The organism is Pseudomonas sp. JL3 (genome assembly GCF_031570575.1).
Lineage (GTDB): Bacteria > Pseudomonadota > Gammaproteobacteria > Pseudomonadales > Pseudomonadaceae > Aquipseudomonas > Aquipseudomonas cucumis.
Map to the genome: position 1 here is coordinate 54,996 of NZ_JAKWJK010000008.1, position 56,751 is coordinate 111,746.

53 protein-coding genes, 1 other RNA gene and 1 pseudogene (2 of these 55 running past the window's edge) are annotated in these 56,751 nt (G+C 59.9%); 33 read left to right on the plus strand and 22 right to left on the minus strand.

What is annotated here, in order from left to right:
• On the plus strand, positions 1-1,014 hold the final stretch of the coding sequence (gene ppk1, locus MMG91_RS15700; RefSeq protein WP_305447362.1) for a polyphosphate kinase 1. Its footprint begins 1,209 nt before the window's first position; the window shows 1,014 of its 2,223 coding nt (coding positions 1,210-2,223); its start codon lies off the left edge, out of view; it ends in the stop codon at positions 1,012-1,014.
• 98 nt (positions 1,015-1,112) lie between these two features.
• Here ppk1 and ppx read toward each other — a convergent pair whose 3' ends face one another.
• The 5 genes from ppx to MMG91_RS15725 form a co-directional block, all read right to left on the minus strand.
• Positions 1,113-2,615, minus strand: coding sequence for an exopolyphosphatase (gene ppx, locus MMG91_RS15705; RefSeq protein WP_305447361.1), 1,503 nt, complete (start codon positions 2,613-2,615; stop codon positions 1,113-1,115).
• Positions 2,616-2,851: 236 nt separating this feature from the next.
• Positions 2,852-3,589 (minus strand): amino acid ABC transporter ATP-binding protein, encoded by a 738-nt coding sequence (locus tag MMG91_RS15710; protein WP_223490520.1) that lies wholly within the window; start codon positions 3,587-3,589, stop codon positions 2,852-2,854.
• Positions 3,576-4,226, minus strand: coding sequence for an amino acid ABC transporter permease (locus tag MMG91_RS15715; RefSeq protein WP_007899375.1), 651 nt, complete (start codon positions 4,224-4,226; stop codon positions 3,576-3,578). The genes MMG91_RS15710 and MMG91_RS15715 overlap by 14 nt, the downstream gene beginning before the upstream one ends.
• Entirely contained in the window at positions 4,223-4,894 is a 672-nt protein-coding gene (locus tag MMG91_RS15720) for an amino acid ABC transporter permease (RefSeq protein ID WP_008076077.1), read from the minus strand. The genes MMG91_RS15715 and MMG91_RS15720 overlap by 4 nt, the downstream gene beginning before the upstream one ends.
• A 22-nt stretch (positions 4,895-4,916) precedes the next feature.
• Positions 4,917-5,702, minus strand: coding sequence for a transporter substrate-binding domain-containing protein (locus MMG91_RS15725; RefSeq protein ID WP_310660097.1), 786 nt, complete (start codon positions 5,700-5,702; stop codon positions 4,917-4,919).
• Between the two features lie 257 nt (positions 5,703-5,959).
• Between MMG91_RS15725 and MMG91_RS15730 the strand changes: the two genes are divergently transcribed.
• The 6 genes from MMG91_RS15730 (at position 5,960) to MMG91_RS15755 (ending at position 12,078) form a co-directional block, all read left to right on the plus strand.
• Positions 5,960-6,667, plus strand: coding sequence for an FCD domain-containing protein (locus tag MMG91_RS15730; RefSeq protein ID WP_310660098.1), 708 nt, complete (start codon positions 5,960-5,962; stop codon positions 6,665-6,667).
• 120 nt (positions 6,668-6,787) lie between these two features.
• Entirely contained in the window at positions 6,788-7,117 is a 330-nt protein-coding gene (gene trxA, locus MMG91_RS15735; protein WP_003206727.1) for a thioredoxin TrxA, read from the plus strand.
• 247 nt (positions 7,118-7,364) lie between these two features.
• A complete protein-coding gene (gene rho / locus MMG91_RS15740) occupies positions 7,365-8,624 on the plus strand; it encodes a transcription termination factor Rho (protein WP_007899384.1) in 1,260 nt (419 codons plus the stop codon).
• A 142-nt stretch (positions 8,625-8,766) separates the two neighbouring features.
• Complete coding sequence (gene ubiD / locus MMG91_RS15745) at positions 8,767-10,233, plus strand: 4-hydroxy-3-polyprenylbenzoate decarboxylase (RefSeq protein WP_305503757.1); 1,467 nt, start codon at positions 8,767-8,769, stop codon at positions 10,231-10,233.
• Complete coding sequence (locus tag MMG91_RS15750) at positions 10,233-11,201, plus strand: CDP-6-deoxy-delta-3,4-glucoseen reductase (RefSeq protein WP_310660099.1); 969 nt, start codon at positions 10,233-10,235, stop codon at positions 11,199-11,201. The genes ubiD and MMG91_RS15750 overlap by 1 nt, the downstream gene beginning before the upstream one ends.
• A 208-nt stretch (positions 11,202-11,409) precedes the next feature.
• A complete protein-coding gene (locus MMG91_RS15755; protein ID WP_310660100.1) occupies positions 11,410-12,078 on the plus strand; it encodes a gamma-glutamylcyclotransferase in 669 nt (222 codons plus the stop codon).
• Here MMG91_RS15755 and glpT read toward each other — a convergent pair.
• The gene (gene glpT / locus MMG91_RS15760) at positions 12,054-13,403 is read right to left on the minus strand and encodes a glycerol-3-phosphate transporter (RefSeq protein ID WP_310660101.1); all 1,350 of its coding nucleotides are present in this window, start codon (positions 13,401-13,403) and stop codon (positions 12,054-12,056) included. The genes MMG91_RS15755 and glpT overlap by 25 nt on opposite strands.
• 220 nt (positions 13,404-13,623) lie before the next feature.
• Positions 13,624-14,601 (minus strand): NADPH:quinone oxidoreductase family protein, encoded by a 978-nt coding sequence (locus MMG91_RS15765; RefSeq protein ID WP_310660102.1) that lies wholly within the window; start codon positions 14,599-14,601, stop codon positions 13,624-13,626.
• Between the two features lie 150 nt (positions 14,602-14,751).
• On the opposite strand from MMG91_RS15765, the gene MMG91_RS15770 reads away from it, so the two are divergent.
• Positions 14,752-15,159: a flagellar basal body-associated protein FliL gene (locus MMG91_RS15770; protein WP_305447355.1), complete on the plus strand. Its 408-nt coding sequence runs from the start codon at positions 14,752-14,754 to the stop codon at positions 15,157-15,159.
• 61 nt (positions 15,160-15,220) lie between these two features.
• Here the strand turns inward: MMG91_RS15770 and MMG91_RS15775 are convergent, their stop codons facing one another.
• The 4 genes from MMG91_RS15775 to MMG91_RS15790 form a co-directional block, all read right to left on the minus strand.
• Positions 15,221-16,339 carry an ABC transporter permease gene (locus tag MMG91_RS15775; protein ID WP_305447354.1) on the minus strand — a complete coding sequence of 373 codons (1,119 nt, stop codon included), beginning with the start codon at positions 16,337-16,339 and terminating at the stop codon, positions 15,221-15,223.
• Positions 16,339-19,062, minus strand: coding sequence for a ribosome-associated ATPase/putative transporter RbbA (gene rbbA, locus MMG91_RS15780; protein WP_310660103.1), 2,724 nt, complete (start codon positions 19,060-19,062; stop codon positions 16,339-16,341). Before rbbA ends, MMG91_RS15775 begins: the two co-directional genes overlap by 1 nt.
• Positions 19,059-20,024, minus strand: coding sequence for an HlyD family secretion protein (locus MMG91_RS15785; protein WP_305447352.1), 966 nt, complete (start codon positions 20,022-20,024; stop codon positions 19,059-19,061). Before MMG91_RS15785 ends, rbbA begins: the two co-directional genes overlap by 4 nt.
• A 129-nt stretch (positions 20,025-20,153) precedes the next feature.
• Complete coding sequence (locus tag MMG91_RS15790; protein ID WP_305503753.1) at positions 20,154-20,603, minus strand: EVE domain-containing protein; 450 nt, start codon at positions 20,601-20,603, stop codon at positions 20,154-20,156.
• A gap of 200 nt (positions 20,604-20,803) precedes the next feature.
• Here MMG91_RS15790 and MMG91_RS15795 point away from each other — a divergent pair, with 200 nt between their 5' ends.
• Entirely contained in the window at positions 20,804-20,953 is a 150-nt protein-coding gene (locus MMG91_RS15795; protein WP_305447350.1) for a hypothetical protein, read from the plus strand.
• 34 nt (positions 20,954-20,987) lie between these two features.
• Here the strand turns inward: MMG91_RS15795 and MMG91_RS15800 are convergent, their stop codons facing one another.
• The 4 genes from MMG91_RS15800 to MMG91_RS15815 all read right to left on the minus strand — a co-directional run bounded on the left by MMG91_RS15800 (position 20,988) and on the right by MMG91_RS15815 (position 22,411).
• The gene (locus MMG91_RS15800; RefSeq protein WP_305447349.1) at positions 20,988-21,593 is read right to left on the minus strand and encodes a 5-formyltetrahydrofolate cyclo-ligase; all 606 of its coding nucleotides are present in this window, start codon (positions 21,591-21,593) and stop codon (positions 20,988-20,990) included.
• A gap of 85 nt (positions 21,594-21,678) precedes the next feature.
• A non-coding RNA gene (gene ssrS, locus MMG91_RS15805) (6S RNA) lies at positions 21,679-21,857 on the minus strand.
• Positions 21,858-21,887: 30 nt separating this feature from the next.
• The gene (locus tag MMG91_RS15810) at positions 21,888-22,205 is read right to left on the minus strand and encodes a cell division protein ZapA (RefSeq protein ID WP_007942435.1); all 318 of its coding nucleotides are present in this window, start codon (positions 22,203-22,205) and stop codon (positions 21,888-21,890) included.
• The gene (locus MMG91_RS15815) at positions 22,202-22,411 is read right to left on the minus strand and encodes a TIGR02449 family protein (RefSeq protein ID WP_007899405.1); all 210 of its coding nucleotides are present in this window, start codon (positions 22,409-22,411) and stop codon (positions 22,202-22,204) included. The genes MMG91_RS15810 and MMG91_RS15815 overlap by 4 nt, the downstream gene beginning before the upstream one ends.
• A gap of 140 nt (positions 22,412-22,551) precedes the next feature.
• Between MMG91_RS15815 and MMG91_RS15820 the strand changes: the two genes are divergently transcribed.
• The 10 genes and pseudogenes from MMG91_RS15820 (at position 22,552) to gcvP (ending at position 34,647) form a co-directional block, all read left to right on the plus strand.
• The gene (locus MMG91_RS15820; protein WP_008012538.1) at positions 22,552-23,106 is read left to right on the plus strand and encodes a YecA family protein; all 555 of its coding nucleotides are present in this window, start codon (positions 22,552-22,554) and stop codon (positions 23,104-23,106) included.
• Between the two features lie 27 nt (positions 23,107-23,133).
• The gene (gene pepP, locus MMG91_RS15825) at positions 23,134-24,468 is read left to right on the plus strand and encodes a Xaa-Pro aminopeptidase (RefSeq protein WP_305447348.1); all 1,335 of its coding nucleotides are present in this window, start codon (positions 23,134-23,136) and stop codon (positions 24,466-24,468) included.
• Complete coding sequence (gene ubiH, locus MMG91_RS15830) at positions 24,465-25,652, plus strand: 2-octaprenyl-6-methoxyphenyl hydroxylase (protein WP_310660104.1); 1,188 nt, start codon at positions 24,465-24,467, stop codon at positions 25,650-25,652. The genes pepP and ubiH overlap by 4 nt, the downstream gene beginning before the upstream one ends.
• Before the next feature lie 22 nt (positions 25,653-25,674).
• Positions 25,675-25,770 (plus strand): annotated as a pseudogene (locus tag MMG91_RS15835) (tetrameric acyl-CoA thioesterase); the annotation flags it as partial.
• A gap of 9 nt (positions 25,771-25,779) precedes the next feature.
• Complete coding sequence (locus MMG91_RS15840; RefSeq protein ID WP_310660172.1) at positions 25,780-26,997, plus strand: 2-octaprenyl-3-methyl-6-methoxy-1,4-benzoquinol hydroxylase; 1,218 nt, start codon at positions 25,780-25,782, stop codon at positions 26,995-26,997.
• 134 nt (positions 26,998-27,131) lie between these two features.
• On the plus strand, positions 27,132-28,136 hold the full coding sequence (locus tag MMG91_RS15845; protein ID WP_305447346.1) for an extracellular solute-binding protein: 1,005 nt from the start codon (positions 27,132-27,134) through the stop codon (positions 28,134-28,136).
• A 177-nt stretch (positions 28,137-28,313) separates the two neighbouring features.
• A complete protein-coding gene (locus MMG91_RS15850) occupies positions 28,314-29,930 on the plus strand; it encodes an iron ABC transporter permease (protein ID WP_310660105.1) in 1,617 nt (538 codons plus the stop codon).
• Positions 29,931-30,085: 155 nt separating this feature from the next.
• Positions 30,086-31,168 carry a glycine cleavage system aminomethyltransferase GcvT gene (gene gcvT, locus MMG91_RS15855; RefSeq protein WP_310660106.1) on the plus strand — a complete coding sequence of 361 codons (1,083 nt, stop codon included), beginning with the start codon at positions 30,086-30,088 and terminating at the stop codon, positions 31,166-31,168.
• A gap of 50 nt (positions 31,169-31,218) precedes the next feature.
• Positions 31,219-31,602 (plus strand): glycine cleavage system protein GcvH, encoded by a 384-nt coding sequence (gene gcvH, locus MMG91_RS15860; protein ID WP_018927591.1) that lies wholly within the window; start codon positions 31,219-31,221, stop codon positions 31,600-31,602.
• 171 nt (positions 31,603-31,773) lie between these two features.
• The gene (gene gcvP, locus MMG91_RS15865) at positions 31,774-34,647 is read left to right on the plus strand and encodes an aminomethyl-transferring glycine dehydrogenase (RefSeq protein WP_310660107.1); all 2,874 of its coding nucleotides are present in this window, start codon (positions 31,774-31,776) and stop codon (positions 34,645-34,647) included.
• A gap of 114 nt (positions 34,648-34,761) precedes the next feature.
• Here the strand turns inward: gcvP and MMG91_RS15870 are convergent, their stop codons facing one another.
• The 3 genes from MMG91_RS15870 to MMG91_RS15880 all read right to left on the minus strand — a co-directional run bounded on the left by MMG91_RS15870 (position 34,762) and on the right by MMG91_RS15880 (position 37,380).
• On the minus strand, positions 34,762-35,082 hold the full coding sequence (locus MMG91_RS15870) for a DUF2388 domain-containing protein (protein WP_310660108.1): 321 nt from the start codon (positions 35,080-35,082) through the stop codon (positions 34,762-34,764).
• Positions 35,083-35,166: 84 nt separating this feature from the next.
• Entirely contained in the window at positions 35,167-36,951 is a 1,785-nt protein-coding gene (locus MMG91_RS15875) for a GspE/PulE family protein (protein ID WP_305447339.1), read from the minus strand.
• A 90-nt stretch (positions 36,952-37,041) separates the two neighbouring features.
• A complete protein-coding gene (locus tag MMG91_RS15880; protein WP_310660109.1) occupies positions 37,042-37,380 on the minus strand; it encodes a hypothetical protein in 339 nt (112 codons plus the stop codon).
• Positions 37,381-37,506: 126 nt separating this feature from the next.
• Here MMG91_RS15880 and MMG91_RS15885 point away from each other — a divergent pair, with 126 nt between their 5' ends.
• A complete protein-coding gene (locus MMG91_RS15885) occupies positions 37,507-37,980 on the plus strand; it encodes an Lrp/AsnC family transcriptional regulator (RefSeq protein WP_008012567.1) in 474 nt (157 codons plus the stop codon).
• 100 nt (positions 37,981-38,080) lie between these two features.
• On the opposite strand, the gene MMG91_RS15890 is transcribed toward MMG91_RS15885, so the two are convergent.
• Positions 38,081-39,448: an inorganic triphosphatase gene (locus MMG91_RS15890; protein ID WP_305424619.1), complete on the minus strand. Its 1,368-nt coding sequence runs from the start codon at positions 39,446-39,448 to the stop codon at positions 38,081-38,083.
• A 156-nt stretch (positions 39,449-39,604) separates the two neighbouring features.
• Here MMG91_RS15890 and argE point away from each other — a divergent pair, with 156 nt between their 5' ends.
• The gene (gene argE / locus MMG91_RS15895; protein WP_305503743.1) at positions 39,605-40,771 is read left to right on the plus strand and encodes an acetylornithine deacetylase; all 1,167 of its coding nucleotides are present in this window, start codon (positions 39,605-39,607) and stop codon (positions 40,769-40,771) included.
• A 147-nt stretch (positions 40,772-40,918) separates the two neighbouring features.
• A complete protein-coding gene (gene argA / locus MMG91_RS15900; protein WP_008026003.1) occupies positions 40,919-42,217 on the plus strand; it encodes an amino-acid N-acetyltransferase in 1,299 nt (432 codons plus the stop codon).
• 142 nt (positions 42,218-42,359) lie between these two features.
• On the opposite strand, the gene tauA is transcribed toward argA, so the two are convergent.
• A complete protein-coding gene (gene tauA / locus MMG91_RS15905) occupies positions 42,360-43,154 on the minus strand; it encodes a taurine ABC transporter substrate-binding protein (protein ID WP_405046544.1) in 795 nt (264 codons plus the stop codon).
• 366 nt (positions 43,155-43,520) lie between these two features.
• Here tauA and MMG91_RS15910 point away from each other — a divergent pair, with 366 nt between their 5' ends.
• From MMG91_RS15910 to MMG91_RS15945, 8 genes are all read left to right on the plus strand, one after another.
• Positions 43,521-44,885: an OprD family porin gene (locus MMG91_RS15910; protein ID WP_305503742.1), complete on the plus strand. Its 1,365-nt coding sequence runs from the start codon at positions 43,521-43,523 to the stop codon at positions 44,883-44,885.
• Between the two features lie 293 nt (positions 44,886-45,178).
• Positions 45,179-45,817, plus strand: a complete 639-nt coding sequence (locus MMG91_RS15915) for a peroxiredoxin (RefSeq protein ID WP_305424622.1) — start codon at positions 45,179-45,181, stop codon at positions 45,815-45,817.
• A 307-nt stretch (positions 45,818-46,124) separates the two neighbouring features.
• The gene (gene ssuE / locus MMG91_RS15920; protein ID WP_007899466.1) at positions 46,125-46,718 is read left to right on the plus strand and encodes an NADPH-dependent FMN reductase; all 594 of its coding nucleotides are present in this window, start codon (positions 46,125-46,127) and stop codon (positions 46,716-46,718) included.
• A gap of 90 nt (positions 46,719-46,808) precedes the next feature.
• Entirely contained in the window at positions 46,809-47,774 is a 966-nt protein-coding gene (locus MMG91_RS15925; RefSeq protein ID WP_310660111.1) for a sulfonate ABC transporter substrate-binding protein, read from the plus strand.
• A gap of 25 nt (positions 47,775-47,799) precedes the next feature.
• The gene (gene ssuD / locus MMG91_RS15930; RefSeq protein ID WP_310660112.1) at positions 47,800-48,948 is read left to right on the plus strand and encodes an FMNH2-dependent alkanesulfonate monooxygenase; all 1,149 of its coding nucleotides are present in this window, start codon (positions 47,800-47,802) and stop codon (positions 48,946-48,948) included.
• A gap of 9 nt (positions 48,949-48,957) precedes the next feature.
• A complete protein-coding gene (gene ssuC, locus MMG91_RS15935) occupies positions 48,958-49,740 on the plus strand; it encodes an aliphatic sulfonate ABC transporter permease SsuC (protein ID WP_310660113.1) in 783 nt (260 codons plus the stop codon).
• A complete protein-coding gene (ssuB, locus tag MMG91_RS15940) occupies positions 49,737-50,543 on the plus strand; it encodes an aliphatic sulfonates ABC transporter ATP-binding protein (protein WP_310660114.1) in 807 nt (268 codons plus the stop codon). The genes ssuC and ssuB overlap by 4 nt, the downstream gene beginning before the upstream one ends.
• A gap of 34 nt (positions 50,544-50,577) precedes the next feature.
• Entirely contained in the window at positions 50,578-50,793 is a 216-nt protein-coding gene (locus MMG91_RS15945) for a molybdopterin-binding protein (protein ID WP_003229256.1), read from the plus strand.
• Between the two features lie 145 nt (positions 50,794-50,938).
• On the opposite strand, the gene MMG91_RS15950 is transcribed toward MMG91_RS15945, so the two are convergent.
• Positions 50,939-51,574, minus strand: a complete 636-nt coding sequence (locus tag MMG91_RS15950) for a TetR/AcrR family transcriptional regulator (RefSeq protein WP_305447330.1) — start codon at positions 51,572-51,574, stop codon at positions 50,939-50,941.
• 154 nt (positions 51,575-51,728) lie between these two features.
• Entirely contained in the window at positions 51,729-53,105 is a 1,377-nt protein-coding gene (locus tag MMG91_RS15955; RefSeq protein ID WP_007897683.1) for a glutamine synthetase family protein, read from the minus strand.
• 278 nt (positions 53,106-53,383) lie between these two features.
• Between MMG91_RS15955 and MMG91_RS15960 the strand changes: the two genes are divergently transcribed.
• The 3 genes in view from MMG91_RS15960 to MMG91_RS15970 are tightly spaced (at most 58 nt apart) and all read left to right on the plus strand, a layout consistent with a single transcriptional unit that may run on beyond the window.
• Positions 53,384-54,160, plus strand: a complete 777-nt coding sequence (locus MMG91_RS15960) for a gamma-glutamyl-gamma-aminobutyrate hydrolase family protein (RefSeq protein WP_310660115.1) — start codon at positions 53,384-53,386, stop codon at positions 54,158-54,160.
• A 37-nt stretch (positions 54,161-54,197) separates the two neighbouring features.
• Entirely contained in the window at positions 54,198-55,556 is a 1,359-nt protein-coding gene (locus tag MMG91_RS15965; protein WP_305447328.1) for a glutamine synthetase family protein, read from the plus strand.
• 58 nt (positions 55,557-55,614) lie between these two features.
• Positions 55,615-56,751: the 5' portion of an aspartate aminotransferase family protein gene (locus MMG91_RS15970; RefSeq protein WP_305503730.1), read on the plus strand. It continues 228 nt past the right edge of the window; the window shows 1,137 of its 1,365 coding nt (coding positions 1-1,137); the start codon lies at positions 55,615-55,617; the stop codon falls past the right edge of the window.

Here is a 56,751-nt window from a genome sequence, read left to right on the forward strand (position 1 = left end):
GTCGACTTGCTGCGCCAGGCGGCCAAGGATCCGCATGTACTGGCGGTTCGTCAGACGTTGTATCGCAGCGGCGCCAACTCCGAGATTGTCGATGCGCTGGTGGACGCTGCGCGTAACGGCAAGGAAGTGACGGCGGTGATCGAATTGCGTGCGCGGTTCGACGAAGAATCCAACTTGCAACTGGCCAGCCGTCTGCAAGCGGCCGGTGCGGTAGTGATTTACGGCGTGGTCGGCTTCAAGACCCACGCCAAGATGATGCTGATCTTGCGTCGCGAGGCTGGCGAGATTGTCCGCTACGCCCACTTGGGTACCGGCAACTACCACGCGGCCAACGCCCGTCTGTACACCGACTACAGCCTGCTGACCTCCGACGATGCCTTGTGCGAAGACGTCGGCAAACTGTTCAGCCAGTTGATCGGCATGGGTAAAACCCTGCGCATGAAGAAACTGCTGCATGCGCCGTTCACGTTGAAAAAGGGCATGCTCGACATGATTGCCCGGGAGACGCAGTTCGCTCTGGACGGCAAACCGGCGCACATCATCGCCAAGTTCAACTCGCTAACTGATCCGAAGGTTATCCGTGCGTTGTACAAGGCCAGTCAGTCCGGGGTACGTATCGATCTGGTGGTGCGCGGCATGTGCTGCCTGCGCCCGGGCATCGCTGGCGTATCCCACAACATTCACGTGCGCTCGATCATCGGTCGCTTCCTGGAGCACACCCGGGTCTTCTACTTCCTCAACGGCGGTGAAGAGCAGATGTTCCTGTCCAGCGCCGACTGGATGGAGCGCAACCTCGACAAGCGCGTCGAGACTTGCTTCCCGGTCGAAGGCAAGAAGCTGATCATGCGGGTCAAGAAAGAGCTGGAGCTCTATCTCACCGACAACACCCACAGCTGGAGCCTGCAGGCGGACGGTCGCTACGTGCGCAATACGCCAACCGGCAACCAAAACCCGCGCAGTGCCCAGGCAACTTTGCTTGAGCGTTTGGGTAGCCCGATTCTGGCCGTTCGTTAACGTAGGTTCGGTTGATACAAAATAGGGCGATCCATGTGGATCGCCCTATTTCAGGACTAGACATTGTGGCGAGGGCGCTTGCTCCCTCGCCATAGGGTTTAGCGGACGTTGAGCACGAAGCTGACGCGGGTCAGCCATTCCGCTTCAAGGGCGAAGTCGGCTTGAGTCAACTGGTTGTCGTCCAGCCAGTGTTCCGGGAACAACACATCCAGGCTGTCGCCATTGGCGTGCAGCACGACTTGTGGCATTTCCTGGGTGCCGCGGATGTGATGGAACAGAATCGCAAAGCGCAGCAGCACGCACAGGCGAATCAGCTTGATGCCGTCGTCGCCGAAGTCGGCGAACTTGTCCTTGGGAATGTTGCGTCGGTGGCCTCGTACCAGCAGCGCGAGCATTTGCTGGTCTTCGCGGGAGAATCCGGCCAGGTCCGAGTGCTCGATCAGGTAGGCGCCGTGCTTGTGGTACTGATAGTGGGCGATGTCCAGGCCCACCTCATGGACCTTGGCTGCCCAGCTCAGCAATTCGCGCCAGACGCCGTCATTAAGGTCCCAGTCTTCAGCCACTTGATCGAAGGCGTGCAGTGCCTTGCGCTCAACTCGTACGGCTTGTTCCAGGTCGACGTGGTAACGCTCCATCAGCGAGCTGAGCGTGCGTTCACGGACGTCTTCGTGATGATGACGGCCCAGCAGGTCATAGAGCACGCCTTCGCGCAGCGCGCCTTCACAGTGATCCATGCGTTGCAATTCGAGGGCATCGAAGATCGCTTCGAGAATCGCCAGGCCGGCGGGGAAGATTGCCCGGCGATCGGGCTTGATGCCTTCGAAGTCGATTTTCTCGATATCGCCGAGTTTGAACAGTTTGCGCTTGAGCCAGGCCAGGCCTTCGGCATTCACTTCGCCAGTGCCATGCCCGCCGGCCTTCAGCGCCAGGCCAATGGCGCGAATGGTGCCCGAGGAGCCGATGGCTTCATCCCAGGTCAGGCGGTGCAGGGCGTGTTCGATGCTCATGATCTCCAGCCGCGCCGCGGTGTACGCCTGGGCGTAGCGGGCCGGGGTGATCTTGCCATCCTTGAAATAGCGCTGGGTGAAGCTGACGCAGCCCATTTGCAGGCTTTCGCGCAGCAACGGCTCGAAACGCTGGCCGATGATGAATTCAGTACTGCCGCCGCCGATGTCAGCCACCAGGCGCTTGCCCGGGGTGTCGGCGAGGGTGTGGGAGACGCCGAGGTAAATCAGGCGCGCTTCTTCACGGCCGGAGATGACTTCTACCGGATGACCGAGGATTTCTTCGGCGCGATGGATGAATTCGGCGCGGTTACGGGCTTCGCGCAGGGCGTTGGTGCCGACGATCCGCACGGTGCCGGGCGGCATACCGCTGATCAGTTGGGCGAAACGCTTCAGGCAATCGAGCCCGCGCTGCATGGATTCTTCGCTGAGTTGGCGCTCTTCGTCGATGCCGGCGGCCAGCTGAACCTTCTCCCCGAGACGCTCGAGAATCCGGATTTCGCCGTTCTGGGCCTTGGCCACGACCATGTGAAAGCTGTTGGAGCCCAGGTCGATTGCGGCGATCAGGGACAGATTCTTGGCTTGGGATAGCGGCATGGTCAGGGGGTCTCGGTCGATAACCCCGACATCCTGCCACGATCAAACGCTGCCGCCAACGCGCAGTGTTCAAAGCCTTGATCCAGCGCAGTCATGCAGGTGACCGCTGCGCGGTCAATCGCGGGCAAGCCCGCTCCCACAGGTTTTTGCGTCGAACACATGATCGCGTTCCAACAGAGAACCCTGTGGGAGCGAGCTTGCCCGCGAAGGCGGCCTCAAAGGCACTAAATTATCCTTCAGCCTGCCGCTTCCACCGTTCCGATGAAATTCGCCAGCTCCGCCGTCTGCGGGTTGGCAAACAGAATCTTCGGATCCCCCACCTCATGCACCTTGCCGTGGTGCATGAAGACCAGTTTGTCCCCCACCTCCCGGGCAAAGCGCATTTCATGGGTGACCATGATCAGCGTCATGCCTTCCTTGGCCAGTTGCCGGACCACGCTCAGCACTTCGTTGACCAGTTCCGGGTCCAGGGCCGAGGTGATCTCGTCGCACAGCAGCACTTTCGGCGACATGGCCAACGCGCGAGCAATCGCCACCCGCTGTTGCTGGCCGCCAGACAGTCGATCCGGGAACGCATCAAATTTCTCCCCCAGCCCGACCCGTTCCAGCATCTGCCGCGCCAGTTCGGCGGCTTTGGCTTTCGGCACTTTCTGCACCACTTGCGGCGCGAGCATGACGTTTTCGCCCACGGTCAGGTGCGGGAACAGGTTGAACTGCTGGAACACCATCCCGACTTTCTGCCGCAGGCTGCGCAGGTCGGCACGGGCGGCGTCGAGGTATTCGCCGTCGACTTCGATCACGCCATCATTGATCGATTCCAGACCATTGAGGGTGCGCAACAAGGTGGATTTGCCCGAGCCGCTGCGGCCGATGATCGCCACCACCTGGCCTTCGTCGACACTCAGGTCGATGCCTTTGAGCACATGGTGGTCGCCGTAATATTTATGCAGGGCGGAAATTCTAAGCAGAGGCATGCAGTCTCCTTTCCAGGTAGCGCGCACTGAGGGACAAGGGGTAGCAGAGCAGGAAGTAACCGAGGGCCACGAGGCCGTAGACCATGAACGGTTCGAAGGTCGCGTTGGCGAGCATGCCGCCGGTTTTGGTCAGTTCGGTAAAGCCGATGATCGAGGTGACGGCGGTGCCTTTGACCACTTGCACCGAGAAGCCCACGGTTGGCGCTACGGCGATGCGCAGGGCTTGCGGCAGGATCACGTAACGCAGTTGCTCCAGCGGATTGAGCGCCAGGCTCGACGAGGCTTCCCACTGGCCGTTGGGGATCGAATCGACGCAACCGCGCCAGATCTCCGCCAGGTAGGCGCTGGTGAACAGCGTCAGGGCAATCGCCGCCGCCATCCACGGTGAAATCTCCACACCGGCCAACGCCACACCGAAGAACACCAGAAACAGCTGCATCAACAGCGGCGTGCCCTGGAACAGTTCGATGTAGGTACGGGCGAAGTGGCTGGGCAGGGATTTTTTTGAAATCCGCATCACCATGATCAGCAAACCGATCAGCCCGCCGCCGATAAACGCCACCAACGACAATGCCAAGGTCCATTGCAGGCCCGTGAGCAGGTTGCGCAGGATGTCCCAGAAGGTGAAATCGCTCATTGGCTGCTGCTCCTTGCTATGTAGCGCCGGCCGATCCAGTTCAGCAATTGGCGGATCAGCAGCGCCATGCACAGGTAGATCAGTGTGGTCAGGGCATAGGTTTCAAAGGCGCGGAAGTTGCGCGATTGAATGAAGTTGGCGGCGAAACTCAGCTCTTCGGTGGCGATCTGCGAGCAGACCGCCGAGCCGAGCATCACGATGATGATCTGGCTGCTCAGGGCCGGCCAGACCTTGCCCAGCGCCGGCAGCAGAACCACGTGGCGGAAGGCTTCGAAGCGCGTCATCGCCAAGGCGGCTGCGGCTTCCAGCTGCCCGCGGGGGATCGCTTGAATGCCGGCGCGGATGATTTCGGTCGAATAGGCACCAAGGTTGATCACCATCGCCAGCACCGCCGCCTGCCATTCGGAAATCTGCAGGCCCAGCGACGGCAAGCCGAAGAAGATGAAAAACAACTGCACCAGGAATGGCGTGTTGCGAATCAACTCGACGTAGACCCCGAAAATGCCGGCGAACGGGCGGATGTTCCACGCCCGCACCAACGCGCCGACGATACCCAGGCCGACCCCGAGCACTGCGCCGATGGCTGTCAGCTCAAGGGTGAACAGCGCACCACGCAGCAGCAGGTCGGTGTTTTCCACCACCGGCAAGAAATCGAACTGATAAGCCATAAATCGTCTCCCGCGCGATCGATCAGAGATCGGCCGGCAGCGGCTCTTTCAGCCAGGTTTGCGAATTCTTTTCCAGTGCACCGTCAGCCTTGGCCGTGGTGAGGATGTCGTTGACCTTGCCCAGCAGCGCTGGCTCATTCTTGTTCACGCCGACGTAAACCGGCGAATCCTTGAGTTTCACTTTCAGGGCGGGCACGCGTTTCGGGTTTTTTTCGCTGATCGCCACCATCACCACGTTACCGCTGGCGATCAGGTCGACTTGGCCGGCGAGGTAGGCGGCGATGGTCGAGTTGTTGTCTTCGAAGCGTTTGATGGTCGCGCCTTCGGGGGCAACTTTGGTCAGCTCGATGTCTTCGATAGCACCGCGGGTGACGCTGATGGTTTTGCCCTTGAGATCGTCCAGGCCCTTGATGGCGGCGTCTGGCGGACCGAACACGGCGAGGTAGAACGGCGCGTAGGCACGGGAAAAGTCGATGACTTTCTCGCGCTCGGGGTTCTTGCCGAGGCTGGAAATCACCAGGTCGACCTTGCCGGTGGTCAGGAACGGGATGCGGTTGGTGCTGTTGACCGGGGTCAGTTCGAGTTTGACCTTGAGTTGGTCGGCCAGCAGTTTGGCGGTATCGATGTCCAGGCCCCGAGGTTTCATGTCCGGGCCGACCGAACCGAAGGGCGGGAAGTCCTGGGGCACGGCGACTTTGAGGGTGCCGCGTTTGACCACATCCTCCAGACCGTCGGCGTGGGCGGGCGTCTGGCTCAGCATCAGGCTGGCAAACAGGGCTGCGAGGAGGGAGCTGTAACGCATGGTCATGGCAAATCTCCGGATCGGCGGGAAGTGATTTCTGCGGATCGACAGAGCACGGGCCATGCCAAGATTCGGTTTCGGGGGGCGCAGGCCACGGTTTTGCTGGCGTCGCTCGGTCTTACTGGTCTGAACAGTCAGGAGTCATTTCGCACCCTGATGGCGCACCCGTGAAAATTCCCGAACCCCCATGGGGCACGACTTGCCGGACGTCGCGAATAGCTTTACAACTAGCCGCTCATTGGCCTGGCTCGTCTGAAAAAAACATGAATTCTATCTCTCGCGCCGTACCCGAAGTGGCGCTGCAAGCCATCCGCAAACTGATCTCCGAGCAAGGTTTCGGGGCGGGGGATGCCTTGCCCTCGCAACGGGACCTGGCGGTGCAGTTGGGGGTCAGTCGGGCGTCGTTGCGTGAGGCGTTATCGTCCCTGAGTGCGCTGGGCGTGATCAGTATCCAGCCGGGCAAGGGCGTGTTCGTGCAGTCACCGGTTGATCTGCCCCAGGGCGATGCGATGCCGGGCTGGCCGTTCGCGGCCCAGGCATCGCCGCTGGACATCTTCCAGTTGCGCTACGCGCTGGAAGGTTTTGCCGCTGGGCTGGCGGCCGTGACCCTGAGCACCGATGAGCTCGATGCCCTGGAAGACAATGTCGCCGCCATGCGCAACGAACTGCGTGCCGCCGACTTCGATGCAGCGGCACGACTGGATTTCGAGTTTCACCGGCGCATCCTCCTGGCCAGCGGCAATCAGGCGATGCTGAGCATTCTGACGGCCAGCGCCGACATCTTCCTGGAGAGCCAGAAGCTACCGTTCATCCGGGCCGAACGGGCCATGGAAACCTGGCAGGAACACCGTAAAATCCTCCGTGCGCTGGCTCGTCGGGCCTCTGGCGCCGCGCAGAAGGCCATGCAGGAGCATGTGCGCAACGCTGCACTGCGTACCGGAATCGCTTTCGTCGCTCCCGCCACCCCATGACTTGAGCTATACCCAAACTCATGGGCCACCATAGCGAGACTCAATCATCTGCACCTTCCTGAACGAGGGAAGGGCAGCTATGATGGGCCACGTTTTTTTGCTTACAACCTGGAGACTTCCATGAGCAGCGATCTTATCAAACACGTTAGCGACGCTAGCTTCGAGGCCGACGTACTCAAGGCCGAAGGCGCTGTACTGGTCGACTACTGGGCTGAGTGGTGCGGCCCTTGCAAAATGATCGCTCCTGTTCTGGACGAAATCGCTGAGACCTACAAAGGCAAGCTGACCGTTGCCAAGCTGAACATCGACGAAAACCAGGAAACCCCGGCCAAGCACGGCGTACGTGGCATCCCGACGCTGATGCTGTTCAAGAACGGCAACGTCGAAGCCACCAAGGTCGGCGCGCTGTCGAAGTCGCAACTGGCTGCTTTCCTCGACGCCAACATCTAAGCGTTGTTATAAAGCGTCATGAAAAGGCCCCGCATAATGCGGGGCCTTTTCGTTATTGAGGGCTAGACGCTCCGAAACTCAGGTGGTACATTCGGCCCCGCACTGGTTTCTCCACTGCCCCCTGCTAGCCGTCGCCGACGCACTCCTTTTCGAATAAGTACGCGATCCTGTCGCCTTCTCTGCGGCGCGGCCTCATTAAGCCAAAAGCTTAATTTCCCCCCTCCATAAATGATTACGTCATTCCTATATGAATCTGACTGAACTCAAGCAAAAGCCGATTACCGAACTGCTCGAATTGGCCGAACAGATGGGCATAGAAAATATGGCCCGTTCGCGCAAGCAGGACGTGATTTTCTCCCTGCTCAAAAAGCACGCTAAAAGCGGCGAGGAAATCTCCGGTGATGGCGTGCTGGAGATTCTCCAGGACGGCTTCGGCTTCCTGCGCTCCGCTGACGCTTCCTATCTCGCCGGCCCAGACGATATCTACGTCTCGCCGAGCCAGATCCGCCGCTTCAACTTGCGCACCGGTGACACCATCGTTGGCAAGATCCGCCCTCCAAAGGAAGGCGAGCGTTATTTCGCGCTGCTCAAGGTCGACACGATCAACTACGATCGTCCCGAGAACGCGAAAAACAAGATTCTCTTCGAGAACCTGACCCCGCTGTTCCCGACCGTGCGCATGAAGATGGAAGCCGGCAACGGTTCCACCGAAGACTTGACCGGTCGTGTCATCGACCTGTGCGCCCCGATCGGCAAAGGCCAGCGCGGCCTGATCGTTGCACCGCCGAAAGCCGGTAAAACGATCATGCTGCAGAACATCGCGGCAAACATTGCTCGTAACAATCCTGAAGTTCATCTGATCGTATTGCTGATCGACGAACGCCCGGAAGAAGTGACCGAAATGCAGCGCACCGTGCGCGGCGAAGTGGTTGCCTCGACGTTCGACGAGCCGCCAACCCGCCACGTGCAGGTTGCCGAAATGGTGATCGAGAAGGCCAAGCGCCTGGTCGAACACAAGAAGGACGTGGTGATCCTGCTCGATTCCATCACCCGTCTGGCGCGTGCCTACAACACCGTGATCCCGAGCTCCGGCAAGGTACTGACCGGTGGTGTCGATGCCCACGCCCTGGAGAAACCGAAACGTTTCTTCGGCGCGGCACGGAACATCGAAGAAGGCGGCTCGCTGACCATCATCGCTACCGCGCTGGTTGAAACCGGTTCGAAGATGGACGAAGTGATCTACGAAGAATTCAAAGGCACCGGCAACATGGAACTGCCTCTGGATCGCAAGATCGCCGAAAAGCGTGTGTTCCCGGCCATCAACATCAACCGTTCCGGTACTCGCCGCGAAGAGTTGCTGACGGCCGACGACGAACTGCAGCGTATGTGGATCCTGCGCAAGCTGCTGCACCCGATGGACGAAGTCTCTGCCATCGAGTTCCTGGTCGACAAGCTGAAACAGACCAAGACCAACGACGAGTTCTTCCTGTCGATGAAACGCAAGTAAATCGCAGAAAGTCAGCAAAGGCCGGGGAAACCCGGCTTTTTGCTATCTGATTTTTGATGAACTGGCAGTTCGTGGTTCTGAATAGAGGGGTTCGGCGCTAAACTGCCTGCCCCGAACGCCACGGCCAACACGAGGCTCACGCATGCAGTATCGCGACTTGCGCGACTTTATCAGCGGCCTGGAAAAGCGCGGCGAACTCAAGCGCATCCAGGTTCCAGTGTCCCCAGTGCTCGAAATGACCGAGGTCTGCGATCGCACTTTGCGCGCCAAGGGCCCGGCGCTGCTTTTCGAAAACCCTACCGGTTATGACATTCCAGTACTCGGCAACCTGTTCGGCACCCCCGAGCGCGTGGCGCTGGGTATGGGCGCAGAAGCGGTCAGCGAGTTGCGCGAAATCGGCAAGCTGTTGGCGTTCCTCAAGGAGCCCGAGCCACCGAAGGGCCTGAAGGACGCCTGGTCCAAGCTGCCGATTTTCCGCAAGATCATTGCCATGGCGCCGAAAGTCGTCAAAGACGCGGTGTGCCAGGAAGTGGTCATCGAGGGCGACGATGTCGATCTGGCGATGTTGCCGGTACAGACCTGCTGGCCGGGCGACGTCGGTCCACTGATCACGTGGGGCCTGACCGTCACCAAAGGTCCGAACAAGGATCGCCAGAACCTCGGCATCTACCGTCAGCAAGTGATCGGCCGCAACAAGGTGATCATGCGCTGGTTGAGCCACCGTGGCGGCGCGCTGGACTATCGTGAATGGTGCGAGAAACACCCCGGCCAGCCGTTCCCGGTCTCAGTGGCCCTGGGCGCTGACCCGGCCACCATTCTTGGTGCCGTGACGCCGGTGCCGGACAGCCTCTCCGAATACGCTTTCGCCGGTCTGTTGCGCGGCAATCGCACCGAACTGGTGAAGTGCCGCGGCAATGACCTGCAAGTGCCGGCCACCGCCGAGATCATCCTCGAAGGCGTGATCTATCCGGGCGAAATGGCCGACGAAGGCCCGTATGGCGACCACACCGGCTACTACAACGAAGTCGACAGCTTCCCGGTGTTCACCGTCGAGCGCATCACCCACCGGATCAAACCGATCTACCACAGCACCTACACCGGCCGTCCGCCGGATGAGCCGGCGATTCTCGGTGTGGCGTTGAACGAAGTGTTCGTGCCGATCCTGCAAAAGCAGTTTCCGGAGATCACCGACTTTTACCTGCCGCCCGAAGGCTGTTCGTACCGCATGGCCATCGTGACCATGAAGAAGTCGTATCCCGGCCATGCCAAGCGGGTAATGCTCGGTGTCTGGTCGTTTTTGCGACAGTTCATGTACACCAAGTTCGTTATCGTCACCGACGACGATATCAACGCACGGGACTGGAACGACGTGATCTGGGCCATCACCACGCGCATGGACCCCAAGCGCGATACGGTGATGATCGACAACACGCCGATCGACTACCTGGACTTCGCCTCGCCGGTCTCCGGCCTGGGTTCGAAGATGGGACTCGATGCCACGCATAAATGGCCGGGCGAAACCACTCGCGAGTGGGGCCGGGTCATCGTCAAGGATGAAGCCGTTACCCAACGGATCGATGCTATCTGGAATCAGTTAGGAATAGATTGATGCGTGTAACCTTGCAGCCCTCCGGAGCAGTGCTGGATATTCTGCCCGGCGAGCGAATTCTCGATGGCGCGCGGCGCCTGGGCTATGAATGCCCGCAAAGCTGTCGCAACGGTAATTGCCATGTGTGTGGCGCGTTGCTGGTGGAAGGGCGGGTCGAACAGGCCGGCGATGTGCGCGACCACGGCGAGTTCTACACTTGCATTGCAGAGCCGCTGGAAGACTGCATTGTGCTGTGGGATGGCGTGCTCGCGCTGGGAGAATTGCCGGTGCGCAGCGTGTCGTGTCAGGTCATTGAATGCAGGGACGTCGGCGGCGATACCTGGCGCGTGCGTCTGCGTGCGCCGGCGGGTAAGCCGCCGCGCTATCACGCCGGCCAGTATCTGATGATCGAGCGTGAGAGCGGCGAGAAATCCGCCTTCTCCCTGGCCTCTGCACCGCACTCCGGCCGCGATCTGGAAATTCACGTGCTAGCGCGCGAAAGCAGTGCGCTGAGCCTGATCGAACAGCTTCAGCGCAACTCGATGGTGCGCATTGAGATGCCGTTCGGCGATACCCATCTGGCGGAACTGCCGGACGGTCCACTGGTACTGATTGCTGCCGGTACCGGCATGGGCCAGATCCACAGCCTGATCGAACATTGCCGGGCCTCGGGCTTCAAGTATCCGGTGCATCTGTATTGGGGCGTGCGCCGTCCCGAAGACTTTTATGACATCGAGCATTGGGATGAATGGGAAAAACTGCCCAATCTGTTCCTGCATAAAGTCGTCAGCGATCAATGCGGCTGGGGAGGGCGCTGCGGCATGTTGCATGAGGCGGTGTGTGAAGATTTTCCTGATCTGAAAGCCCTGCACGTCTACGCCAGCGGCTCTCCGGCGATGGTCTATGGCACGCTGGATGCGTTGGTCGAAGCAGGGATGGATGCCCATCAAATGCGCGCGGATGTTTTCGCTTACGCGCCCCGATCTTGATCCGCGATCTAAATCGTTATAACTCCATATATAGCCGATCGGTATTTATAAAATAATATAAATGCCGGTAGGTTATATCTCGTCCCGGCATAAGTTTTAGAACTCCGCCATGGCACTTAAATTGCCTTAAACCATATGTGCCTTATTGTTAAAACGGTGCGTTCTATTAAGTAATTCTTTAACCGCGGGGAGCTGAACGCTATTCGCCATGAGCGCCATTGAATCTGCTTTTTTGAATCTGGCTTACCCTCCGCGGCTTGATCTGGGGCCGCAGCTTACGCACGAACAATTGCTCAGCTCGATGCAGTCGACCATGGCGCGCCACAAGGGTGGGCCGGTCTGGCTGTTCGCTTATGGTTCGCTGATCTGGCGCCCTGAATGTGCGGCGGTTGAGCGAGTGCGCGGTCGCGTGCATGGCTACCATCGCGGTTTGTACCTGTGGTCCCACGAACATCGCGGTACACCTGAAGTGCCTGGGCTGGTGTTTGGCCTGGATCGCGGCGGTTCATGCAGCGGGTTTGCCTATCGCTTGCCCGAAGAACAACTCGAAGCTTCGCTTTATGCACTCTGGCAGCGTGAAATGCCATTTCCGTCCTATCGCCCACACTGGCTCAACTGCCGTCTCGAAGACGGAAGCCAGGTTCAGGCATTGGGATTTGTATTGGAGCGGCACCTGCCCAGCTATGCCGGCAACTTGCCGGATCATGTGCTGAGCCAGGTGTTCGAAAGCGCTTGCGGACGTTATGGCACCACTCGCGAGTATGTCGAGCAGACCGCGCACGCCCTGCGTAGCCACGCCATGCCAGACCGGAATCTGGAGGCGCGGCTCAAGCGCTGCAAATCAAAGGTCGATCAGGCGATCGCTTCGCGGCTCTGACTGGCGACTTGCTTGTGCCACAGCGTTGGCGCAAGGAAGGCCATCGCCAGCAGGCATGCGCCGATAAGCAAGACGAAACCGCCGTCCCAGCCGAAGTGGTCCACGGTGTAGCCCATCGCTGCACTGGCCGCGACTGAACCACCCAGATAACCGAACAACCCCGTGAAGCCTGCTGCAGTTCCGGCGGCTTTCTTCGGCGCCAGTTCCAGCGCTTGCAGACCGATCAGCATTACCGGGCCGTAGATCAGGAAGCCGATCGAGACGAGCGCGATCATGTCGACGGTCGGGTTGCCGGCCGGGTTAAGCCAGTAAACCAATGTCGCCACGGTCACCAACGCCATGAACACCATGCCGGTCAGGCCACGGTTGCCACGGAAGATCTTGTCCGACATCCAGCCGCACAGCAGCGTGCCCGGGATCCCCGCCCACTCGTAGAAGAAATACGCCCACGAGGTTTTATCCACGGTGAAGCCTTTGGCTTCCTTGAGGTAGGTCGGTGCCCAGTCCAGCACGCCATAACGCAGCAGGTAGACGAAGACGTTGGCCATGGCGATGTACCAGAGCATTTTGTTGCGCAGCACGTACTTGACGAAGATTTCCTTGGCGCTGAATTCCTCTTCGTGGCTAGCGTCGTAACCTTCCGGGTAGTCGTTCTTGTACTTCTCGATCGGCGGCAGGCCCACCGACTGTGGCGTGTCGCGCATGGTCATGAAGGCAAACACCGCCACGGCCAGAGCCACCGCTGCCGGTACGTAAAACGCGGCGTGCCAGTCGTTGAACAGACCCATGCCGAGCAAGAACAGTGGGCCGATCAGGCCGCCGCCGACGTTATGTGCCACGTTCCACACAGACACCACGCCACCGCGCTCCTTCTGCGACCACCAGTGCACCATGGTTCGGCCACTCGGCGGCCAGCCCATGCCCTGGGCCCAGCCATTGATGAACAGCAGGATGAACATCATGGTCACGCTGGACGTTGCCCAAGGCGCGAAGCCGAAAACGAACATCACGCCGGCCGACACCAACAGGCCAAACGGCAGGAAGTAGCGCGGGTTGGAGCGGTCGGACACCAGGCCCATGAGGAACTTCGACAGGCCGTAGGAAATCGCAATCGCCGACATTGCCAGGCCCAGTTGACCACGGGTGTAACCCTCGTCGATCAGGTACGGCATGGCCAGGGAGAAGTTCTTGCGCAGCAGGTAGTAACCCGCATAGCCAATGAAAATCCCGGCGAAGATCTGCCAGCGAAGGCGTCGGTAGGTGCTGTCTATTTTTTTTTCAGGCAATGGAGCCTGATGTGCGGCAGGACGAAAGAAAGCAAACATTCAAGAGCTCCAGATTTCTTGTTTTGACTGCGGATGCGAATGTTACAGTTTCGTTACCGAAAATAGCACCGGTTCGCATCGGCCAAACAGCGGAAATGTTGGAGATCGCATGTTCTTTTATGAACATGTCGCTCAGGTATAAAAGCAGGGCGGTATGGGGATAGTAGAACCGGATCGCAAGGCTGCGACCCGGTTCAGGTCAAGCAGGTCAGGTAAACAATCAGCGAACCTGAACCACCACTTTCCCGACCGCCTTGCGCTGGCCAAGATCATTGATGGCCTGCGCCGCATTGCTCAGCGGATACACTTGCGACACCAACGGTTTCAACTTGCCCTCGGCAAACCAGCCAAACAGTTGCTGGAAGTTCGCCGCGTTGTCCTGTGGCTGGCGTTGGGCGAAAGAGCCCCAGAACACGCCGATCACCGCAGCACCTTTGAGCAGCGCCAGGTTCACCGGCAGTTCGGGGATACGTCCACTGGCGAAACCAACCACCAATAGACGGCCGTTCCAGGCGATGGCGCGGATGGCCTGGTCGAACAGGTCGCCACCCACCGGATCGTAGATCACGTCGGCGCCCTGGCCGTCGGTCAGGCGTTTGATTTCGTCCTTGAGGCTGGTTTCGCTGTAGTTGATCAACTCATCGGCGCCAGCGGCCTTGGCCACCGCGAGTTTTTCCGCGCTGCTGGCGGCGGCGATCACCCGGGCGCCCATGGCTTTGCCGATTTCCACGGCAGCGAGGCCGACGCCGCCGGAAGCGCCGAGTACCAGCAAGGTTTCACCCGGTTGCAGGTTGCCCCGTTGCTTGAGGGCGTGCATCGAAGTGCCATAAGTCATGCTGAAGGCGGCGGCGGTGTTGAAGTCCATCGATGACGGGATCGGCAGCACGTTATAACCCGGCACCGCGACCTGCTCGGCAAAGCTGCCCCAGCCCGTCAGGGCCATGACCCGGTCACCGACCTTGAGGTGGCTGACCTTTTCACCCACCGCGCTGACTACGCCAGCCGCTTCGCCCCCCGGCGAAAACGGGAAGGGCGGTTTGAACTGGTATTTGCCCTCGATGATCAACGTGTCCGGGAAATTCACCCCAGCCGCGTGCACGTCCAGCAGGATTTCATTCTTCTTCGCGACAGGACTGGCGACGTCTTCCAGCACCAGCGATTCGGTAGGGCCGAAGGCTTTGCACAGCACGGCTTTCATCAGGGCTATTCCTTTGGGAGTGATGGCCGATAAGTGTAGGTGTGTGAGTCATTGGGTCAACGAGCATGCCCGACCCTGATAGTCAGCCATAAGCTTGTGCTTGAGCGGCGGGTCGTTATGCTTGGCCGCAAACCGGATAAGGAGCGAATTGTGAAAGCGTGGATCATGTTGTTGCTGGCCCTGTCTCTGCCTGTGGCAGCGATGGCCGAAGAAGCCAAAGAAGGTGAAGCCCCGAAGGTCAACTACATCACCCTGAGCCCGCCATTCGTGGGCAACTATGGGCTGGACGGTACGCCGAAGCTCAAGGTCTACAAGGCCGATGTGGCGTTGCGGGTGACCGGCGAAGAGGCGACCAAAGCGGTGAAGGCCAATGAGCCATTGATCCGTAATCAGCTGGTGGCGTTGTTTGCGCAACAGACTACCGAAGCCATGAACAACGTCGAAGCCAAGGAAAAACTGCGTCAGGAAGCCTTGAAGCAGACTCAGCAAGTGATGAGCGACGAAACCGGCAAGCCGGTGGTTGAGGATCTGTTGTTCAACAACCTGATCATTCAATAAGCCTTTTGCTGTCCGGGCGGGCCTCATTGCGGGCTTGCCCGCGAAGGGCGCGACGTGGTCCTCAGGAAGCCAGGCTCTTGCGAAACCGCATCAGCGCAATGGTAAAGAACAGCAGGCCGATGGCGCTTAATGCCAGCAAGTCTGGCCAGACGACACCGATGCCGGCGTCGCGAAACAGTATCGCGGCGCTGAGGCTGACGAAGTGTGTCGACGGCGAGCCCTGCATCACCCATTGCAGCCATTGCGGCATGCTGTCCAGGGGCGTACTGCCCCCGGAAAGCAGCAACATCGGGATAATCACCGGAATCGCCAACAAGCCGAACTGCGGTGTCGAGCGGGCGAGGGTCGCGAGGAAAATTCCCAGCGCCGTGCTGGCGAACAGATAAACCGCCGTTACCAACAAGAAAAAGCTCATGGAGCCGGCCAGCGGCACGCCAAGGGCGCCTTTGACGATCACTTCCAGCGATACCCAGGTGCACAGCACCACCACCAGCATGTTGCTCCAGACTTTCGCCAGCATGATTTCCAGTGCCGTCAGCGGCAGTACCAGCAAATGGTCGAGGGTGCCGTGCTCGCGTTCACGCAGTAGCGCTGTGCCCGTCAGGATGATGGCCAGGATCGTGATGTTGTTGACGATCTGAATCACCGCCAGGAACCAGCCACCCTCCAGGTTGGTATTGAACAGGGCTCGTGTCGTCAGCAGCACCGGTGTCTGGCTCGCCGCATCGCCCTGGCCACTGTAGGTCAGCAGCTCGCGCTGGAAAATCCGCCCGATATAGCCTGCGCCCATGAACGCCTGGCTCATGGCGGTGGCGTCAACGTTGACCTGCACCGCTGGCTGGTGGCCGCCCAGCAGATCGGCCTGAAAATTGGCTGGAATATTGATCACGAAGGTGTACCGCCCGCTGTCCAGTACCTCGTCCAGTTGGCCATAAGGCAGCGGCACCGGCGGTTGAAATTCCGGCGGCCGCAGAACCTGGGCCAGTTGGCGTGACATGGGACTGTGATCTTCATCGACCATGGCCACACTGGCGTTGTGCACACCAATCACTGAGCCTGCGGCCGGCATGTAGATCGCCACTGTAAAGGCGTAGAGCAGGAACAGTAGCAACACACTGTCATGTCGCAGGCTGGTGAGTTCCTTGAGGCCAAGACGCAGGATGTGCGCAAGCTTATGCATCAGACCTCCTGCTTTTTCAGCATGGCCAGGCTGAGCCCGGTGAACCCGAGAAAGAACCCGAACAGTGCCAGGCATTGTGGCCACAACTGCCGGATATCCAGCGCCTTGGTAAAGGTGCCGACAGCAATATCGAGAAAATAGCCTGCCGGAAACAGCATACCCATGACCGCGGCCGCACCATCGAGGGCCGATCGCGGCACGATCAAACCGGAGAACTGGATCGTCGGCAGACTTGTGATGATCATGGTGCCGAGAATCGCGGCGATCTGGGTTCGAGTGAACGCCGAAATCAACATCCCCATGCTGGTGGTCGCCAGCACGTAGAGCAGCCCGCCGAAAGCCAGGGTCAATGCGCCGCCCTTGAAGGGTACGCCGAACAGCCAGCGGTTCATGGCTGTCAGCACGGCGAGATTGATCAGGCTGACGGCCAGATACGGCACCTGTTTACCTAACAGGAACTCCAGGCGGGTCAGCGGTGTGGCGTAGAAGTTGGTGATCGAGCCCAGTTCCTTCTCCCGCACGATGCCCAGCGCAGTCAGCATGGCCGGGATGAACGCCAGGATCAGCGCCATCACTCCAGGGCCGATGGCGTTGACGCTGACGACATCCTGGTTGTAGCGGAAGCGGGTTTCCAGTTTGGCTGGCGCTTGCTGGGGTGATGCGGGGCTGGACTGATCCGCCAGTTGTTCCAGGTTGGCCTGGTGTACCGCTTCCACATAATTTCGGCTGGTTTCGGCGCGAAACGGCATACCGCCGTCGAACCAGGCCGCCACCGTGGGTTGGCGACCGGCGAACAGATCCCGGCCGAATCCTGGGGGAATCTCCAGCGCCAGTTTGATTTCCGAGCGCTGCAATCGTCGATGCAACTGCGCCGGATCGCCTATCGGGGGCTGCTCTTCGAAGTAACGGGAACCGCGAAATGCCTCCAGATAAGCCCGGCTTTGCGGGGTCTGGTCCTGGTCGTAGACCGCGAAAGCGAGTTTCTCCACGTCCAGGGAAATGCCGTAGCCGAAAATCACCATCATGAGCATCGCCCCGAGTAGAGCGAAGGCCAGGCGCACTCTATCGCGCAGCAGTTCCTTGGCTTCACGGTTCGCCAATGCCCGCAGTCGCCCAAAGCTGAAGCGACGGTCTTTCATTGATGGGGTGGGTGCGAGCATCGTTTCGATGGGCGTTGGTGGCGCCGCTGTTGCGACCGGGCTCTGGGCCTGCTCCAGACAGGTGACGAACGCGGCCTCAAGTGTCTGGCCGTTGAACTGCTGTTGCAGTGCTGCCGGGGTGTCGCAGGCCAGTACCTTGCCTGCGTGCATCAACGAGATGCGGTCGCAGCGCTGGGCTTCGTTCATGAAATGGGTGGACAGGAAGATTGTCACGTCCTGTTCACGGGACAGTTCGATCAGCAGTCGCCAGAAATCGTCCCGCGCCGCCGGGTCGACGCCGGAGGTGGGTTCGTCGAGGATCAGCACTTCCGGGCGATGCAGCACCGCCACCGCCAGGGATAACCGTTGACGCAGACCCAGCGGCAATGCACCGGAGGGCTGATGGGCGACGTTGGCCAGGCTGAAGCGCTGGATCAGTTCGTCGATGCGCTGAGCACTGTCGGCCTGGGGTAGATCGAACAAGCGTGCGTGCAAGTCCAGGTTCTGCCGCACGCTGAGTTCGCCATACAGCGAGAAACTCTGAGACATGAAGCCGACGCGCTTGCGGGTGGCCAGGTCCTTGGCGTTCACCGGGTTGCCCAGCAGCGTGGCACTGCCTTCGCTGGCCGGGATCAGCCCGGTGAGCACTTTCATGGTGGTGGTTTTGCCACAGCCGTTGGAGCCCAGAAACCCGAAGATCTCGCCACGGCCGATGGCGAAGCTGACCTTGTCCACCGCCGTGAAGTCGCCGAAACGCAGGGTCAGGTCATGGGCCTGGATGGCGATATCGGCCGTAGCGTTGGTTCGGGGAGGGATCACCAGTGGTTGGTTATCGTGGCCGGTGTCGCCCTGAAAGTGGGTGAAGGCTTCATCGAGCTTGCCGCTGGGGGTTGCCGCCCTCAGGTCGCTGCTCAAGCCGGCGGCGATCAGCTTGCCGCCGTCAAGCATCAGGCAATGCTCGAACTGCTCGGCCTCTTCCATGTACGCGGTGGCGACCAGTAGCGTCAGTTGCGGGCGTTGGCGCCGAACGTCATCAATCAACTCCCAGAAATGCCGTCGGGACAAGGGATCGACGCCAGTGGTCGGCTCATCGAGGATCAACAAATCCGGTTCATGGATCAATGCGCAACAGAGGCCCAGCTTCTGTTTCATTCCACCCGACAGCTTGCCGGCCGGGCGCTCGGCAAATCGCAGTAGATCGGTGGCAAGCAGCAGGCTGTGCATGCGCTGATTGCTTTCAGCCCTGGACAGCCCGAACAGTGTGGCAAAGAAGTGAATGTTCTCGCGGATCGACAGATCAGGGTACAGGTTGCCGCCCAGACCTTGAGGCATGAACGCGATGCGCGAGTAGAGGCTGTTGCGGTGGCGCCGTTCCTGGATCGAGCCACCGAGCACTTCCAATTGACCTTCCTGCAGTGTCTTCACGCCTGCGATCAATCCCAGCAAACTGGATTTACCGGCGCCATCCGGGCCAATCAACCCGCACCGGGTGCCGGTGGGCAGGCTGAGCGTGATGTCGGTCAGCGCATGCCGTTCGCCATAGCGGTGCTGAAGGTGGGTGGCTTGCAGTGCCAGGCCGGTCATTGAAGATTGGCCGGCCAGTCAATGGGAGCGGTGCGCACGTAGCCATTGCCGGGCATCCCCGGTTTGGCCTGGGGCACGGCGCTGGGGTGGGTCAAGTGTAGCTTGACCCGAAACACCAGCTTCTGACGTTCGTCGCGGGTCTCGACTTCTTTGGGCGTGAACTGCGACTTGGCCGCCACGAAACTGATTTTTGCCGGCAGCGGCTGGTCGGGCAGGGCGTCCAGCAGGATCCGCGCTTCATCGCCGACCGCCAGGCGTCCGGCGACGGATGCTGCAAGATAGAGATTCATGTATTGGTCGTTCGGGTCAATCAGCAGCAATACTCGCCCACCTGCGCCGAGCACTTCTCCGGGTTCGGCCATGCGAAGCTGAATTATTCCGTCGATGGGGGCCCGCAAGCTGCTGTCATCGATTTCGCTGTTTAACTGAGCCACTTGCGCCTGTGCCGCGCCAATGGCTGCGCCGACGGCGGACACCTGAGCGCGGGCCGCAGTAACAGCCGCATTGGCGGTGTCGAAGCGTGACTGTTGTTGATCGATGATCTGGCCGCTGGCGAAACCGCGATTGAACAACGCCTGGGAGCGCTTGAGCTCTTGCTGGGCAAGCAGTTGCTCGCTCTGGCGCAGTTTCACATTGGCCTGGGCCGCGGCAAGATTTTCCCGTGCGCGTATCACTTCGGCTTCAGCCTGGTTGCGCTGGGCTTCGAGGGTACGGGTGTCCATGCGGGCCAACAGTTGACCCTGAGTTACCTTGTCGCCTTCTTCCACCAACACTTCAGCCAATCGACCGGGTGTTTTGCTGGCGATTTGCACTTCCGTGGCTTCAAGTCGACCATTGCCGACGTACAACCCTTCGGGCAGTCGGTTAACGGTCGACCGCCAATAACCAAACCCTCCGGCGGCCAGCAACACAGTCCCCAGTAAAAAAACGAAGAAAAGCGAAGAACGGCTGTGCGTTGACATATCGGCATCCTGCGTCTATAGCGTCCCAGTCTGACAGGAACGCGCTTGAGCACCTTGATGTTAGTCAACTGAGGGCCAAGCCTGACCGGTTGGCAAGGTAAGCCAGAGTGTCCGGCCGTTATGCATTATTTAGCGCAGATCAAGCACCGCTGCCCATTGCTCGGCTGTCACCGGCATCACCGACAGTCGCGAGCCTTTCTGCACCAATGGCATTTCGGCCAGTGCCGTTTGCTGTTTCAGATAATCCAGCTTCAGCACCTTGGAAAACGTTTCGATGTGAGCGACATCGATCGCGCTCCAGGCGTTTTTCTCGGCAGTGGCCTTCGGATCATAGTAATGACTCTCAGGTTCCAGTGCCGTCGGGTCCGGATAGGCTGCCTCGACAATCTTTCCGATCCCGGCAATTCCCGGCTCCGGGCAGCTGGAGTGATAGAAGAAAAACTCGTCACCCACCGCCATAGCCCGCAGGAAGTTACGCGCCTGGTAGTTGCGAACCCCGTCCCAGCGCGCTCGGCCAAGCTTCTCCAGGTCTTTGATCGAGAGTTCGTCGGGCTCGGATTTCATCAGCCAATAGGCCATGGTTTGGCTCCTTGCGAGGTGAGTGGGAGAGCGGTCGGGCAATTTTATGACAAACCGACAGTCGGTTGGCGCCAGCGTTTGCGTGTCGGTTCACGTTGTCGCAAAATGCCGGCCTTCTAAGCTTGACGCTGCTGCACGGCCTACACCTACAACGGAAACCGCTGCTGTCATCGTGTTGATGTGCCTTTGGGGGGCAATCGATGAAACGCAAACCGGATTTACTATGGATTTTGGTTATTTTGTTCGGCCTTGGTGTCGTGACCACCGGCTATGCCCAAAGCCTGTGGAACAACAAATCCGATGCTCCCGTCGAGATCGCGCAGCAACAGCCGTCGGCCTTCAAGCGCTGAACCTGTCTTTCGACGCCGCTGAAATCAGTGGCGTCTAGCCCGCGAAATACCACGCCTTGTCCGTGACCGTTCCCTGCAGCGGTACATCCCAGCTCGCCTGAGCCAATCGTTGCACCTTCTGACATTCATGGGCCAGGCCCAGCAGCGTCGGTTTGCGCCAGTTTTTGCGGCGCGCCAGGTACGCCAGGCTTCGGTCGTAGAAACCTCCGCCCATTCCCAGGCGCCCGCCGACATCGTCAAACCCCACCAGCGGTAACAACACCAGATCTAGCGCCCAGACTTTGCGTTGTCGGGCGATGTTGTGCCGTGGTTCGGGGATGCGAAAACGGTTGGGTTTGAGCTTTTCGCCGGGACGAACCCGCTGGAACACCATTTTGGTTTGTGGCCAGGCACTGAGCACCGGTAGATACGTCGCCTTGCCCCGACGTTGCGCGGCACGCATCAGCAGGCGTGGATCGATTTCACCGTCGGTGGGCAGGTACAGGGAGATGTGCTTTGCACGGCGGAACAGCGGGTGCTGGGCCAATTGCTTATACAGCCCGCGAGCGGCCTCGCGCTGCTGACTGGGGGTCAGTGCGCGGCGGGCCTTGCGCAGCATGCGTCGAAGTTGCGGGCGGGGCAGCAGCGCAGGTTCGGTCATGGATTCAGGCTTCGGAAGTGCGAGTACTAAAGCGTACCCGTAAAAAAGCCGATGCCGGTATAAAAACCGGCATCGGACTGGAATCAGGCTCCCCGGATGAACCGCTGTCGACTTAGCCCTTGAACCCGAAAGTTCAAGGTGGAAGATGCAGTAGGCTTTAAGGCTTTCCGTCTAGCGGACATGCACACCAGCCCAACGTGCAACCTCCAGGGTAGTGCGAATCGGCTCAGGGACGTCGTCAACTGGCAAGCACCCCAGGGAGTGATGCGAGTATACCCCAAGCGGTCACGCGAATCAGCCCTTGGTGACATCCGGATCGGTGGCCAGTACCAGATCGACGCGGTCCAGCAGGTCGCGAACCTGCTCCCGGGTCGAGCCGCTGGCCTGCACATCCGGGCGTTCTTCCTTGTGCAGAAGATCGTGCGTGATGTTCAGCGCGGCCATCACGGCGATGCGGTCGGCGCCGATGACTTTGCCGCTGCTGCGGATTTCGCGCATCTTGCCGTCCAGGTAACGGGCAGCGCTCACCAGGTTGCTGCGCTCTTCCTGGGGGCAGATGATCGAATATTCTTTGTCGAGGATCTGCACGGTAACGCTATTGCTTGAACTCATGAGTCTTGCTCCAGGGCCTTGAGGCGCGAAATCATCGATTCGACCTTACGCCGGGCGATTTCATTTTTTTCAATGAGGTGCGCGCGTTCCTCGCGCCAGCTCTTTTCCTGAGCTAATAGGAGTCCGTTCTGACTCTTTAGTTGCTCGACTCGAGTAATTAGCAGTTCGAGTCTGGCCATCAGCGCTTGCAGGTCGGTGTCTTCCATTGTGTCCACTGGTTGTGTCTGATGGGTGGCAAGCTCGTAGGCCTGGCTGGCGGACAGCCTTTAATAGTCTTGGCGAGTCTGTCGATGTAGGATACAAGGCCTTCATTCTAGACATAGCGCCGTCTGGCGCCTAGCTGCCCATGCCCATTCAGAATTCTCCGTACCAAGCCTTTGCCACCCTGCTGAGCACCAGCGGCCACCCCGTCTCGCCTGCCGAACTGCACGGCTTGTTGCTCGGCCGCAGTTGCGCCGGTGCCGGCTTCGAAGCCGACAGCTGGTTGGCTGACGCCGCCGAGCTGCTCGAAGGCGAGCCACAAGACAACGTTCGCAACGCCTTGATCGGACTGCAAGAGATGGTCAAGGGCGAGCTTACCAGCGACGACATGACCGTTGTTCTGCTGCTGCCGACCGACGACGCGCCGCTCACCGAGCGAGCGGCTGCACTGGGCCAGTGGTGCCAGGGTTTCCTTACCGGCTTCGGTCTGACACGCCGCGAATATGCCTTGAGCACTGAAGCCACCGAAGTGCTGCAGGATCTAGCCGCCATCGCCCAGGTGCAAGACGCGCTGGAAGAGTCCGACGACGGCGAAAGCGACTACATGGAAGTCATGGAGTACCTGCGCGTCGCTCCGTTGTTGCTGTTCACCGAAACCAAGAAAACCGACGAAGCGGCTGCCAAACCGTCGTTGCATTAATCGCGTGCCAGGGAAAGCCATCTGCCCATGATTCATATCCCGAAATCGGAATACAGCCGTCGCCGCAAGGCGCTGATGGCGCAGATGGAACCCAACAGCATCGCCATCCTGCCCGCCGCCGCGGTGGCCATCCGCAACCGTGATGTCGAGCACGTCTACCGTCAGGACAGCGATTTCCAGTACCTCAGCGGTTTCCCCGAGCCTCAAGCCGTCATCGTCCTGATGCCCGGCCGTGAGCACGGCGAATACGTGCTGTTTTGCCGGGAACGTAATGCCGAACGGGAATTGTGGGACGGCCTGCGCGCCGGCCAGGAAGGCGCGATCCGCGACTTCGGCGCCGATGACGCATTCCCCATCACCGACATCGACGACATCCTGCCGGGCCTGATCGAAGGCCGCGACCGGGTGTACTCGGCCATGGGCAGCAACCCGGAATTCGATCGGCACCTGATGGACTGGATCAACGTGATCCGCTCTAAAGCACACCTCGGCGCCCAGCCGCCGAACGAATTCGTTGCCCTGGATCATCTGCTTCACGACATGCGCCTGTATAAATCGGCGGCAGAAGTGAAGGTGATGCGCGAAGCTGCGCGGATTTCCGCCCAGGCCCATATTCGTGCGATGCAGGCCAGCCGTGCCGGTTTGCATGAGTTCAGCCTCGAAGCCGAACTCGACTACGAATTCCGCAAGGGCGGGGCGAAGATGCCGGCTTACGGTTCGATCGTCGCCGCCGGGCGCAACAGCTGCATCCTGCACTACCAGCAGAATGACGCGGTGCTCAAGGACGGCGATCTGGTGTTGATCGACGCTGGTTGCGAGATCGACTGCTACGCCAGCGACATCACCCGCACCTGGCCGGTCAACGGCAAGTACTCACCGGAGCAGAAGGCGATTTACGAGTTGGTGCTGGCTTCCCAGGAAGCGGCGTTTGCCGAGATCGCGCCGAACAAACACTGGAACCAGGCGCACGAAGCCACGGTCCGGGTCATTACCGCCGGCCTGGTGAGGTTGGGCCTGTTGCAGGGCGAGGTCGACGAGTTGATCGCCAGCGAAGCCTATAAAGCGTTTTACATGCACCGCGCCGGCCACTGGCTGGGTATGGATGTGCATGACGTTGGCGAGTACAAGGTCGGCGGCGAATGGCGCGTGCTGGAAGTCGGCATGGCGCTGACCGTGGAGCCGGGCATTTACATTGCTCCGGACAACCAGAACGTGGCGAAGAAATGGCGCGGTATTGGCGTACGCATCGAGGACGACGTGGTGGTCACCAAAACCGGTTGTGAAATCCTGACTAACGGCGTACCGAAAACGGTCGCCGAGATCGAAGCCTTGATGGCCGCCGCACGGACACAAGCGGCATGAGTCGAGTCAATCTGGCAATCATCGGCGGTGGCCTGGTCGGCGCCAGCCTGGCGTTGGCTCTGCAGGCCGGGGCCAAGGCCCGTGGCTGGAAGATCGTGCTGATCGAACCCTTTGCTCCCGGCCACACGTACCAGCCGAGCTATGACGCCCGTTCTTCGGCGCTGTCCTTTGGCGCCCGGCAGATTTATCAACGGTTGGGCGTGTGGCAGGAAATCTCCCGCCGCGCCGAGCCGATCAAGCAGATTCATGTCTCTGACCGTGGGCGTTTCTCCACCGCGCGGCTGTCGGCGATGGAAGAGGGCGTACCGGCGTTGGGTTATGTGGTGGAAAACGCCTGGCTCGGCCAATGCCTCTGGCAAGGTCTGGACAACGACGTAGTCAGTTGGCGCTGCCCGGCGGAAGTCACCCGCATGGAACCGCTGACCGACGGCTATCGTCTGACGCTCAACGATGAAACCATCCTGGAATGCGACCTTGCGGTGCTCGCCGATGGCGGCCGTTCCGGCTTGCGTGAGCAACTGGGTATTGGCATCAAGAAACGCCCGTATAACCAGAGCGCGCTGATCGCCAACATCACCCCCAGTGAAGCGCACAACGGCATGGCCTTCGAGCGTTTCACCGACGATGGCCCGATGGCCTTGCTGCCGTTGCCGGACAATCGCTGCGCTTTGGTCTGGACCCGTTTGGGCATGGACGCGCAACGGCTGGCGGCCCTTGATGACCGCAGCTTTCTCGCTGAATTGCAGGGCATCTTCGGTTATCGCCTCGGCACGCTGAAACAGGTCGGGGCACGGCATCTGTATCCGCTGTCGCTGATTGAAGCCGAGGAGCAAGTTCGCCCGCATCTGGCGGTTCTCGGCAATGCTGCTCATAGCCTGCATCCGATCGCCGGGCAGGGTTTCAACCTGTCGTTGCGTGACGCCCAGGCGCTGGCCGACAGTCTGTTGGGCAGCGAGACATCGCCCGGCGATTTCGCCACCTTGCAGGCCTACCGCGAGCGTCAGCGTCTGGACCAGAGCCTGACCGTGGGCTTCTCCGATCAGGTGACCCGGTTATTCGGCAGCACTCAGCCGCTGGTTTCCCTGGGCCGCAACATTGGGTTGCTCGGCCTCGATCTGCTGCCGCCGGCCAAGCGCTGGTTCGCCCGGCAGGCCATGGGCTTGGGTACGCGACCCGATGAGTAAGCAAAAACCGGGCAGGGTGCACCTGCAAGTCGATATTCATGGCGGCGCGAGCACTTGGGTGGCGCGGGTCGAGAAAAACCTTTATGTGCGGCTCAAGCCGCAAGCGAGACAGGCTTAAAGCATGGAAATGCGCGCAGATCTGCTGATTGTCGGGGCCGGAATGGTCGGCAGTGCCCTGGCGCTGGCGTTACAAAACAGTGGGCTCGAAGTCCTGCTGCTGGACGGTAGCCCCCTGAGCGTCAAACCCTTCGATGGGCAGGCTCCGTTCGAACCGCGGGTGAGCGCCTTGTCGGCCGCCAGCCAGCGCATACTTGAACGTCTGGGTGTCTGGGAGGGCATCGCCAGCCGACGCTGCAGTCCTTACACCGACATGCATGTCTGGGACGGCAGTGGCACCGGGCAGATCCATTTCTCGGCGACCAGCGTCCATGCCGAAGTGCTCGGGCATATCGTCGAGAACCGCGTGGTTCAGGATGCCTTGCTCGATCGACTGCACGACTGCGATCTCGGGATGCTGGCCAATGCGCGTCTGGAGCAAATGCGCCGCTCCGGTGACGAGTGGCTGCTGACCCTGGCCGATGGCCGCACCTTGCGGGCACCTTTGGTGATCGCCGCGGATGGCGCCAACTCGGCCGTTCGGCGCCTGACCGGTGTTGCGACTCGCGAGTGGGATTACATGCACCACGCGATCGTTACCAGTGTGCGCAGCTCAAAACCCCATCGAATGACCGCGTGGCAGCGATTCACCGACAACGGCCCGCTGGCGTTTCTGCCGCTGGACCGGGACGGTCAACAGGATTGGTGCTCGATCGTCTGGTCGACCACGCCGAGCGAAGCCGAACGCCTGATGGCGCTGGACGACGAAGGCTTCTGCAAGGAGCTGGAGCGGGCCTTCGAAGGCTGCCTCGGCACAGTGCTCAGCGCGGACCCGCGTTTGTGCGTGCCGCTGCGTCAGCGTCATGCCAAGCGTTATGTGGCTGAAGGCCTGGCGCTGATCGGCGATGCGGCCCACACCATCCATCCGTTGGCCGGGCAGGGCGTGAACCTCGGTTTCCTCGATGCCGCGGTGCTCGCCGAAGTGCTGCTGCAAGCGGCCGCGCGTGGTGAGCGGTTGGCGGACGTGAAAGTGCTCAGTCGCTATGAGCGTCGGCGCATGCCCCACAACCTGGCATTGATGGCGGCGATGGAAGGGTTCGAGCGATTGTTCCAGGCCGATCCGTTGCCGGTGCGCTGGTTGCGTAATACCGGGTTGAAGATGGTCGATCAAATGCCCGAGGCCAAGGCGTTGTTCGTGCGTGAAGCGCTTGGGTTGATTGGGGATCTGCCCGGACTTGCCAAGGCTTGATTTGCATCTGTAGGAGCAGCCTTCGGCAGCTCCTGCTGCAACATCCGGTAACGCCTCCACTCACTGTTCGATTGAGAAGCGAAATGTGAGTCCTTATCATTTGTCCTCACTTCCCCATTCGAGAGATCGCTTCCATGTTGGCACCCAAGCGTCTACTGACTGCACTGGCCCTGACCCTGATTGGCAGCACCGTCGCCCAGGCCGCCGACGAGGTGGTGGTTTACTCCTCGCGTATCGATGAGCTGATCAAGCCAGTCTTCGATGCCTACACCCAGAAAACCGGCGTGCAGGTGAAGTTCATCACCGACAAGGAAGCGCCGCTGATGCAGCGGATCAAGGCCGAGGGCGAAAATGCCACTGCCGACCTGCTGCTGACCGTCGATGCCGGCAACCTCTGGCAGGCCGAGCAGATGGGCATTCTCCAGCCGTTCACTTCCAAGGTGATCGACGCCAACATCCCGCTGCAATACCGCGCTTCCTCCCATGCCTGGACCGGCCTGAGCCTGCGGGCGCGGACCATCGCCTACTCCACCGACCGGGTGAAACCCGGTGAGCTGACCACCTACGAGGCGCTTGCCGACAAGCAGTGGGAAGGCCGCCTGTGCCTGCGCACGGCGAAGAAGGTCTACAACCAGTCCCTGACCGCCACGATGATCGAAGTCCATGGCGCCGAGAAAACCGAGAAAATCCTCAAGGGCTGGGTCAACAACCTGTCCACTGACGTGTTCTCCGATGACATTGCGGTGCTGGAGGCGATCAACGCCGGCCAGTGCGATGTCGGCATCGTCAACACTTACTACTATGGCCGTCTGCACAAACAGAAGCCGGACCTGCCGGTGAAGCTGTTCTGGCCGAATCAGGGCGACCGTGGCGTGCACGTCAACCTGTCGGGCATCGGCCTGACCAAACACGCGCCGCACCCGGAAGCCGCCAAGGCGCTGGTGGAGTGGATGACCACGCCTGAAGCGCAGAAGATTTTCGCTGACGTGAACCAGGAGTTCCCGGCCAACCCTGCCGTTCAGCCTTCCGCTGAAGTCGCGAGCTGGGGCAAGTTTGTGGCCGACACCTTGCCAGTGGAAATCGCCGGCAAGCGTCAGGCCGAAGCGATCCGGATGATGGATCGGGCTGGATGGAATTGAGTCTGTCGATATACTGCGCCACAGAATGAAGTCGGCGGCGTCCCTGCCGGCCTGATCGTTCCCACGTTCTGCGTGGGAATGCATCCACCGACGCTTCGCGTCGAGGCGTGACGCAGAGCGTCACAAGATGTGTGCCCACGCAGAGCGTGGGCACAATCATTTAAACGAGAGCTTTCCTTGGCCCACCCCGCCCAACGCCGCTGGTATCCCCTGGTCTTCGCCATTGCTGCGCTGGTCCTGCTGCCCCTGAGTGTCCTGCTTCTTTCCTGGCAAACCATCGATCAGCAGATCTGGTCCCACCTGTGGGACACCCAAATGCCGCGGCTACTGGGCAATACCCTGACTTTGGTACTCGGCGTCGGTTTCGGCGTAACGCTGCTGGGCGTCAGCCTGGCCTGGCTCACCAGCCTCTGCGAATTCCCCGGGCGGCGTTGGCTGGACTGGGCGCTGATGCTGCCCTTTGCAATTCCTGCTTATGTGCTGGCATTTGTCTTCGTCGGCCTGCTGGATTTCGCCGGCCCCGTGCAAACCTTGCTGCGCGAATGGTTCGGCAGCGGTTTGAGGCTGCCGCGAGTGCGCTCCACCGGCGGTGTGATTCTGGTGCTGGTGCTGGTTTTCTATCCCTACGTTTACCTGTTGGCGCGTAGCGCATTCCTGGCTCAGGGCAAAGGCTTGATGGAGGCAGCGCGAGTCCTTGGGCAATCCCCATGGCAGGCGTTCTGGCGAGTGGCGTTGCCCATGGCACGTCCGGCTATCGGCGCGGGAGTGGCATTGGCGTTGATGGAAACCCTGGCGGATTTCGGCGCGGTGTCGGTGTTCAACTTCGATACGTTCACCACCGCTATCTACAAAACCTGGTACGGCTTCTTCAGCCTGTCCACCGCCGCGCAACTGGCCAGCCTGTTGCTGTTGGTGGTGATGGTCGTGCTGTATGGCGAGCGCCGTGCCCGCGGGGCCAGCCGGGCGAGCAACGAACGGCCACGGGTCAAGGCTTTGTATCACCTGCGCGGGGTCAAGGCGCTGGCGGCCATGAGCTGGTGTGGTCTGGTGTTCGCCTGCGCGTTCGTCATTCCCGTGCTGCAACTGGTGGTGTGGTTCTGGCAACGCGGACGCTTCGATCTGGATGAGCGTTACACTGGATTGATCATCCATACCCTGTATCTGGGCGGCATGGCAGCGTTGATCACCGTCAGTGTCGCTCTGGTGCTGGCCTTTGCCCGTCGATTGGCGCCGACCCGGGCGATCCGTTCCGGCATCAGTTTGGCCAACCTCGGCTACGCCTTGCCGGGCTCGGTGCTGGCGGTGTCGATCATGCTGGCGTTCAGTTACCTGGATCGCGAACTGGTGATCCCGCTGTCGGGCTGGCTTGGCGGTGCGGGCAAACCGTTACTGCTGGGCAGTCTGTCGGCGTTGTTGCTGGCCTATCTGGTGCGTTTTATCGCGGTAGCCTATGGACCGCTTGAAAGCAGCCTGGCGCGAATACGGCCTTCTTTGCCCGAAGCGGCACGTAGCCTTGGCGTCAGTGGGCCACAACTGTTTTTCAAAGTGTATCTGCCGCTATTGCTGCCGGGCACATTGAGCGCTGCGCTGTTGGTGTTCGTCGATGTGCTCAAGGAAATGCCCGCGACCCTGCTGATGCGCCCGTTTGGCTGGGACACGCTGGCAGTGCGGATCTTTGAAATGACCAGCGAGGGCGAGTGGGCGAGGGCCTCGTTGCCGGCACTGACCCTGGTGTTGGTCGGGTTGTTACCGGTCATCGGATTGATCAGAAGGTCGGCGCATCGAAACGGCTAGGTGTCAGTCCTACACCTTGCGGCTACAATGCGCGGCATTCGGTGCGGTCCGTCCTTCAGACCGGGTCGCTGAAACGACTGAGAGCCTTTTATTTCAAGGCATTTCAACCCTACAGCGCCTGACCGCACCTTCGCCACGCCCGGAAGGAGAAACCCATGGGACAGCGTACGCCTCTGTATGACCTTCATCTCGCCCTCGGCGCGAAGATGGTCGATTTTGGCGGTTGGGATATGCCTCTGCATTACGGCTCGCAGGTCGAGGAACACCATCAGGTGCGCCGCGATTGCGGGGTTTTCGATGTATCCCACATGACCGTGATCGATGTTGACGGCCCCCAGGCCAAGGCCTGGCTTCAGTATTTACTGGCCAATGACGTCGAGCGTCTGCACAGCCCCGGCCGTGCCTTGTACAGCGCCATGCTCAACGAGCACGGCGGCATCGTCGACGACATGATCGTCTACCGTATCGAGGACGGTTATCGCCTGGTGGTCAACGCCTCCACCCGCAATCAGGACCTGGCCTGGATGCAAGCTCATCTCGGCGACTTCGATATGCAGCTCAACGAGCGCTCCGAGTTGGCGATGCTGGCCATTCAAGGGCCTCACGCCCGGCACAAGATTGCCGAACTGGTGACTCAGTCCCGTGGCACGCTGATTCAGCAGCTCAAATATTTCGAAGGTCAGACCGACGGTGACTGGTTCATCGCACGCACCGGTTACACCGGTGAGGATGGTCTGGAAATCGTGCTGCCGGCCGATCAGGCACCGGGCTTTTTCAACGATCTGGTGGGCGCGGGTATTTCCCCGATTGGCCTCGGCGCGCGCGATACCTTGCGTGTCGAAGCCGGCATGAACCTCTACGGTCAGGACATCCATCAAGAAGTTTCGCCATTGGCCTCCAACATGGCCTGGAGCATTGCCTGGGAACCGACCACGCGTCAGTTCATCGGCCGCACGGCCCTGGAAGCCGAACAGGTCGCTGGCGTGCAGCACAAGCTGGTCGGTCTGGTCCTTGAGGAGCGTGGGGTTTTGCGGGCGCATCAGGTGGTTCGCATCGCCGATGTTGGCGAAGGGGAGATCACCAGTGGTAGTTTCTCTCCTACGCTTAGCAAGTCGATTGCACTGGCGCGCGTGCCGGCGGCCACCGCCGATCGCGCTGAAGTGGAAATCCGTGGCAAGTGGTACCCGGTTCGAGTGGTCAAACCGACCTTCGTACGCCACGGCAAAACCTTGATCTAACTTTTTTTGGCGGGCAATGACCGCTGACATTTTTCTTGAGGACACAGAACATGAGCGAAATCCCTGTCGACCTGCGTTTTGCCGAAAGTCACGAATGGGCCCGTCTAGACCATGATGGCGGCGTGAAAGTGGGTATTTCAGACCATGCTCAGGAAGCCTTGGGTGACGTAGTGTTCGTTGAGCTGCCGGAAATCGGCAAGGTGTTCGCTGCCGGCGAGGCTGCAGGTGTAGTCGAGTCGGTCAAGGCCGCGTCCGATATCTACTCGCCAGTCTCCGGCACAGTCATTGCCGTTAACGAAGAGTTGGCCAACAGCCCGGAACTGGTCAACAGCGCACCTTATGACAGCTGGTTCTTCAAGCTTGAGCCAAGCGATACCTCTGAGCTGGACAAGCTGCTCGACCCCATGGCCTACAAGGCCGCCATCGGCGAGTAATGCCCGCCCCGCAGGCTGCGATTTTTTGATCTTGTTTTAAATCAGAATCAAAAGATCGCAACCTGCATCGTTTACGTACGACTCCTTCTTCAAGGCCACCGCGACATCGACTGCTATGCTGGTTTGACCGCATTGCATCGACGCCGAGCGCCAGTCAAGAGAGAGCCCGTCATGTCCCAATTGCCGTCCTTGAGCCAGTTACGCGACCCCAATACCTTTCTGCGCCGCCACCTCGGGCCCGATGCCGCCGAGCAGCAGGCGATGCTCGACAGCCTTGGTCTTGGCAGCCGGGTCGAACTGATCGAGCAGACGGTGCCGCCGGGAATCCGCCTCAACCGGCCGCTGGACTTGCCGCCGGCCCTCGACGAAGAAGCCGCGCTGGCCAAGCTGCGGGGCTACGCCGAGCAGAACCAGGTCTGGACCAGCCTGATCGGCATGGGATACCACGGCACCCTCACGCCGGCCGTCATCCTGCGCAACGTGCTGGAAAATCCCGGTTGGTACACCGCCTATACGCCCTATCAACCCGAGATCGCCCAAGGCCGGCTCGAAGCATTGTTGAATTTCCAGCAACTGACCATCGACCTGACCGGCCTGGAACTGGCCAACGCCTCACTGCTGGATGAGGCCACGGCGGCAGCTGAAGCCATGGCACTGGCCAAGCGCGTGGCCAAATCCAGAAGTAACTTGTTTTTCGTCGATGAGAATTGCCACTCGCAGACCATTTCCGTGGTGCGGACCCGGGCCGAAGGGTTCGGTTTCGAGCTGATCGTCGACGCTGTGGATAACTTGAAACAGCACCAGGTATTCGGCGCGCTGCTGCAATATCCCGACACCCATGGCGAAGTGCGCGATTTACGTCCCTTGATCGATCATCTGCATGCCCAGCAAGCCTTGGCCTGTGTGGCGACCGATCTGCTAAGTCTGCTGTTGCTGACCCCGCCGGGGGAACTGGGCGCCGACGTGGTGTTCGGTTCGTCCCAGCGATTCGGCGTGCCCATGGGTTACGGCGGCCCGCACGCGGCGTTTTTTGCCAGTCGCGACGAATACAAACGGGCGATTCCCGGGCGAATCATTGGCGTATCGAAAGATGCTCGCGGCAACGTTGCCCTGCGCATGGCCCTGCAAACCCGCGAGCAACATATCCGCCGGGAGAAAGCCAACTCCAACATCTGCACCGCTCAGGTGCTGCTGGCCAATATCGCCAGTTTCTACGCGGTCTACCATGGCCCGGAAGGGCTCAAACGGATTGCCCAGCGCGTCCATCGGCTGACCTGCATCCTCGCTGCCGGCCTGGAGCGTCACGGGATCAACCGTATCAATCAGCACTTCTTCGACACCCTGACCCTGGAGGTCGGTGGCACTCAGACCGCGATCATCGAAAGTGCCCAGGCGGCGCAGATCAACTTGCGCATTCTCGGCCGTGGGCAGTTGGGCCTGAGCCTCGACGAAACCTGTGACGAAATCACCGTGGCGAAGCTGTTCGATGTATTTCTCGGGGCCGATCATGGGCTCAACGTCGACGAACTGGACGCTGAAGTCTTGATGTCCGGCATTCCTGCCGGGTTGCAGCGCAGTACGCCTTATCTGCGTCACCCGGTATTCAACGCTCATCACAGCGAAACCGAAATGCTGCGTTACCTCAAGCAGCTGGAAAACAAAGACCTGGCGCTCAATCAATCGATGATCCCGCTGGGCTCCTGCACCATGAAGCTCAATGCCACCAGCGAGATGATTCCCATCACCTGGCCGCAATTCGCCAACCTGCACCCGTTTGTGCCGAGAGAGCAGGTGGTGGGTTATTCCTTGATGATCGAGGAGCTGGAGCGCTGGCTCTGCGCGATCACCGGTTTCGATGCGATCTGCATGCAACCCAACTCGGGTGCTCAGGGCGAGTACGCCGGGTTGCTGGCGATCCGCAAATATCACGAGAGCCGCCATCAGGGCGCGCGGGATATCTGCCTGATCCCGTCCTCGGCCCACGGCACCAATCCGGCCTCGGCGCAAATGGCCGGGATGCGGGTGGTGATCGTCGAGTGCGACGAGGGGGGTAATGTCGATCTGAATGATCTGAAGGAAAAGGCCACGGAGGCGGGGGACAAACTCGCCTGCCTGATGGCGACTTATCCTTCGACTCACGGGGTCTACGAGGAAGGCATCAGCGAGATCTGTGAAGTTATCCACAGCCATGGCGGTCAGGTGTACATGGATGGCGCCAACCTTAATGCGCAGGTTGGATTGGCACGGCCGGCAGACATCGGTGCCGACGTGTCGCACATGAACTTGCACAAAACCTTCTGCATTCCCCACGGCGGTGGCGGACCGGGGATGGGCCCGATTGGCGTTCGGGCGCATCTGGCGCCATTCGTCGCCAATCACCCGGTGGTGCCAATCGATGGCCCGCTGCCGGAGAACGGCGCGGTGAGCGCGGCACCTTGGGGCAGCGCTAGCATTCTGCCCATCAGCTGGATGTACATCGCGATGATGGGGCCGCAACTGGCGGATGCGAGCGAGGTGGCGATTCTCGCCGCGAATTACCTGGCGCAGCATTTGGCCGGCGCATTTCCAGTGCTCTACACCGGGCGCAACGAGCGAGTGGCCCACGAATGCATTCTCGACTTGCGACCGCTCAAGGCGCAGACCGGGATCAGTGAAGAGGACGTTGCCAAACGCCTGATGGACTATGGCTTCCATGCGCCGACCATGTCATTCCCGGTGCCGGGGACGTTGATGGTCGAACCGACCGAGAGTGAGTCGAAGGCGGAACTGGACCGTTTTATCGGCGCGATGTTGAGTATCCGCGCGGAAATCACCGAGGTGCAGAACGGCAACTGGCCGGCAGAGGACAACCCGCTGAAACGTTCGCCGCATACCTTGGCCGACATCACCGGGGTTTGGGAGCGGCCGTACAGCATCGAGCAGGCAGTGACGCCGGATGCTCACACCAAGGCCCATAAGTACTGGCCGGTGGTGAACCGTGTGGACAATGTCTACGGTGACCGCAATCTGTTTTGCGCATGTGTGCCGGTGGACGAATACCGCTGACAGGGGAGCGCTGATCGTTCCCGCGCTCTGCGTGGGAGCGATCATCGACAATTGATCGCATTTCAGGCAAAAAAATGCCGCTCATGTGAGCGGCATTTTGTTAAGCAGCGAACCTTATTTCGAGGCGATGGCATTCTTCGCCAGGATGGCGTTCGCCAACTCCATGTCCGTGGCTTGCAGGCCAGGGTTTTCGGAGCGGACTTTCTGCATGGCGGCTTCCAGGTAGGGGCCGCGAATGGCGCCGTCACTGGCGACAAAGCTGCCGGCGTCGTCCTGGGCGGCGACGACCAGCTTGTGATCCCTGGAGGTCAGGTAGGACGTACCGGTGGTGGCACCGGAAGTAAGGACGTTACGCCAAAAGCTGTCATCAGCCATCGCCGAACCGACTGGAAGGGACAACACGGCGAAGGTAGCGACAGCAAGTTTAAGACGCATAAAAGGTGACTCCACTGGGTTTTAACTGCGGGCTTTGATTGCCAATAACCCAATCGAGTTCCGTGACGTTAGTCGGCATCAGGTCTACTTCTGCTCACTCTGCGGCGTCACCCGCAACACCTCTTCGATCGTGGTCAAACCCGCCGCCACTTTCTGCGCCCCCGACAAGCGCAAACTGCGCATGCCTTCCTTGAAGGCCTGACGGCGGACCGCCAGCAAATCGGTATCAGGGTTGATCAGCGCTTTGATGCCGTCAGTCAGTTGCATGATTTCGTACACCCCGGCGCGGCCGCGATAGCCGGTTTCGCGGCATTCCAGGCAACCGATGGCACGTTGTGCGTTGCCTGGCAGTGGCGCTTGCCAGGGTCGGGTCAGGGTTTGCCAGTCGTCCTCGCCCAAGGTCAGCGGCGCCTTGCAATGCGGGCATAGCGTTCGGACCAGACGCTGGGCCATGACCCCAAGCACCGTGGCCTTGATCAGGTAATGCGGCACACCGAGTTCCAGCAGCCGGCTGATGGCGCTCGGGGCGTCGTTGGTGTGTAACGTCGACAGCACCAAGTGGCCGGTGAGTGCCGCTTGAATCGCCATTTCGGCGGTTTCGAGGTCGCGGATCTCGCCGATCATGATGATGTCCGGGTCTTGTCGCATCAGTGCGCGCACGCCGGCGGCAAAGGTCAGGTCGATGTTGTGCTGGACCTGCATCTGATTGAACGCCGGTTCGACCATTTCGATCGGGTCTTCGATGGTGCAGAGGTTGACCTCCGGCGTCGCCAGTTTCTTCAGGGTGGTGTACAGCGTGGTGGTCTTGCCTGAACCGGTCGGCCCGGTCACCAGAATGATGCCATTGGGCTGGCGGGTCATGTCTTGCCAGCGACGCAAGTCATCGGCGGAAAAACCCAGCTGATCGAAATCCTTGAGCAGCACTTCCGGGTCGAAGATCCTCATGACCATTTTTTCGCCGAACGCCGTCGGTAATGTCGACAGCCGCAGCTCGACTTCGCCGCCGTCCGGGGTTTTGGTTTTGACCCGACCGTCCTGAGGTTTGCGCTTTTCCGCGACGTTCATCCGCCCCAGGCTTTTCAGGCGGCTGACGATGGCCATGGTCACCTGCGGCGGGAATTGATAGACGTTGTGCAGCACGCCGTCGATGCGAAAACGTACCGTGCCTTGCTCGCGTCGGGGTTCGATGTGGATATCACTGGCCCGCTGCTGGAACGCGTACTGGAACAGCCAATCGACAATGTTGACGATGTGCGCATCGTTGGCGTCTGGCTCCTGATCGCTGGCGCCGAGGTTGAGCAACTGTTCGAAGTTGCCCAAGGTGCTGGTCTGTTGATCGGCGTTGGTGGCGCCGCTGACCGATTTGGCCAGGCGGAAAAACTCCACACTGAAGCGCTGGATGTCCACCGGGTTGGCCACCACGCGCTTGATCGGCAGCTTCAGCACATGGGTCAGGTCGGCTTCCCAGCTACTGACGAAGGGCTGGGCGCTGGCCACGGTGACAGCTTCGCGGTCGATGCATACCGCCAGAATCTTGTGGCGTTGGGCGAAGGCATAGGACATCAGCGGCGTGATGGCCGCGACGTTGATTTTCAATGGGTCGATGCGCAAGTAAGGCTGACCGGCCTGTTGGGACAGCCACAGGGTCAGACTTTCCAGATCAAGGTGTTTACCGGGACGGCTGAGGTCGTCCAGGTGTTGGCTGGCGATGAATTCCAGCGGGTGCTGCTGACCATTTATGGCGTGACGGCGGCGGGCGTTGAGTGCGTGTTCGGCCGAATCCTGGCTGATAAAGCCTTGGGCGACCAATTCACGCAGCAAATCATTGAGGTCCAGCCAGCGGTCCTGAGTGGCGAGTTGAACGGACATGCGGGCTCCTTATGAACAACCGTTCGCAAAGGATAGCCGCGCACCCACAGACCGTTGGGCCACTACCCGACCAAGACGTGTCGGGTTTTTTCAGCCAGCTGCCTGAGCCGGCTCTCCCCACGCAGAATCAGCCGCTTGCAGGTTCACCGAGCAGACGCTGATCAGGTTACGTAATTTTTCCGCGATCACTTGAGCACGGTGCCAGCTCAGGCCATCCATGATGATGTCGATCGACAGCAGATCGTCCATGCGCTGCACGTTGACCTGCTGCGGCGTCAGAAACTGCAAGGCGAACAAGTTGAGCGCCCGACACAGCAGATCCGGCTCGGCCTCGGCCAATAATTGATAGTGAACGCGGCAGTGGGCGTTGCTGACGTTCCAGACATCGGCGCGGGTGGGCGGGGTGTTCACGGCTTCTAAATGCGGCATGGTCGGTCTCCGAAATCATTGGAGGAATTTTTACATTCGGTGCCAGGCATTTCTTATCTATGATTGGGCTTATTGACCATTTATCGAATCAATCAATTCGATTTAGTACCCGCTACAGGTTTTTCTATGCACAGCGAGCTGGATGGCTACGACCGCAAGATTCTCGCGTTGCTGCAAGAGGACGCTTCGCTCTCCAGCGCGCAGATCGCCGAACAGGTGGGGCTCTCGCAGTCGCCGTGCTGGCGGCGGATTCAGCGGATGAAGGAAGAGGGGATCATTCGCGGTCAGGTGACGTTGCTTGACCGAAAGAAAATCGGCCTTAACACGCAGATCTTCGCCGAGATCAAACTCAACGCCCACGGACGCTCGAACTTCACTGAGTTCACCGAGGCGATTCGCGGTTTTCCCGAAGTGCTGGAATGTTATGTGTTGATGGGGTCGGTGGATTTCCTGCTGCGGATCGTCACGGCAGACATCGAGGCTTATGAGCGCTTCTTCTTCGAGAAGCTGTCGATGGTGCCGGGGATTCAGGAGGTCAACTCGATCGTGGCGTTGTCGGAAATCAAATCCACGACGAGTTTGCCGGTGTTGCGGGGGTAGAGATTTGCAGCGTTTGGGCAGGCCTCTTCGCGGGCAAGCCTCGCCCCTACAAGGGCAGCATGATCTCTTGTAGGAGCGAGGCTTGCCCGCGAAGGCGATTTTACAGACGCAGCAAAGTCTTCCAGGCACGATTCTGATACACCGCAATCGCCTGATGCTTACGCGCATCCAGCGATTCATCGGTGATCGGCTCGTTGGCCAGTTGCGTCAGTTTGTTCAGCTCACCATACAGGCGATCCATTTCCGGGATCTCCAGCACGCCACGAGCATGGTGCAGCCAGGCCTGGATGCGCTCGATGCGCGGCAGCTGCTCGGCCAGGTCTTCCGGCTGTTGCTGGTAACGCTGCAATTGCAGCGAGTTGGCTTCTTCGCCCAGCATGCGCGGCAGCCAGCTGCCCAGTTGTGCAGCGCCCTGGCGATTGCCGCGGGTGTTGCGATCGGCGGCCCAGGTGCGGGCCAGCAACCAGCGCGAAGTGTTCAGGGAGAACAGGCCCCAGCGCGGATCTTCCAGTTCTTCGAGGAATTGCTCCGGCGCGGCTTTGCGCACGTCTTCGTCGTCCAGGCCGGCTTGTACCAGCGGGCGCCAGTCTTCCAGCAGGGCATCCAGCGCGACCCGCAGATCGTGAGTCGACTGACGTGGTGCGGCCTGACCGAGGCTGCTGATCAGAGCGCGCATTTCGGCGAGGTTCTCGACCCAGTCCTGCAACAGGCGCCAGTGGCCATTGAAGCGATATTGCTCGGCCAGACGCTGGCTGCTGCTCAGCAAATGCCAGCTCAGGGCGGCGAACGCATCGTCCAGCGGCATTTCGGCGGTGATCTGCGGCGCCGGCAAACTCAGGGAGTAGCTGTTGGCGTCGAACAAGCGATAACCGCGTTCGGCCTTGCTGATGTCACATGGCATCAGCGCCAGGGTCGCGGCCAGTTCGGCGGCCAGTTCCAGTAGCGCGGCCGGTTCGCCTTCGCGCAGTTCCAGTTCCAGCTCGCAGATTTCTTCTTTCTGCTTGCCGACCACCACGTGGCCCAGGTCCAGCGCGGCTTCGATGACCACTTTGGTCTTGCCACGGCCCCAAGCGATTTCCGCGCGTTCGCGAACGAAATCGGTGGTGAAGATGGCTTTCAGGGTTTTCTTGTCCAGATCGGCCAGCTCTTCGGGCCAGCATTCACCGTCGAGTTTCTTCACGTCGAGTTTGGCTTTGGGCAGGGACCAGTCGTACTCGTGACGCTCGGACAGACCGGCGACGCTCTGGCCACGGGTCTTGAGCGTCTGAATCACTTCTTCGCCATCGCGGCGCAGGCGCAGGGCAACCTTGGCGCGGGCCAGGTCGCGCTCAGGCGTGTCGAAGTACTGGTTCATCAGTTCACGGCGTTCCCAGCCACTTTTGTTGCGTTTTTTCAGTAGCGGGTGCTCGCGCAAGGCGGCGAGGGTTTCGCGGCTGACGCGGAGTTTGATTTCGGTTTCTTTCTGCATGGCCGGAAAATCCAGGATCGGGAGCGCAGCCGGGGGAATGTGTGGCTGCCAAGGTCGTGCAGTGTACAGGACTCCCCCCTCCTACGCGTCGCGGCGGTTTATTCCTGTCGCCGGATGGTTCTATGATGGACTTCAATTCGGGAGTTGGAGTCAGCGATGCCTTTGCCGTCCATGAAAGATCAGTTCGCTGCGCTGATTGCCGCGCCGTCCGTCAGCTGTACCCAACCCAGCCTGGATCAAACCAATCGGCCGGTCATCGACTTGTTGGCGACATGGCTCGGGGACTTGGGTTTTGCCTGCGATATCCAGCAGGTCAGCCCCGGCAAATTCAATCTGCTGGCCAGTTTTGGTTCCGGCCCCGGTGGCTTGGTCCTGGCCGGTCACAGCGATACGGTGCCGTACGACGAGGCGTTGTGGCAGACCGACCCGCTGAAACTGACGGAAGTGGACGGTCGCTGGGTCGGCCTGGGTAGTTGCGACATGAAGGGTTTTTTCGCCCTGGCCATCGAAGCCGTCAAACCCTTGCTCGACCAACCGTTCAAGCAACCCTTGCTGATCCTTGCCACCTGCGATGAAGAAAGCTCGATGTCTGGCGCTCGCGCTCTGGCCGAAGCCGGGCGGCCATTAGGTCGCGCGGCGGTGATCGGTGAGCCGACCGGGCTGAAGCCGGTGCGGATGCACAAGGGCATCATGATGGAGCGCATCGACATCCTCGGCCAGAGCGGCCATTCCTCGGACCCGCGCCTGGGCCATAGCGCCCTCGAAGCCATGCACGACGCCATGGGCGAACTGCGCGGCTTGCGCCTGGCGTGGCAGCGCGAATTCCGTAACCCGCAGTTCAGTGTGCCGCAACCGACCCTCAATTTCGGCTGCATTCACGGGGGCGACAATCCCAACCGCATCTGCGGCCAGTGCTCGCTGGAGTTCGACTTGCGTCCGTTGCCGGGCATGGACCCCAAAGCCCTGCGCGCGGCGATCCTGGAGAAGCTCGACCCGATTGCCGAACGGCATAAAGTGAAGATCGATTACGCGCCGCTGTTCCCCGAAGTGCCGCCCTTCGAGCAGGCCGAGGACTCGGAATTGGTGAGGGTCGCCGAAAAGCTCACCGGCCATCGCGCCGAAGCAGTGGCGTTCGGCACGGAAGCGCCTTATCTTCAGCGTCTTGGTTGTGAAACACTGGTATTGGGACCGGGTGATATCGCCTGCGCCCACCAACCGGGGGAATACCTCGAAATGTCACGTTTGCAGCCTACCGTGCATCTATTACGACAACTGATTGAACATTACTGCCTGACGCCGGCCAAAACGACGATGCCAGTGTAGGAGCGTGTATAAATTGCCGATGTCCCAACCCGTATTCATGAGGAGAGCGCGCGTGTCGCCAAGCCTGTTCCGACGATAACCATCAGCCCGCTGTGCGTTTACTGCTTTATCCTTTTTTCGGCTGCTATTTATTACAGGCCCAGGTTCATGCCCGAATACGTCAATTGGCTTCGTCACGCTTCGCCTTACATCAACGCCCACCGCGATTGCACCTTCGTCGTCATGCTGCCCGGCGACGGCGTGGAGCACCCGAACTTCGGCAACATCGTCCACGACCTGGTGCTGCTGCACAGCCTGGGTGTGCGACTGGTGCTGGTTCACGGTTCCCGTCCGCAAATTGAAACCCGCCTCGCGGCTCGCGGCCTGACCCCGCACTATCACCACGGTATGCGCATCACCGATGCGGCGACGCTTGAATGTGTGATCGATGCGGTCGGCCAGTTGCGCATAGCCATCGAAGCGCGATTGTCCATGGACATGGCTTCGTCGCCGATGCAGGGTTCGCGTCTGCGGGTGGCCAGCGGCAATCTGGTCACTGCGCGGCCGATTGGCGTGCTCGAAGGTGTCGACTATCACCACACCGGCGAAGTGCGTCGGGTCGACCGCAAGGGCATCAATCGCCTGTTGGACGAACGCTCCATCGTGCTGTTGTCGCCATTGGGTTACTCGCCGACCGGTGAGATCTTCAACCTCGCGTGCGAAGACGTCGCTACCCGTGCAGCTATCGATCTGGGGGCGGACAAGCTGCTGCTGTTCGGCGCCGATTTGGGCTTGATCGATGAAAATGGCCGGCTGGTCCGCGAGCTGCGCCCGCAACAAGTACCGGCGCATTTGCAGCGTTTGGGCAGCAACTATCAAGCCGAGCTGCTGGATGCTGCCGCTGAAGCGTGTCGGGGCGGGGTGGCGCGCAGTCACATCGTCAGCTACGCCGAAGATGGCGCGCTGCTGACCGAACTGTTCACCCGTGACGGTGGCGGTACGCTGGTGGCGCAAGAGCAATTCGAAGTTGTGCGTGAGGCAGCCATCGAGGACGTCGGCGGTTTGCTGGACTTGATCAGCCCGCTGGAAGAGCAGGGGATTCTGGTACGCCGTTCCCGCGAGGTGCTGGAGCGTGAGATCGAGCAGTTCAGCGTGGTCGAACGCGAAGGCATGATCATCGCCTGCGCGGCGCTGTATCAGATTGCCGATTCGGATGCCGGGGAGTTGGCGTGTCTGGCGGTGAACCCGGAGTACCGCCATGGCGGTCGTGGCGATGAACTGCTGGAGCGCATCGAAACCCGCGCCCGGGCCCAGGGGCTGAAAACCTTGTTCGTGCTGACGACCCGGACCGCCCACTGGTTCCGTGAGCGGGGCTTCGTGCCGAGCAGCGTTGAACGTCTGCCGTCGGCGCGGGCGTCGCTTTACAACTACCAGCGTAATTCGAAGATCTTCGAAAAAACTCTCTGACCTCCGGGCTACCCGAACCCTGTTGATCGTTCCCATGCTCTGCGTGGGAATGCAGCCCGGGACGCTCCGCGTCCCTCAAGAGCCGAACGCAGAGCGTCCGAAGAGGCGTTCCCACGCGGAGCATGGGAACGATCATCAACGATCATTCCTGCACAAATTTGCCGCTGACGTACGGCGAATAATCCAGCAGCACCGTCTCGACCTTCCCTTGCTCCTTCAAGAACTTCGCCGTCTCACCAATGGCCTTGGCCGTGCCGCCATCGAGCAGCGCAGTGGTCTGTTGTGCCTTGGCATCCGGGAATGTGGAACCGGCTAGCAGCTCCGGCACATCGGCGGCATTGGCACCGGTCAGTTTGGCGATTTTCTGCACCGGCACTGAATCGGCGGTCCAGCTGTCTTTATGGGCGGCATAGTCGGCGAAGGAGTCCAGGGTGACCTTGGCAAATCGGGCCACGACTTCAGGATGTTTCTCGGCGAAATCCTTGCGAGCGACCCACACCTCGAAGGTCGGCGCGCCCCATTGGCCGACCTGCGCGGCGTCGGTCAACGTCTTGCCGGTCTTGCGGATTTCCCCCAGCGCTGGCGACCAGACAAACGCGCCATCGATGTCGCCACGCTTCCAGGCGGCGGCGATTTCTGCCGGTTGCAGGTTCACCACTTTGACTTTCGAGGCATCCAGGCCCCAATGCTTCAGCGCGCCGAGCAGGCTGTAGTGGGAGGTTGAAACGAAGGGCGTGGCGATGGTCTTGCCGATCAGATCTTCCGGTTTATCGATGCCGCTGCCATTGCGCACCACAAGGGCTGCCTGCGGGATTTTGCTGGGGTCGATACCGGTTTGATAACCGACCGTGAGCGTCGCCGCCTGGGCGGAAAAAGAAAATATAAGTGATACACAAACTGTAACAAATTGACTGGAAAGTGCGCGTTTGGCCATGATGGCGTCGCCTTTTCGCAAGTGATTGACGTATGGGGGGATGCGTCAACGCTAATCGATCTAAAAAAAGGTCAACAAATACCATTTAGGAATTAGCTTATGAGCCGATACCGTGAGTCCCGGTTCGGATCATTCATGGAAAGCTATATTCCTAAATGGTATGAAAAAAGATGAAATAATTCTTTTTGGGTTTATGAGGAGCTCATTACCCTGCAGGGACCAAATCACGGCGGTTAGACCTTGGTCGTAGACACACATGGTTACGATTGACTTGCCAGTCATGGACCAGTGCTAATCGCGCATCTGTGGATCTGGGGCGTTAGACCCGAGACCAAAGAACACAAAAATTAGAACGAGAGGAGCGAAACAATGAAGAAGTCCACCTTGGCCCTGGCTGTGGCCGTAGGGGTTTTGGCGCAGCAGGCAGGCGCCGCCGGTTTCATTGAAGACAGCAAGGCTACATTGGGGCTGCGTAACTTCTACATCAACACCGATAACCGTAATGGCCATCCATCGGCAACGTCTAACACCAGGAGCAAGAACGCAGAATGGGGCCAAGGTTTCGATCTGCGCTTTATCTCGGGTTACACCCAAGGTACTGTCCAATTCGGTGTTGACGCCATTGGCCTGTATGGCGTGCGACTGGATTCCAGCCGCGAAGACCATGGCAACTATACCGGTACGGCTTCAGGCGGTACTGTGTTCCCAAGTGACGGCAACAAGGCTGTCCATGATTACGCCAGTTTGGGCGTGACCGGTAAGGTTAAGGTCTCTCAGACAGAGTTGAAGTTGGGTACTCTGCAACCAAAATTGCCGGTTATCGTGACTAACGACGGTCGTTTGCTGCCGCAAACTTTCCAGGGCGGTCAAATCACTACCAACGACATCAAAGACCTGACGTTGGTTGCCGGTCAGATTGAAAAGGCCAAGGGCCGTAACTCCACCGATAACGAAAGCCTGTCGCTGGCTGGTGCGAACACCCGCGGTGTGACCTTTCGCGACAGCAACAAGTTCTACTACGCCGGTGGTGACTACAAGATCACCAAGGACCTGACTGCCCAGTACTACTACGGCAACCTGGAAGATTTCTACAAACAACACTTCCTCGGTCTGACCCATAACTGGTCGATCGGTCCGGGCGTTTTGAAATCTGACCTGCGTTACTTCAACAGCTCCGATGACGGTGCCAACGGTCACGATAGCGCTTACTACACATCGGGTAATTACGACGGTTTCCGCGCTGGTCGTGGCAAGGTCGATAACAACCTGTATAGCGGCTTGTTCCTGTACTCGGTTGCCGGTCACACCTTCGGGGGCGGCTATCAGGTCAGCAACGGCAGCAGCGACTTCCCTTGGCTGAACCAGGGTGACGGTTCGTCGGCTTATCTGACTACCGACATGCAGATCCAGAAATTCGCCCGTGCCGGCGAGCGTACCTGGCAAGCTCGTTACGCTTACGACTTCGCCAAGGTGGGCGTTCCTGGTTTGACCGCCGGTGTTATCTACCTGAAGGGTAGCGACATCGATACCGTGGCCAACACTGCTGCTCGCGCCAAGACTACCGGTCAATCCGAGTGGGAACGTGACATCTCTGTTGCTTACGTCATTCAGGAAGGCCCGCTGAAAAACCTTGGTCTTGCCTGGAGAAACGCTATGTGGCGCACCGACATGGTAGGCGTGCGTGATCAGGACGAAAACCGTCTGATCCTCAGCTATTCGCTCCCGCTGTTGTAATAGCGCTCGCATAACCGACGTAAAAAAAGCCCCGCCCGGCATCACGCCGGGCGGGGCTTTTGCGTTTTCAAAGCGGGGTCACCCCCGTAATCCCGCCTTGAAAGTCCCCTCTTTACAGCAACTCAAGGCCTTCTCGAACCTTGTCGGCGATGTTCGTCCTCATGTGCATTCACGTCCAGTGAACAGATATTTAATATTCACTTATGATCTAAATAAATTGATATTTATTCTTTTTAATCTCTAAGGAACGCAGGCACAGTTGAGCCCAACAAGCACTCACAAGGAGCAGCACCATGAGCCTCAGACTTGGCGATATCGCCCCCGATTTCGAGCAGGATTCCAGCGCCGGCACTCTCCGTTTCCACGAATGGCTGGGCGATAGCTGGGGCGTGTTGTTTTCCCACCCGGCGGACTTCACGCCGGTGTGCACCACCGAGCTGGGTTTCACCGCCAGGCTCAAGGATGAATTCGCCCAGCGTGGCGTCAAAGCCATCGCCTTGTCCGTGGACCCGGTGGATTCACATCACAAGTGGATCGAGGACATCAACGAAACCCAGAACGCCATCGTCAACTTCCCCATCCTCGCCGACGCGGACCGCAAAGTGTCCGACCTGTATGACCTGATCCACCCGAATGCCAATGACACCCTGACCGTACGTTCGCTGTTTGTGATCGATCCGAACAAGAAGATTCGGCTGACCATCACTTACCCGGCGAGTACTGGCCGTAACTTCAATGAAATTTTGCGGGTGATCGATTCGCTGCAGCTCACCGACAACTACAAGGTGGCCACCCCAGCCAACTGGCAGGATGGTGATGAAGTGGTGATCGTGCCGTCGCTCAAGGACGAAGATGAAATCAAACGACGTTTTCCCAAGGGTTATCGCGCGGTGAAACCGTATTTGCGTCTGACACCGCAACCGAACAGGTAACTCAACTAACTCTCGTTCCCACGCTCTGCGTGGGAATGCAGCCCGTGACGCTCCGCGTCACTGGACGCGGAGCGTCCCTTGAGGCATTACCACGCGGAGCGTGGGAACGATCACCATGAAGCAGGGGATTTCGGGCCGTTTCGACGGCCTGTTTTTTTGCCCGGAAAAAGATAATTTCCATATTCATTGAAAGTATAACCAAATGAATAAATATGATTTATGGATATATAAATCAGCTGTTAAGGTCACTCTATCAACGCGAGATCGCAAGCCGCGAATCGCTAACACCGCTCAAGGAATTGTCTGAATGCTGGTCGTCTCACTCGGTGGCAGTCCCAGCCCACGCTCCCGTTCCGGGGTTTTGCTGGAGCGTTCGCGACGCTGGTTGCAAGAGCAAGGGGTGGAAGTGGTGAGTTATCAGGTACGAGACTTCCCGGCCGAAGATTTGCTGCATGCCCGCTTCGACAGCCCGAAAGTGATCGACCTGTTGCAACAGATTGAAAACGCCGATGGCTTGCTGATCGCCACGCCGGTTTACAAAGCATCGTTCTCCGGTGCGCTGAAAACCTTGCTCGATCTTCTGCCCGAACGCGCCCTGAGCCACAAGGTGGTTTTGCCGATGGCTACCGGCGGCAGCATCGCCCACATGCTGGCAGTGGATTACGCGCTCAAGCCGGTGCTGTCAGCGTTGAAAGCCCAGGAAATGCTGCAGGGGATTTTCGCCGTGGACAGCCAGATCGCTTACGGCGAAGGCAGCGCCCAGGCGCAGTTGGCGCCGGAGCTTGCGCAACGATTGTTTGAAGCGCTGGAGCAGTTTTTCAGCGCCATGGCTCGTCGGCCCAAGCCGCTCGATCCGAACCTGTTGAACGAACGTTTGTTGAGTGCTCGCTGGAGCATTTAAGCCCCACCCGAATCTGATGTACTCCACCTCACTGGCCCGCTAACGGGCAAGCAGGTGCAGCCAAAACCCAACTGCAAAAAGGAGAGCGCCATGCGCCCTGTCATTTTGCGTCGTGGTCTGGTCGCTCTGTTTGCTGCGGCTGTGTCCTTCGGCGTCATTACTCAAGCTCAAGCCGAGACGTTAAGAATCGGCTATCAGAAATACGGCACCCTGGTGCTGCTCAAAGCCAAAGGCACGCTGGAAAAACGCCTCGCCGCCCAAGGCGTGGACGTGCAATGGACTGAATTCCCCGGTGGTCCGCAACTGCTCGAAGGCCTGAACGTCGGCTCCATCGACTTTGGCGTCACCGGTGAAACACCGCCCGTGTTCGCCCAAGCGGCCGGCGCCGATCTGCTCTACGTTGCCTATGAACCGCCAGCGCCCCACAGCGAAGCGATCCTGGTGCCCAAGGATTCGCCGATCAAATCGGTGCAGGACCTCAAGGGCAAGAAAGTCGTGCTCAACAAAGGCTCCAACGTGCACTACCTGTTGGTGCGTGCGCTGGAAGACGCCGGCCTCAAATACACCGACATCCAGGCCGTGTTCCTGCCGCCAGCCGATGCCCGCGCTGCGTTCGAGCGTGGCAGTGTCGATGCCTGGGTGATCTGGGACCCGTACCAGGCCGCCGCCGAACAGCAACTGCAAGCACGCACCCTGCGCGATGGCAAAGGCCTCGTCGATAACCACCAGTTCTACCTGGCGACCAAGCCTTACGCGCAGAAAAATCCTGAAGTGATCAAGGCTCTGGTGGAAGAAGTACGCGCGGTTGGCGAATGGTCCAGGGCCAATCCCGAAGACGTAATGAAACAGGTTTCTCCACTGCTCGGCCTGCCAACGGACATCACCCTGACTTCGGTGAAGCGCCAGGGCTACGGCGCGTTGTTCCTGACCCCTGAAGTGGTCGCCGCCCAACAGAAAATCGCCGACAGCTTCTACCAGCTCAAGCTGATTCCCAAGCCCTTGAGTATCAAGGACGTGATCTGGACGCCACCCGCCGCCGTGGCCAAAGCGCCGTAATTCGACTTCCCAAGGAGACCACTCCATGAGCCTCAATATTTTCTGGTTCCTGCCTACCCACGGCGACGGCCATTACCTTGGCACCGCTGAAGGCGCTCGCGCCGTTGACCACGGTTACTTGCAACAGGTCGCGCAAGCCGCGGATCGCCTGGGCTTTGGCGGAGTGCTAATTCCCACCGGTCGCTCCTGCGAAGACTCGTGGCTGGTGGCCGCATCGCTGATCCCGGTGACCCAGCGTTTGAAATTTCTCGTCGCCCTGCGCCCCGGGATCATTTCCCCGACGGTGGCGGCGCGTCAGGCCGCGACACTGGATCGTCTGTCTGGCGGTCGTGCGCTGTTCAACCTGGTCACCGGAGGCGATCCAGAAGAATTGGCCGGCGACGGTTTGTTCCTCAGTCACGAAGAGCGCTATCAGGCCTCGGTGGAATTCACCCGCATCTGGCGCCGGGTACTGGAAGGTGAAACCGTTGATTACGACGGTCAGCACATCAGCGTGAAGGGCGCCAAATTGCTCTATCCGCCGATCCAGCAACCGCGTCCGCCGCTGTATTTCGGCGGCTCGTCGGAAGCGGCGCAAGACCTGGCGGCAGAGCAGGTCGAGATGGTCCTGACCTGGGGTGAGCCGCCGGCCGCTGTTGCCGAGAAGATCGAGCAAGTGCGCGTCAAAGCCGCGAAGCTCGGTCGCACCGTGCGCTTCGGTATTCGCTTGCATGTGATCGTTCGCGAAACCAACGCCGAGGCGTGGCGGGCCGCGGATCGACTGATCTCTCATCTGGACGATGACACCATCGCCCGCGCTCAGGCGTCTTTGGCGCGTTTCGATTCGGTCGGTCAGCAACGCATGGCGGCCTTACATGGCGGCAGCCGCGACAATCTGGAAGTTAGCCCCAACCTTTGGGCCGGCGTCGGTCTGGTGCGCGGCGGGGCCGGTACGGCGCTGGTCGGCGACGGTCCGACCGTGGCCGCTCGGGTGAAGGAATACGCGGATCTGGGCATCGATACGTTCATCTTCTCCGGTTATCCACACCTGGAAGAATCCTATCGGGTGGCGGAGTTGCTGTTCCCGCACCTGGACATCGAGCGCCCGGAACTGCCGAAAAGCGCCGGATACGTCAGCCCGTTCGGCGAGATGGTCGCCAACGACATTCTTCCGAAAGCCGCGTCCCAGAGCTGAGGCGTGGCCATGAAGAAAACTATCCACAACCTCGCGCCCTGGGCATTGCCGATCCTGTTGCTGGCGGTATGGCAGTTGTCGGTGTCGGCGGGCTGGTTATCGACGCGGATTCTGCCGGCGCCGATCGCGGTGATCGAGGCCGGTGTGAGCCTGGTCAGCAGCGGTGAAATCTGGACTCACTTGGCCATCAGCGGCTGGCGTGCGGCGCTCGGTTTCGCCATCGGCGGCGGCATTGGTCTGGCCCTGGGCTTTATCACCGGTCTGTCGACGTGGGGCGAACGCCTGCTCGACAGTTCGGTGCAGATGATCCGCAACGTGCCGCACCTGGCGCTGATTCCGCTGGTGATCCTGTGGTTCGGCATCGACGAGTCGGCGAAGATTTTTCTGGTGGCGCTGGGCACGTTGTTCCCGATCTACCTCAACACGTATCACGGCATCCGCAACGTCGATCCGGCGCTGGTGGAGATGTCCCGCAGTTATGGTTTGTCCGGTTTCAGCCTGTTTCGCCAAGTGATCCTGCCGGGTGCATTGCCTTCGATTCTGGTCGGCGTGCGTTTTGCCCTGGGCTTCATGTGGCTGACCCTGATCGTCGCTGAAACCATCTCTGCAAGCTCCGGCATCGGCTATCTGGCGATGAATGCGCGGGAGTTCTTGCAGACCGATGTGGTGGTGCTGGCAATTCTTTTGTACGCGGTACTCGGCAAACTGGCCGACCTTGCGGCGCGCGGGCTTGAACGCGTGTGGCTGCGCTGGCATCCGGCCTATCAGGTTGCCAGGGGAGGTGACGCATGACGGCTCAACAACCTCCACGCTTGCTGCGCGGAATTCCGCTGGTGGTGCGCAAGCTGCAAAAAACCTTTGGTTCACGGCAAGTGTTGCGCGAAATCGATCTGCATATTCCCGCCGGCCAATTTGTGGCGGTGGTCGGGCGTAGCGGCTGCGGCAAAAGTACCTTGCTGCGCTTGCTCGCCGGTCTCGACAAGCCCACCGGTGGTGAGCTGCTTGCCGGCGCAGCGCCACTGAGTGATGCGCGGGAAGACACCCGATTGATGTTCCAGGAAGCCCGTCTGCTGCCGTGGAAAAAGATCATCGACAACGTCGGTCTCGGGCTCAAGGGCAACTGGCGGCCGCAAGCATTGGAAGCGCTGGAAGCGGTCGGCCTGGCGGATCGCGCCAACGAGTGGCCGGCAGCCTTGTCCGGTGGGCAGAAGCAGCGTGTGGCCCTGGCTCGCGCGTTGATCCATCAACCGCGCTTGCTGTTGCTCGACGAACCGCTGGGCGCATTGGATGCCCTGACCCGCATCGAAATGCAGCAACTGATCGAACGGCTCTGGCAACAGCATGGCTTCACCGTGTTGCTGGTGACCCATGACGTCAGCGAAGCAGTGGCGATTGCCGATCGAGTGATCCTGATTGAAGAGGGCGAAGTCGGCCTCGACCTGACAGTGGAACTGCCGCGCCCTCGGGTCCGTGGCTCCCATCGGCTGGCGGCGCTGGAAACCGAAGTGCTCAACCGCGTGCTGTCCCTGCCTGGCCAACCGCCGGAACCGGAACCTGTTTCACCACTGCCTACGCAATTGCGCTGGGCTCAATAACTTAAAGATTCATTCAACGACAGGAATCAACATCATGACTATCAAAGCCATCAACGTTCGCAACCAGTTCAAAGGCTCGATCAAGGAAATCGTGCTGGGTGACGTGCTGTCGGAAATCGACGTACAGACCGCCTCCGGCATCGTCACTTCGGTGATTACCACCCGTTCGGTGAAAGAGCTGGAACTGGTGGTCGGCAGTGAGGTAATCGCGTTTGTGAAATCCACCGAGGTGTCGATCGCCAAGTTGTAAGCGCGTGGGCCAACTACAACCCTGGAGGGTGTGAGCCCTGATCATTCCCACGCTCCGCGTGGGAATGCAGCCCGGGACGCTCTGCGTCCCAAAAGCCGAACGCAGAGCGTCCGAAGAGGCATTCCCACGCAGAGCGTGGGAACGATCAAAGTGCTGCACGCTTGGGCAGATAGGGTGGCAAATACAATCCAAGATACGCATCAAACACCCGCATCCCTTCCTCAGCCATGCGCGGCGTGATCTGCCCATGTTGCTGCACCGAGCGTGCATACACCCGATCGCCCAGCTCCATGGCCAGCGCAAACACATCGACATCACTTGGCAGGGTCGGCAGTTCGAAGTGGTGGTCGAACAGTTTATGCATCAGGTCGCCAAGTTCGATGTCGTGCTGGCGGTCGGCCTGGGTGACTTCGGTCAGGCCATGCTGGGCGAGGATCAGTTGGCGGGCAGCGGCGTCTTCCTCGTAGATGGCGAGCATGCGTTGTTCCACCAGTCGCGACAGATCGCGCCAGCCGTTGAGGGCATGGTGGTCGATGGGCGCTTGCAGGCAGGCGCGGAACGCGGCGTGGACGTCGGCGGTCAGGGCTTCAAGCAGGGCCGGGACGCTGGCGAAAAAATGGTAGACGGAGGAGGGCGGGATCTCCGCGCGTTCGGCGACGCTGTAGATCGACAGGCTGGCCACGCCCTCGGCGGCCAGCAGCGTGCGGGCGGCATCGAGTATCGAATCGATCCGGGCCTGACTGCGGGCGCGGGGTTTGCGAAGGGTGGCGGTGCGCGTCATTGAAGTCTCCTGCAGGGCAGCGGGCATTGTACGAGCAGGGTTTGATGTTGTCTGCCAGGACGCTATCGCGAGCCTGCTCGCGATCCGTCGCAGGCGGCCATAAAAAAACGCCGCCGGCCTTATCAGCCGGCGGCGTTCTTTTTACTGCAACCGCTTACACGGTATGCAGGTACCAGTTGTACTCGAGGTCGGAGATGGAATGTTCAAACTCCTCCAGCTCGCTCTCTTTGCAGGCCACGAAGATATCGATGTATTTCGGATCGATGTACTTGGCCATGACTTCGCTGTCGTCCAGCTCACGCAGTGCATCGCGCAGGTTGTTCGGCAGGCTTTGCTCGTTCTGCTCGTAGGAGTTGCCTTCCACGGGTGCGCCTGGCTCGATCTTGTTGGTCAGGCCGTGATGCACGCCCGCCAAAACCGAAGCCATCAACAGATACGGGTTGGCGTCGGCGCCGGCGACACGATGCTCGATGCGCACGGCATCGGAGGAACCGGTCGGTACGCGGATGGCCACGGTGCGGTTGTCCAGACCCCAGCACGGCGAGTTCGGCACGTAGAACTGTGCGCCGAAACGACGGTAGGAGTTGACGTTCGGGCAGAGGAAAGCCATCTGCGCCGGCAGGGTCTCGAGCACACCGCCGATCGCGTGACGCAGTGCGGCGTTCTGCTCGGGATCCTCGCTGGCAAAAATGTTTTTGCCATCTTTATCAAGAATCGAGATATGGACGTGCAGACCGTTACCTGCCTGGCCCGGATAAGGCTTGGCCATGAAGGTGGTGTCCATCTCATGGTCGTAGGCGATGTTTTTGATCAGGCGCTTGAGCAGGACCGCATAGTCGCAGGCCTTGATCGGGTCGGCCACGTGGTGCAGGTTCACTTCGAACTGTGCCGGGGCACTTTCCTTGACGATCGCGTCGGCAGGGATGCCTTGCTCTTTCGCACCTTCCAGAATGTCCTGGAGGCAGTCGACGTATTCGTCGAGGTCGTCGATCAGGTAGACCTGTGTCGAATGCGGGCGTTTGCCGGAGATCGGCGAGCGTGGCGGTTGCGGGCGACCGTTCACGTTCTCCTGGTCGATCAGGTAGAACTCCAGTTCGAACGCGGCGCAGATGGTCAGGCCCATCTCGTCGAACTTGGCGACGACTTGTCGCAGGACTTCGCGCGGGTCGGCGAAGAAAGGATCACCTTCGAGTTCGTGCATGGTCATTAACAGTTGCGCAGTCGGGCGCTTCTGCCAGGGCTCATTGCACAGGGTGTCGGGGATTGGATAACAGATTCGGTCAGCATCGCCGATGTCCAGGCCCAGGCCGGTGCTTTCCACCGTCGAGCCATTGATATCCAGAGCAAATAGAGAGGCCGGCAGGTTGATGCCTTTCTCGTAAACCTTGTGGAGACTGGTGCGTTCAATGCGCTTGCCGCGCACCACACCATTCATATCCGCAATCAGAAGGTCAACGTACAGAACCTCAGGATGTTCCTTAAGGAACGCGTTCGCTTCGTTAAGCTGAACGGCACGCGGGGGTACCGACATGATGCAACACCTTTGTTGTTAAAAATATCAATCATTGGTCACTTCGGATTCCAGTCAACCCGAACGGCATGCCGAAGTCAAGCGAGGCCTTTTTTGCCCTAAAAAAGCACTCGCAAGGCTTTTTTGAGGCACTTTGGGGCGTTTTTTGGCCTTCAGCCCTCTTGGCGCCCGCGAGCTTGAGCGGGCCGTGTTGTATTTTTTACGGGGGTGTTGTGTAAAAAAATGAACAAGGCTAAGCTCGATTTAAACCCATAACAGCAATAATACCGGGGTGCTTCATGTCTCGCCTGCCGTTAATCGGCGTCACCGCCTGCTCAAAGCAGATCGGTCTGCATGCTTATCACATCAGTGGCGACAAATACGTACGCGCCGTGGCTTCAGCTGCCAAGGGCCTGCCGTTGATTCTTCCATCCCTGGCGGATCTACTGGCGCCGTCCGAAATTCTGGACGCTCTGGACGGCATTCTCTTTACAGGCTCCCCTTCTAATATAGAACCATTTCACTATAACGGCCCGGCCAGTGTCCCAGGTACTGCTCATGATTCTGCACGCGATGCCACCACTCTCCCGCTGATCCGCGCCGCTGTCGAGGCCGGAGTCCCCATGCTCGGCATTTGCCGCGGCTTCCAGGAAATGAATGTGGCGTTCGGCGGCAGCCTGCATCAGAAGGTCCACGAGGCCGGTCCATTCATGGATCACCGTGAAGACGACAGCCTGCCGCTGGAAGGGCAGTACGCGCCAAGTCACCCGGTGCACGTCCAACCGGGCGGGGTACTTGCAGGTCTCGGGCTGGCGAGAGAGATTAATGTCAATTCCATTCACGGTCAGGGCGTCGAACGACTGGCGCTGGGCCTGCGTGTGGAAGCGGTGGCGTCCGACGGGTTGATCGAAGCCGTCTCTGTTATCGAAAGCAAGGCTTTTTCCTTGGGTGTGCAATGGCATCCCGAATGGCAGGTAAGCTTGAATCATGACTACCTTGCGATTTTCCAGGCATTTGGCGATGCCTGCCGCAAGCACGCTCTACAACGCGACGCCGATGCGTCAAACAACGCCTGACTTATAAGAGTCAGGAAACTCAGCCTAAGAGGCATTTATGAGTAACAACCTCGACCAGCTCACCGATTGGTTGAAAGACCACAAGATCACAGAAGTCGAATGCATGATTGGCGACCTGACCGGCATCACCCGGGGCAAGATCTCGCCAACCAACAAGTTCATTGCCGAAAAAGGCATGCGCCTGCCCGAAAGCGTTCTGTTGCAGACCGTGACCGGCGACTACGTCGAAGACGACATCTATTACGAACTGCTCGACCCGGCCGACATCGACATGATCTGCCGCCCCGACCAGAACGCGGTGTTTCTGGTGCCCTGGGCCATCGAGCCCACCGCCCAAGTGATCCACGATACCTACGACAAGCAGGGCAACCCGATCGAGCTGTCGCCGCGCAACGTGCTCAAGAAGGTGCTGAAACTCTACGCCGACCACGGCTGGCAGCCGATCGTGGCGCCGGAAATGGAGTTCTATCTCACCAAGCGCAGCGATGACCCAGACTATCCTCTGCAACCGCCGATTGGCCGCTCCGGTCGTCCGGAAACCGGTCGCCAGTCCTTCTCGATTGAAGCCGCGAACGAATTCGATCCGTTGTTCGAAGACGTCTACGACTGGTGCGAACTGCAAGAGCTGGACCTCGACACGCTGATCCACGAGGACGGCACCGCGCAGATGGAAATCAACTTCCGTCATGGCGATGCCCTGTCTTTGGCCGACCAGATTCTGGTGTTCAAACGCACCATGCGTGAAGCCGCGCTCAAGCACAACGTGGCGGCGACCTTCATGGCCAAGCCCATGACCGGCGAGCCGGGCAGCGCCATGCACTTGCACCAGAGCATCATCAGTATCGAGACCGGCAAAAACGTTTTCTCCAATGAAGACGGGACCATGAGCCAGTTGTTTCTCAACCACATCGGCGGCTTGCAGAAATTCATTCCTGAGCTGCTGCCGTTGTTCGCACCCAACGTCAATTCGTTCCGTCGCTTCTTGCCGGATACCTCGGCACCGGTGAACGTGGAGTGGGGCGAAGAGAACCGCACCGTGGGCCTGCGGGTTCCGGATGCCGGGCCGCAGAACCGTCGGGTGGAAAACCGTCTGCCGGGTGCCGATGCCAACCCTTACCTGGCCATCGCCGCCAGCCTGTTGTGCGGCTTTATCGGCATGGTCGAAGGGCATAACCCGAGTGCTCCGGTCGTGGGTCGTGGTTACGAGCGGCGCAACCTGCGCCTGCCACTGACGATTGAAGATGCCCTGGATCGCATGGAAAACAGCAAGACCATCGAAAAGTACCTGGGCAAGAAATTCATCACGGGCTACATCGCGGTCAAGCGTGCCGAGCATGAAAACTTCAAGCGCGTGATCAGTTCGTGGGAGCGGGAATTCCTGCTCTTCGCCGTCTGATGCGCCGGGCGCCGCTGCGCTTGGCGGCGCCCTCCACTCGAATCTTAGGAGAATTCGCATGACCAGCAACAACCCGCAAACCCGTGAATGGCAAGCCCTGAGCAGCGAGCACCACCTGGCCCCGTTCAGCGACTTCAAGCAGCTGAAAGAGAAAGGCCCGCGCATCATCACCAGCGCCAAGGGCGTGTACCTCTGGGACAGCGAAGGCAACAAGATCCTCGACGGCATGGCCGGCCTGTGGTGTGTGGCGATCGGCTACGGTCGCGATGAACTGGCCGATGCCGCCAGCAAACAGATGCGCGAACTGCCTTATTACAACCTGTTCTTCCAGACCGCTCACCCGCCGGTGCTGGAGCTGGCCAAGGTCATTGCCGACGTTGCGCCTGAAGGCATGAATCACGTGTTTTTCACCGGTTCCGGTTCCGAAGGCAACGACACCATGCTGCGGATGGTTCGCCACTACTGGGCGATCAAGGGCCAGCCGAAGAAGAAAGTCATCATCAGTCGCAAGAACGGCTATCACGGTTCCACCGTGGCCGGCGCGAGCCTGGGCGGCATGACGTACATGCACGAACAGGGCGACTTGCCGATCCCGGGCATTGTCCACATTGCCCAGCCGTACTGGTTCGGCGAAGGCGGCGACATGACGCCGAACGAATTCGGTATCTGGGCGGCCAATCAGCTGGAAGAGAAGATTCTGGAAGTCGGCGTCGACAACGTCGGTGCCTTTATTGCCGAGCCGATCCAGGGCGCCGGCGGCGTGATCATTCCGCCAGACAGCTACTGGCCGCGCATCAAGGAAATCCTCGCCAAGTACGACATTCTGTTCGTGGCCGACGAAGTGATCTGCGGTTTCGGCCGTACCGGTGAGTGGTTCGGTACCGATTTCTACGACCTCAAACCCCACATGATGACCATCGCCAAAGGCCTGACGTCCGGCTACATCCCCATGGGCGGCCTGATCGTGCATGACGACGTGGTCAAGGTGCTCAACGAAGGCGGTGATTTCAACCACGGTTTCACGTATTCCGGGCACCCGGTGGCCGCTGCGGTAGCGCTGGAAAACATCCGCATCCTGCGTGACGAGAAAATTGTCGAGCGCGTGCGTACAGAAACGGCACCTTATTTGCAGAAGCGTCTACGGGAACTGAACGATCACCCGTTGGTGGGGGAAGTGCGTGGGGTCGGTCTGTTG

Bases quoted from the DNA above. Each gene is read 5' to 3' on its own strand.
- MMG91_RS15775 (WP_305447354.1), bottom strand. From the start codon at position 16,339: ATGCATAAGCTTGCGCACATCCTGCGTCTTGGCCTCAAGGAACTCACC.
- pepP (WP_305447348.1), top strand. From the start codon at position 23,134: ATGATTCATATCCCGAAATCGGAATACAGCCGTCGCCGCAAGGCGCTG.
- rho (WP_007899384.1), top strand. From the start codon at position 7,365: ATGAATCTGACTGAACTCAAGCAAAAGCCGATTACCGAACTGCTCGAA.
- MMG91_RS15795 (WP_305447350.1), top strand. From the start codon at position 20,804: ATGAAACGCAAACCGGATTTACTATGGATTTTGGTTATTTTGTTCGGC.
- MMG91_RS15765 (WP_310660102.1), bottom strand. From the start codon at position 14,601: ATGAAAGCCGTGCTGTGCAAAGCCTTCGGCCCTACCGAATCGCTGGTG.
- MMG91_RS15785 (WP_305447352.1), bottom strand. From the start codon at position 20,024: ATGTCAACGCACAGCCGTTCTTCGCTTTTCTTCGTTTTTTTACTGGGG.
- gcvH (WP_018927591.1), top strand. From the start codon at position 31,219: ATGAGCGAAATCCCTGTCGACCTGCGTTTTGCCGAAAGTCACGAATGG.
- trxA (WP_003206727.1), top strand. From the start codon at position 6,788: ATGAGCAGCGATCTTATCAAACACGTTAGCGACGCTAGCTTCGAGGCC.
- ssuD (WP_310660112.1), top strand. From the start codon at position 47,800: ATGAGCCTCAATATTTTCTGGTTCCTGCCTACCCACGGCGACGGCCAT.
- MMG91_RS15720 (WP_008076077.1), bottom strand. From the start codon at position 4,894: ATGGCTTATCAGTTCGATTTCTTGCCGGTGGTGGAAAACACCGACCTG.
- MMG91_RS15750 (WP_310660099.1), top strand. From the start codon at position 10,233: ATGCGTGTAACCTTGCAGCCCTCCGGAGCAGTGCTGGATATTCTGCCC.
- gcvP (WP_310660107.1), top strand. From the start codon at position 31,774: ATGTCCCAATTGCCGTCCTTGAGCCAGTTACGCGACCCCAATACCTTT.
- gcvT (WP_310660106.1), top strand. From the start codon at position 30,086: ATGGGACAGCGTACGCCTCTGTATGACCTTCATCTCGCCCTCGGCGCG.
- MMG91_RS15840 (WP_310660172.1), top strand. From the start codon at position 25,780: ATGCGCGCAGATCTGCTGATTGTCGGGGCCGGAATGGTCGGCAGTGCC.
- MMG91_RS15730 (WP_310660098.1), top strand. From the start codon at position 5,960: ATGAATTCTATCTCTCGCGCCGTACCCGAAGTGGCGCTGCAAGCCATC.
- MMG91_RS15715 (WP_007899375.1), bottom strand. From the start codon at position 4,226: ATGAGCGATTTCACCTTCTGGGACATCCTGCGCAACCTGCTCACGGGC.
- argA (WP_008026003.1), top strand. From the start codon at position 40,919: ATGCCCGAATACGTCAATTGGCTTCGTCACGCTTCGCCTTACATCAAC.
- MMG91_RS15950 (WP_305447330.1), bottom strand. From the start codon at position 51,574: ATGACGCGCACCGCCACCCTTCGCAAACCCCGCGCCCGCAGTCAGGCC.
- ssuB (WP_310660114.1), top strand. From the start codon at position 49,737: ATGACGGCTCAACAACCTCCACGCTTGCTGCGCGGAATTCCGCTGGTG.
- ssuC (WP_310660113.1), top strand. From the start codon at position 48,958: ATGAAGAAAACTATCCACAACCTCGCGCCCTGGGCATTGCCGATCCTG.
- MMG91_RS15925 (WP_310660111.1), top strand. From the start codon at position 46,809: ATGCGCCCTGTCATTTTGCGTCGTGGTCTGGTCGCTCTGTTTGCTGCG.
- MMG91_RS15815 (WP_007899405.1), bottom strand. From the start codon at position 22,411: ATGGAAGACACCGACCTGCAAGCGCTGATGGCCAGACTCGAACTGCTA.
- MMG91_RS15955 (WP_007897683.1), bottom strand. From the start codon at position 53,105: ATGTCGGTACCCCCGCGTGCCGTTCAGCTTAACGAAGCGAACGCGTTC.
- ubiH (WP_310660104.1), top strand. From the start codon at position 24,465: ATGAGTCGAGTCAATCTGGCAATCATCGGCGGTGGCCTGGTCGGCGCC.
- ssuE (WP_007899466.1), top strand. From the start codon at position 46,125: ATGCTGGTCGTCTCACTCGGTGGCAGTCCCAGCCCACGCTCCCGTTCC.
- MMG91_RS15710 (WP_223490520.1), bottom strand. From the start codon at position 3,589: ATGCCTCTGCTTAGAATTTCCGCCCTGCATAAATATTACGGCGACCAC.
- MMG91_RS15800 (WP_305447349.1), bottom strand. From the start codon at position 21,593: ATGACCGAACCTGCGCTGCTGCCCCGCCCGCAACTTCGACGCATGCTG.
- MMG91_RS15755 (WP_310660100.1), top strand. From the start codon at position 11,410: ATGAGCGCCATTGAATCTGCTTTTTTGAATCTGGCTTACCCTCCGCGG.
- MMG91_RS15885 (WP_008012567.1), top strand. From the start codon at position 37,507: ATGCACAGCGAGCTGGATGGCTACGACCGCAAGATTCTCGCGTTGCTG.
- MMG91_RS15945 (WP_003229256.1), top strand. From the start codon at position 50,578: ATGACTATCAAAGCCATCAACGTTCGCAACCAGTTCAAAGGCTCGATC.
- MMG91_RS15725 (WP_310660097.1), bottom strand. From the start codon at position 5,702: ATGACCATGCGTTACAGCTCCCTCCTCGCAGCCCTGTTTGCCAGCCTG.
- argE (WP_305503743.1), top strand. From the start codon at position 39,605: ATGCCTTTGCCGTCCATGAAAGATCAGTTCGCTGCGCTGATTGCCGCG.
- MMG91_RS15870 (WP_310660108.1), bottom strand. From the start codon at position 35,082: ATGCGTCTTAAACTTGCTGTCGCTACCTTCGCCGTGTTGTCCCTTCCA.
- MMG91_RS15845 (WP_305447346.1), top strand. From the start codon at position 27,132: ATGTTGGCACCCAAGCGTCTACTGACTGCACTGGCCCTGACCCTGATT.
- rbbA (WP_310660103.1), bottom strand. From the start codon at position 19,062: ATGACCGGCCTGGCACTGCAAGCCACCCACCTTCAGCACCGCTATGGC.
- MMG91_RS15880 (WP_310660109.1), bottom strand. From the start codon at position 37,380: ATGCCGCATTTAGAAGCCGTGAACACCCCGCCCACCCGCGCCGATGTC.
- ubiD (WP_305503757.1), top strand. From the start codon at position 8,767: ATGCAGTATCGCGACTTGCGCGACTTTATCAGCGGCCTGGAAAAGCGC.
- glpT (WP_310660101.1), bottom strand. From the start codon at position 13,403: ATGTTTGCTTTCTTTCGTCCTGCCGCACATCAGGCTCCATTGCCTGAA.
- MMG91_RS15875 (WP_305447339.1), bottom strand. From the start codon at position 36,951: ATGTCCGTTCAACTCGCCACTCAGGACCGCTGGCTGGACCTCAATGAT.
- MMG91_RS15820 (WP_008012538.1), top strand. From the start codon at position 22,552: ATGCCCATTCAGAATTCTCCGTACCAAGCCTTTGCCACCCTGCTGAGC.
- MMG91_RS15910 (WP_305503742.1), top strand. From the start codon at position 43,521: ATGAAGAAGTCCACCTTGGCCCTGGCTGTGGCCGTAGGGGTTTTGGCG.
- MMG91_RS15965 (WP_305447328.1), top strand. From the start codon at position 54,198: ATGAGTAACAACCTCGACCAGCTCACCGATTGGTTGAAAGACCACAAG.
- MMG91_RS15790 (WP_305503753.1), bottom strand. From the start codon at position 20,603: ATGGCCTATTGGCTGATGAAATCCGAGCCCGACGAACTCTCGATCAAA.
- MMG91_RS15960 (WP_310660115.1), top strand. From the start codon at position 53,384: ATGTCTCGCCTGCCGTTAATCGGCGTCACCGCCTGCTCAAAGCAGATC.
- ppx (WP_305447361.1), bottom strand. From the start codon at position 2,615: ATGCCGCTATCCCAAGCCAAGAATCTGTCCCTGATCGCCGCAATCGAC.
- MMG91_RS15915 (WP_305424622.1), top strand. From the start codon at position 45,179: ATGAGCCTCAGACTTGGCGATATCGCCCCCGATTTCGAGCAGGATTCC.
- MMG91_RS15810 (WP_007942435.1), bottom strand. From the start codon at position 22,205: ATGAGTTCAAGCAATAGCGTTACCGTGCAGATCCTCGACAAAGAATAT.
- MMG91_RS15890 (WP_305424619.1), bottom strand. From the start codon at position 39,448: ATGCAGAAAGAAACCGAAATCAAACTCCGCGTCAGCCGCGAAACCCTC.